At 64.8% G+C, this 56,639-nt stretch carries 54 protein-coding genes and 1 tRNA gene (2 of these 55 only partly in view); 36 read left to right on the plus strand and 19 right to left on the minus strand.

Annotated elements, in window-relative coordinates; genetic code table 11:
• The 6 genes from GW587_RS14310 to GW587_RS14335 all read left to right on the plus strand — a co-directional run.
• A protein-coding gene (locus tag GW587_RS14310; protein WP_166104073.1) for a cbb3-type cytochrome c oxidase subunit I crosses the window boundary here: on the plus strand, window positions 1-535 show its 3' portion. Its footprint begins 1,085 nt before the window's first position; the window shows 535 of its 1,620 coding nt (coding positions 1,086-1,620); its start codon lies beyond the left edge, outside the window; it ends in the stop codon at window positions 533-535.
• Window positions 535-1,335, plus strand: coding sequence for a c-type cytochrome (locus tag GW587_RS14315; RefSeq protein WP_166104075.1), 801 nt, complete (start codon window positions 535-537; stop codon window positions 1,333-1,335). The genes GW587_RS14310 and GW587_RS14315 overlap by 1 nt, the downstream gene beginning before the upstream one ends.
• 39 nt (window positions 1,336-1,374) lie before the next feature.
• Complete coding sequence (locus tag GW587_RS14320; RefSeq protein WP_229259452.1) at window positions 1,375-1,641, plus strand: hypothetical protein; 267 nt, start codon at window positions 1,375-1,377, stop codon at window positions 1,639-1,641.
• Between the two features lie 9 nt (window positions 1,642-1,650).
• Window positions 1,651-2,346, plus strand: coding sequence for a DUF3334 family protein (locus GW587_RS14325; RefSeq protein ID WP_166104078.1), 696 nt, complete (start codon window positions 1,651-1,653; stop codon window positions 2,344-2,346).
• Window positions 2,347-2,721: 375 nt separating this feature from the next.
• The gene (locus GW587_RS14330) at window positions 2,722-4,908 is read left to right on the plus strand and encodes a TonB-dependent receptor (protein WP_166104081.1); all 2,187 of its coding nucleotides are present in this window, start codon (window positions 2,722-2,724) and stop codon (window positions 4,906-4,908) included.
• A gap of 57 nt (window positions 4,909-4,965) precedes the next feature.
• Window positions 4,966-5,041, plus strand: a tRNA-Asn gene (locus GW587_RS14335).
• Window positions 5,042-5,132: 91 nt separating this feature from the next.
• On the opposite strand, the gene GW587_RS14340 is transcribed toward GW587_RS14335, so the two are convergent.
• Complete coding sequence (locus tag GW587_RS14340; protein ID WP_371875593.1) at window positions 5,133-5,870, minus strand: hypothetical protein; 738 nt, start codon at window positions 5,868-5,870, stop codon at window positions 5,133-5,135.
• A 115-nt stretch (window positions 5,871-5,985) separates the two neighbouring features.
• On the opposite strand from GW587_RS14340, the gene GW587_RS14345 reads away from it, so the two are divergent.
• The 4 genes from GW587_RS14345 (at window position 5,986) to GW587_RS14360 (ending at window position 12,413) form a co-directional block, all read left to right on the plus strand.
• On the plus strand, window positions 5,986-6,825 hold the full coding sequence (locus GW587_RS14345; RefSeq protein ID WP_166104085.1) for a M15 family metallopeptidase: 840 nt from the start codon (window positions 5,986-5,988) through the stop codon (window positions 6,823-6,825).
• A 109-nt stretch (window positions 6,826-6,934) separates the two neighbouring features.
• Window positions 6,935-10,648, plus strand: coding sequence for a type VI secretion system membrane subunit TssM (gene tssM, locus GW587_RS14350; RefSeq protein ID WP_166104876.1), 3,714 nt, complete (start codon window positions 6,935-6,937; stop codon window positions 10,646-10,648).
• Window positions 10,645-11,613: a type VI secretion system-associated protein TagF gene (gene tagF, locus GW587_RS14355; RefSeq protein WP_166104088.1), complete on the plus strand. Its 969-nt coding sequence runs from the start codon at window positions 10,645-10,647 to the stop codon at window positions 11,611-11,613. The genes tssM and tagF overlap by 4 nt, the downstream gene beginning before the upstream one ends.
• Before the next feature lie 11 nt (window positions 11,614-11,624).
• Entirely contained in the window at window positions 11,625-12,413 is a 789-nt protein-coding gene (locus tag GW587_RS14360; protein WP_166104091.1) for an OmpA family protein, read from the plus strand.
• 6 nt (window positions 12,414-12,419) lie between these two features.
• Here GW587_RS14360 and icmH read toward each other — a convergent pair whose 3' ends face one another.
• The 3 genes from icmH to tssJ are packed head-to-tail and all read right to left on the minus strand — an operon-like array spanning window position 12,420 to window position 15,109.
• Complete coding sequence (gene icmH / locus GW587_RS14365) at window positions 12,420-13,202, minus strand: type IVB secretion system protein IcmH/DotU (protein WP_166104094.1); 783 nt, start codon at window positions 13,200-13,202, stop codon at window positions 12,420-12,422.
• Entirely contained in the window at window positions 13,199-14,533 is a 1,335-nt protein-coding gene (gene tssK, locus GW587_RS14370; RefSeq protein WP_166104096.1) for a type VI secretion system baseplate subunit TssK, read from the minus strand. The genes icmH and tssK overlap by 4 nt, the downstream gene beginning before the upstream one ends.
• A 15-nt stretch (window positions 14,534-14,548) precedes the next feature.
• Window positions 14,549-15,109 carry a type VI secretion system lipoprotein TssJ gene (tssJ, locus tag GW587_RS14375; protein WP_166104099.1) on the minus strand — a complete coding sequence of 187 codons (561 nt, stop codon included), beginning with the start codon at window positions 15,107-15,109 and terminating at the stop codon, window positions 14,549-14,551.
• Window positions 15,110-15,275: 166 nt separating this feature from the next.
• On the opposite strand from tssJ, the gene GW587_RS14380 reads away from it, so the two are divergent.
• From GW587_RS14380 to GW587_RS14420, 9 genes are all read left to right on the plus strand, one after another.
• Entirely contained in the window at window positions 15,276-15,866 is a 591-nt protein-coding gene (locus tag GW587_RS14380) for a hypothetical protein (protein WP_166104102.1), read from the plus strand.
• A gap of 24 nt (window positions 15,867-15,890) precedes the next feature.
• Window positions 15,891-16,400, plus strand: coding sequence for a type VI secretion system contractile sheath small subunit (gene tssB, locus GW587_RS14385; protein WP_166104105.1), 510 nt, complete (start codon window positions 15,891-15,893; stop codon window positions 16,398-16,400).
• A gap of 1 nt (window position 16,401) precedes the next feature.
• On the plus strand, window positions 16,402-17,889 hold the full coding sequence (gene tssC, locus GW587_RS14390) for a type VI secretion system contractile sheath large subunit (RefSeq protein WP_166104108.1): 1,488 nt from the start codon (window positions 16,402-16,404) through the stop codon (window positions 17,887-17,889).
• Between the two features lie 35 nt (window positions 17,890-17,924).
• Window positions 17,925-18,416: an Hcp family type VI secretion system effector gene (locus tag GW587_RS14395; protein ID WP_166104111.1), complete on the plus strand. Its 492-nt coding sequence runs from the start codon at window positions 17,925-17,927 to the stop codon at window positions 18,414-18,416.
• Between the two features lie 94 nt (window positions 18,417-18,510).
• A complete protein-coding gene (gene tssE / locus GW587_RS14400; protein ID WP_166104113.1) occupies window positions 18,511-18,969 on the plus strand; it encodes a type VI secretion system baseplate subunit TssE in 459 nt (152 codons plus the stop codon).
• 2 nt (window positions 18,970-18,971) lie between these two features.
• Window positions 18,972-21,575 (plus strand): type VI secretion system ATPase TssH, encoded by a 2,604-nt coding sequence (tssH, locus tag GW587_RS14405; RefSeq protein WP_166104116.1) that lies wholly within the window; start codon window positions 18,972-18,974, stop codon window positions 21,573-21,575.
• A gap of 9 nt (window positions 21,576-21,584) precedes the next feature.
• Window positions 21,585-22,439 (plus strand): type VI secretion system protein TssA, encoded by an 855-nt coding sequence (gene tssA, locus GW587_RS14410; RefSeq protein WP_166104118.1) that lies wholly within the window; start codon window positions 21,585-21,587, stop codon window positions 22,437-22,439.
• Window positions 22,440-22,543: 104 nt separating this feature from the next.
• Window positions 22,544-24,253, plus strand: coding sequence for a methyl-accepting chemotaxis protein (locus GW587_RS14415; RefSeq protein WP_166104121.1), 1,710 nt, complete (start codon window positions 22,544-22,546; stop codon window positions 24,251-24,253).
• Between the two features lie 30 nt (window positions 24,254-24,283).
• Entirely contained in the window at window positions 24,284-24,922 is a 639-nt protein-coding gene (locus GW587_RS14420; RefSeq protein ID WP_166104123.1) for a tRNA-uridine aminocarboxypropyltransferase, read from the plus strand.
• On the opposite strand, the gene GW587_RS14425 is transcribed toward GW587_RS14420, so the two are convergent.
• The 3 genes from GW587_RS14425 to GW587_RS14435 are packed head-to-tail and all read right to left on the minus strand — an operon-like array spanning window position 24,911 to window position 30,218.
• A complete protein-coding gene (locus GW587_RS14425; protein ID WP_166104126.1) occupies window positions 24,911-27,778 on the minus strand; it encodes an Hsp70 family protein in 2,868 nt (955 codons plus the stop codon). The two genes, GW587_RS14420 and GW587_RS14425, sit on opposite strands and share 12 nt — an antisense overlap.
• Window positions 27,775-29,619, minus strand: coding sequence for an Hsp70 family protein (locus GW587_RS14430; RefSeq protein ID WP_166104129.1), 1,845 nt, complete (start codon window positions 29,617-29,619; stop codon window positions 27,775-27,777). Before GW587_RS14430 ends, GW587_RS14425 begins: the two co-directional genes overlap by 4 nt.
• Window positions 29,616-30,218 (minus strand): DUF2760 domain-containing protein, encoded by a 603-nt coding sequence (locus GW587_RS14435; RefSeq protein ID WP_166104132.1) that lies wholly within the window; start codon window positions 30,216-30,218, stop codon window positions 29,616-29,618. The genes GW587_RS14430 and GW587_RS14435 overlap by 4 nt, the downstream gene beginning before the upstream one ends.
• A 184-nt stretch (window positions 30,219-30,402) precedes the next feature.
• Between GW587_RS14435 and GW587_RS14440 the strand changes: the two genes are divergently transcribed.
• Window positions 30,403-31,557 carry a PA0069 family radical SAM protein gene (locus tag GW587_RS14440; protein WP_166104135.1) on the plus strand — a complete coding sequence of 385 codons (1,155 nt, stop codon included), beginning with the start codon at window positions 30,403-30,405 and terminating at the stop codon, window positions 31,555-31,557.
• Here GW587_RS14440 and GW587_RS14445 read toward each other — a convergent pair.
• From GW587_RS14445 to GW587_RS14455, 3 genes are all read right to left on the minus strand, one after another.
• Window positions 31,549-32,127 carry a gamma-glutamylcyclotransferase gene (locus tag GW587_RS14445; RefSeq protein ID WP_166104137.1) on the minus strand — a complete coding sequence of 193 codons (579 nt, stop codon included), beginning with the start codon at window positions 32,125-32,127 and terminating at the stop codon, window positions 31,549-31,551. The two genes, GW587_RS14440 and GW587_RS14445, sit on opposite strands and share 9 nt — an antisense overlap.
• 34 nt (window positions 32,128-32,161) lie before the next feature.
• Window positions 32,162-32,731: an FMN-dependent NADH-azoreductase gene (locus tag GW587_RS14450; RefSeq protein ID WP_166104140.1), complete on the minus strand. Its 570-nt coding sequence runs from the start codon at window positions 32,729-32,731 to the stop codon at window positions 32,162-32,164.
• A 77-nt stretch (window positions 32,732-32,808) separates the two neighbouring features.
• Complete coding sequence (locus GW587_RS14455) at window positions 32,809-33,723, minus strand: LysR family transcriptional regulator (protein ID WP_166104143.1); 915 nt, start codon at window positions 33,721-33,723, stop codon at window positions 32,809-32,811.
• A gap of 87 nt (window positions 33,724-33,810) precedes the next feature.
• On the opposite strand from GW587_RS14455, the gene GW587_RS14460 reads away from it, so the two are divergent.
• From GW587_RS14460 to maiA, 3 genes are read left to right on the plus strand one after another with little or no spacing between them, the layout of a single operon-like run.
• Window positions 33,811-34,353 carry a VOC family protein gene (locus GW587_RS14460; RefSeq protein ID WP_166104146.1) on the plus strand — a complete coding sequence of 181 codons (543 nt, stop codon included), beginning with the start codon at window positions 33,811-33,813 and terminating at the stop codon, window positions 34,351-34,353.
• Window positions 34,350-35,375 (plus strand): fumarylacetoacetate hydrolase family protein, encoded by a 1,026-nt coding sequence (locus GW587_RS14465; RefSeq protein ID WP_166104149.1) that lies wholly within the window; start codon window positions 34,350-34,352, stop codon window positions 35,373-35,375. Before GW587_RS14460 ends, GW587_RS14465 begins: the two co-directional genes overlap by 4 nt.
• Window positions 35,372-36,016: a maleylacetoacetate isomerase gene (gene maiA, locus GW587_RS14470; RefSeq protein WP_166104152.1), complete on the plus strand. Its 645-nt coding sequence runs from the start codon at window positions 35,372-35,374 to the stop codon at window positions 36,014-36,016. Before GW587_RS14465 ends, maiA begins: the two co-directional genes overlap by 4 nt.
• On the opposite strand, the gene GW587_RS14475 is transcribed toward maiA, so the two are convergent.
• From GW587_RS14475 to GW587_RS14495, 5 genes are all read right to left on the minus strand, one after another.
• Window positions 36,017-37,711, minus strand: coding sequence for a diguanylate cyclase (locus tag GW587_RS14475; protein WP_229259453.1), 1,695 nt, complete (start codon window positions 37,709-37,711; stop codon window positions 36,017-36,019).
• A gap of 99 nt (window positions 37,712-37,810) precedes the next feature.
• Window positions 37,811-38,977, minus strand: coding sequence for an ABC transporter permease (locus GW587_RS14480; protein ID WP_166104157.1), 1,167 nt, complete (start codon window positions 38,975-38,977; stop codon window positions 37,811-37,813).
• The gene (locus GW587_RS14485; RefSeq protein ID WP_166104160.1) at window positions 38,974-40,131 is read right to left on the minus strand and encodes an ABC transporter permease; all 1,158 of its coding nucleotides are present in this window, start codon (window positions 40,129-40,131) and stop codon (window positions 38,974-38,976) included. The genes GW587_RS14480 and GW587_RS14485 overlap by 4 nt, the downstream gene beginning before the upstream one ends.
• Before the next feature lie 3 nt (window positions 40,132-40,134).
• Entirely contained in the window at window positions 40,135-40,824 is a 690-nt protein-coding gene (locus GW587_RS14490; protein WP_166104163.1) for an ABC transporter ATP-binding protein, read from the minus strand.
• Window positions 40,821-42,041 carry an efflux RND transporter periplasmic adaptor subunit gene (locus GW587_RS14495; RefSeq protein WP_371875594.1) on the minus strand — a complete coding sequence of 407 codons (1,221 nt, stop codon included), beginning with the start codon at window positions 42,039-42,041 and terminating at the stop codon, window positions 40,821-40,823. The genes GW587_RS14490 and GW587_RS14495 overlap by 4 nt, the downstream gene beginning before the upstream one ends.
• 151 nt (window positions 42,042-42,192) lie before the next feature.
• On the opposite strand from GW587_RS14495, the gene GW587_RS14500 reads away from it, so the two are divergent.
• Entirely contained in the window at window positions 42,193-43,482 is a 1,290-nt protein-coding gene (locus GW587_RS14500; RefSeq protein ID WP_166104169.1) for a glucoamylase family protein, read from the plus strand.
• 102 nt (window positions 43,483-43,584) lie between these two features.
• On the opposite strand, the gene GW587_RS14505 is transcribed toward GW587_RS14500, so the two are convergent.
• Window positions 43,585-44,613: a S41 family peptidase gene (locus GW587_RS14505; protein WP_166104171.1), complete on the minus strand. Its 1,029-nt coding sequence runs from the start codon at window positions 44,611-44,613 to the stop codon at window positions 43,585-43,587.
• A 119-nt stretch (window positions 44,614-44,732) separates the two neighbouring features.
• Here GW587_RS14505 and GW587_RS14510 point away from each other — a divergent pair, with 119 nt between their 5' ends.
• The 12 genes from GW587_RS14510 to GW587_RS14565 all read left to right on the plus strand — a co-directional run bounded on the left by GW587_RS14510 (window position 44,733) and on the right by GW587_RS14565 (window position 53,792).
• A complete protein-coding gene (locus GW587_RS14510; protein ID WP_166104174.1) occupies window positions 44,733-45,512 on the plus strand; it encodes a uracil-DNA glycosylase family protein in 780 nt (259 codons plus the stop codon).
• Window positions 45,513-45,621: 109 nt separating this feature from the next.
• A complete protein-coding gene (iscR, locus tag GW587_RS14515; RefSeq protein ID WP_166104177.1) occupies window positions 45,622-46,098 on the plus strand; it encodes a Fe-S cluster assembly transcriptional regulator IscR in 477 nt (158 codons plus the stop codon).
• 26 nt (window positions 46,099-46,124) lie between these two features.
• Complete coding sequence (locus tag GW587_RS14520; RefSeq protein ID WP_166104180.1) at window positions 46,125-47,381, plus strand: IscS subfamily cysteine desulfurase; 1,257 nt, start codon at window positions 46,125-46,127, stop codon at window positions 47,379-47,381.
• A 24-nt stretch (window positions 47,382-47,405) separates the two neighbouring features.
• Window positions 47,406-47,795 carry a Fe-S cluster assembly scaffold IscU gene (gene iscU, locus GW587_RS14525; protein ID WP_166104182.1) on the plus strand — a complete coding sequence of 130 codons (390 nt, stop codon included), beginning with the start codon at window positions 47,406-47,408 and terminating at the stop codon, window positions 47,793-47,795.
• Window positions 47,796-47,842: 47 nt separating this feature from the next.
• Window positions 47,843-48,166 carry an iron-sulfur cluster assembly protein IscA gene (iscA, locus tag GW587_RS14530; protein WP_166104185.1) on the plus strand — a complete coding sequence of 108 codons (324 nt, stop codon included), beginning with the start codon at window positions 47,843-47,845 and terminating at the stop codon, window positions 48,164-48,166.
• A 9-nt stretch (window positions 48,167-48,175) separates the two neighbouring features.
• Window positions 48,176-48,691 (plus strand): Fe-S protein assembly co-chaperone HscB, encoded by a 516-nt coding sequence (gene hscB, locus GW587_RS14535; protein ID WP_166104188.1) that lies wholly within the window; start codon window positions 48,176-48,178, stop codon window positions 48,689-48,691.
• 65 nt (window positions 48,692-48,756) lie between these two features.
• Window positions 48,757-50,637, plus strand: coding sequence for a Fe-S protein assembly chaperone HscA (gene hscA, locus GW587_RS14540; protein ID WP_166104191.1), 1,881 nt, complete (start codon window positions 48,757-48,759; stop codon window positions 50,635-50,637).
• 23 nt (window positions 50,638-50,660) lie between these two features.
• Complete coding sequence (gene fdx / locus GW587_RS14545; protein WP_166104195.1) at window positions 50,661-51,002, plus strand: ISC system 2Fe-2S type ferredoxin; 342 nt, start codon at window positions 50,661-50,663, stop codon at window positions 51,000-51,002.
• A 1-nt stretch (window position 51,003) separates the two neighbouring features.
• Window positions 51,004-51,198: a Fe-S cluster assembly protein IscX gene (gene iscX / locus GW587_RS14550; protein WP_166104198.1), complete on the plus strand. Its 195-nt coding sequence runs from the start codon at window positions 51,004-51,006 to the stop codon at window positions 51,196-51,198.
• Window positions 51,185-52,084 (plus strand): class I SAM-dependent methyltransferase, encoded by a 900-nt coding sequence (locus tag GW587_RS14555; protein WP_166104201.1) that lies wholly within the window; start codon window positions 51,185-51,187, stop codon window positions 52,082-52,084. Before iscX ends, GW587_RS14555 begins: the two co-directional genes overlap by 14 nt.
• Entirely contained in the window at window positions 52,084-53,100 is a 1,017-nt protein-coding gene (ltaE, locus tag GW587_RS14560) for a low-specificity L-threonine aldolase (RefSeq protein WP_166104204.1), read from the plus strand. Before GW587_RS14555 ends, ltaE begins: the two co-directional genes overlap by 1 nt.
• Window positions 53,097-53,792, plus strand: a complete 696-nt coding sequence (locus GW587_RS14565) for an RNA pseudouridine synthase (protein ID WP_166104207.1) — start codon at window positions 53,097-53,099, stop codon at window positions 53,790-53,792. The genes ltaE and GW587_RS14565 overlap by 4 nt, the downstream gene beginning before the upstream one ends.
• 85 nt (window positions 53,793-53,877) lie before the next feature.
• Here GW587_RS14565 and GW587_RS14570 read toward each other — a convergent pair whose 3' ends face one another.
• The 3 genes in view from GW587_RS14570 to GW587_RS14580 are tightly spaced (at most 45 nt apart) and all read right to left on the minus strand, a layout consistent with a single transcriptional unit that may run on beyond the window.
• A complete protein-coding gene (locus tag GW587_RS14570; protein ID WP_166104210.1) occupies window positions 53,878-56,013 on the minus strand; it encodes a prolyl oligopeptidase family serine peptidase in 2,136 nt (711 codons plus the stop codon).
• Between the two features lie 45 nt (window positions 56,014-56,058).
• Window positions 56,059-56,586: an RDD family protein gene (locus GW587_RS14575; RefSeq protein ID WP_166104213.1), complete on the minus strand. Its 528-nt coding sequence runs from the start codon at window positions 56,584-56,586 to the stop codon at window positions 56,059-56,061.
• Window positions 56,576-56,639: the end of a DUF3106 domain-containing protein gene (locus tag GW587_RS14580; protein ID WP_371875595.1), read on the minus strand. Its footprint extends 656 nt past the window's final position; 64 of the gene's 720 nt are visible here — the last part of the coding sequence; its start codon lies beyond the right edge, outside the window — the gene reads right to left on this strand; the stop codon is at window positions 56,576-56,578. Before GW587_RS14580 ends, GW587_RS14575 begins: the two co-directional genes overlap by 11 nt.

The following is a 56,639-nucleotide window of genomic DNA, read 5'->3' on the forward strand; positions in this document are numbered from 1 at the left end:
GGTCACCGGCCACTTCCACCTGATCTTCGCCGGCGCCATCGTCATCATGTATTTCATGGTGGCGTACGAACTGTGGCCGACCTTGTGCGGCTGCGCGCCCTTGTCCCCCTGCTTGATCAAGGCTCAGCTGTGGAGCTGGTTCACCGGCATGATGATCCTGACCCTGCCGTGGCACCTGGTCGGCCTGCTGGGCGCGCCGCGCCGCATGGCCTACTACGATTACACGCACCCGGCCTTGCATCCGCAGGCGATCACCGTGACCATGTCGGCTTTCGGCGGCCTGATCCTGGTGATCTCTGCGGCGCTGTTCCTGTACACCCTGGCGACCGCGAGACGGCAGGCGACGCCGCCGCCGGTGTTCCAGTTCAGCGTCGCGGTGCATCCCGGCGCCCGGGCGCCCGCCGCGCTCAACGGGCTGGGCTTGTGGGTAGGCATGATGATCGCGCTGACCGTGGTCAATTACGGTTATCCCATCGTGCAACTGGCGCTGACGCCGGAATCCACGGTCCCCATCATTCCGATCGGAGCGCGGTGATGCGAGCACAGGGCTCCAATCGCTTGGCGTGGATCAGCGCGATCGGCCTGATCGTGTTCGCGGTCGCGACCATCCTGGTGGGCTTCGCCTGGCTGCCGTCGGTGCAGGCGGATTTCCGTGCGCAGGGGATCTGGGACAGCATTTGCCGCGCCGCCGGCGTCCCCAGCAAGTGGATGCCGGACGGCGGCCGCGAGCAGGGCGCGCCGACGGTGGCGAGCAATGTGGTGCTGTTGCCGGCGATGGCCAGGCAAGCGTCGCCGGCATCGGTGGGGCGGGGCGCGACGCTGGCGCTGAACTGCACCATGTGCCATGGCGCGCAGGGCCTGAGCCGCTCGGACGCGCCCAACCTGGCCGGACAATATCCCGAGGTGGTGATCAAGCAACTGCTCGACTACCGCAGCGGCAAACGGGAAAACGCGTTGATGAGCGCGCTGGCGCGCGGCCTGAGCGAACAAAATATCGCCGACCTGGCGGCGTACTACACCAGCCTGCCGAAGGCGCGCACGGCGCCGACCACCTACGACGAAACGCTGCCGGCGCTGGTGCGCGTCGGCGATCCGATGCGCAATATCGCGCCGTGCATTTCCTGCCATGGCGGCGTCGACCAGAAGCTCGGCGCGCCCTGGCTGGAGGGCATGCCGAAGCAATATCTGGTGCAGCAGCTGCAGGATTTCAAACAGGGGCGGCGCAAAAACGATGGTCAGCAACAGATGCGCAATGTCGCCCGGCCGATGTCCGAAGAGGAAATCGACGCTGTCGCCATCTTCTACGCCAGAAAGGCCTTGCCCGCGCATCAGTAGCCGCTGCGGCCGGTCTTTGGGAAAATTGGCACAGAATGCATGATTCAGGTGGACGGGAATCTTGCACCTCGGTATTCTGGATCTTATTTCCTGCCCGAAAGGGAAACCATGGAGTCATTCGACAGCATGCGGCGCATCGGCGATCTGGAGCGCGAGGTGGCGTTGCTGCGCGCGACGCTGGCGGCGCTGCCGCCTGGCGCGCTCCAAAGGCAGGACTGGAAAGATGAGGTTGTCCGCTTAATGAGCGAGGTGGTCTTGTTTCGTCTCGCACTGGATCAAGAAACAGTGCTTTCAAAAAACAAGTAGAGGTTGATCATGAGCGCTGAAAAGAAGTCGGGTGTGGTGTACGGCACCGAGGATTTGTTGATGAGTCTGTGTAATTCGGTATCGCGGGTGTTGAACGTCGCGACCCAAAGCAAGGTGAACTACTCCGGCATGGTGCAGCGGATCACCAAGATCGGCCTGAAACCGGACATCGGCTGTTTCGTGCTGTTCGACGGCGGCTTCACCGGCCTGGTGGTGCTGAACTTCGCCGCCGACACGGCGATGGAGATCTACGAGCGCTACATGCTGCACATGGGCATGCCGAAGTCCGAGCTGGCCAGCTCGCATACGTCGGACGAAGTGTCCAACATCATGGGCGAGCTGATGAACCAGATCGTCGGCGACTTCACCGGCAAGGTGCGGCGCGAGCTGCAAACCAACATCACGCAGAACCAGCCGAAAATGCTGGTGCTGAACAAGCAGGTGATGCTCAGCGTGGATACGCCGCTGGACCGGCCGGAAATGCGCCGCGTCACGTTCTACACGGAGAAGAGCAACATCTTCTACCTGGAACTGGCGATCGACCGCACCGAGTTCATCCAGCTGCACGAGTTCGATTCCAGCGAGTCCGATACCGATGCCTTGATGGAGCAGGAACACGCCAATCAGGGCGCGCCGTCGCAATCGGCCGCCGACAAGCTGGCGGACGAGGCCAACGACGAGCTGCTCAAGTCCTTGGGAATGTAGTTTTATTGACACAGTTGCCTGTCGCTACGGCCGCCGACGCCGGCCGGAGTGGCGTAAATCACAATCCTGCCTTTTTCATCATCCACCGGCCCGTTGTGGGGCGCCCACCACGCGATTATTCAGTTCGCGCATATGCTTAACCGAATTTCTATCAGTTAACGCAGCATCTCTTATATTCAGCTTGCAATACCTGCTATCAATGAAAGAAAATACCGCCTTTCTTAAAGACGGTGCATTCTAAACATCCTTCAAGGGTGCTGATAGCTAGCCCGCTTGCCGCCACAGCTCCGTCAGAGAGCGGGGCGCGCGACTAAAAAGAGAGAACAGGAGACACTGTTTTTAACTCTTTGCATTACATTTAAATCGGGAAATTGAATGATCAAACTGTCGAAGATGCACAAGCGCCTGTTGGCCTTGAGCGCTGTCATGCCTATCGGTTCCGCCTTCGCGCAAACCGCCGCCACCGAGCCGCAGCTGGAAACCGTCGTCGTGACCGCCCAGCGCCGCGCCGAAAACATCAAGGACGTGCCGGTGTCGGTGTCGCTGCTGAAAGCCGAGAAACTGGACGTGCTGCTGTCGAGCGGCCAGGACATCCGCGTGCTGGCCGGCAAAGTGCCATCGCTGAACGTCGAATCGTCGAACGGCCGTACCTTCCCGCGCTTCTACATCCGCGGCTACGGCAACACCGACTTCAGCACCTTTGCTTCGCAACCGGTGTCGCTGGTGTATGACGACGTGGTGCAGGAAAACGGCATCCTGAAAGGTTTCCCGATCTTCGACGTGGCCGGTGTGGAAGTGCTGCGCGGCCCGCAGGGCACGCTGTTCGGCCGCAACACCCCGGCCGGCGTCGTCAAGTTTGAATCCGAAAAACCGAATCTGAAGAAAATCGAGGGTTACTACAACCTGTCGTGGGCCACCCACAACACGGTCAACCTCGAAGGCGCGGCGAATATTCCGCTGTCGAACGAGTGGGCGATGCGCGTCTCGACGCTGCGCCAGCACCGCGACGACTTCGTCGACAACACCTTCACCAAGCAGAACGACGAGCTGGAAGGCTACAACGAACACGCCGAGCGCGTGCAGTTCCTGTACAAGCCGAGCACCACCTTCGACGCGCTGTTCAATGTGCACCAGCGTTCGACCACCGGTAGCGCGCGTCTGTTCCGCGCCAACCTGATCAAGCGCGGCACCAACGACTTCGCCGACGGTTACGACTTCACCAAGATCAACACCAACGGCAAGAACTTCCAGAACCTGACCACCAACGGCGGCAGCGCCCGCCTGACCTGGGACCTGGGTTCGGTCAGACTGTTCTCGATCACCGGCTACGAAGGCGTGGACAACTACCTGAGCCGTGGCGACATCGACGGCGGCGCGCCGGGCCAGGTGCCGTTCCCGGTTGAAACCGGTGGCGGCCTGCAAGGCCTGCATCAGTACAGCCAGGAATTCCGCGTCGAATCGAAGAACGCGGGTCCGCTGAACTGGCAGACCGGCGTCTACTACTTCAAGGAAAGCGCCGACGGCTACAGCAACAACTACAACAGCGACACCGGCGCGCAAACCTCGCACCTGGCCAGCCACCAGAACAATACCGCCTACGCGGCGTTCGGCTCGCTGACCTACGACCTGAGCGCCGACTGGATCCTGCGCGGCGGCGTGCGTTACACCCACGACGAGAAGGACTTCGCCACCACCTCGGCGATCAACGTCACGCAGATCGGCCCGAAATCGGTCGACACCAACAAGAACAAGGCCAACTGGGATCTGAGCGCGACCTACAAGATCAACCCGGACGTCAACGCCTACGCCCGCGTCGCCACCGGCTTCCGCGCGCCGAGTATCGCCGCAGCGTCGGCGTCGGTGCCGATCACCGTGGCCGATGCCGAAACCATCACCTCGTACGAGGCCGGCATCAAGGCCGACCTGTTCAACCGCCGCGCCCGCGCGACCTTGAGCGTCTACAACTACGACGTGAAGAACCAGCAGCTGACCGTGGTCGGCGGCTCCTCGAACGTCACCAAGCTGATCAACGCCGCCAAGACCAACGGCCGTGGTATCGAAGCCGATTTCGAAGCCTTCATCACCCCGGACTTCAAGGTGACGGCGGGCGGTTCGTACAACTACACCAAGATCGACGATCCTAGCCTGTACGTGGCGCAATGCGCGACGGCCAAGTGCACCATCACCGATCCGATCGCCGCCAACGGCCTGGTGTCGATCAACGGCAACCCGCTGCCGCAGGCGCCGAAGTACACCGTCAACGCCACCGCGCGCTACAACTGGGCGCTGGCCAACGGCAACCTGTTCGTGCTGACCGACTGGGCGTATCGCAGCGAGATCAACTTCTTCCTGTACGAAGCCAAGGAATTCACCGGCAAGTCGATGGTGGAAGGTGGCCTGCGCGTGGGTTACAACTGGGATGGCGGCAAGTACGAGATCGCCGGTTTCGCGCGCAATATCACCAACACCCAGCGCATCATCGGCGCGATCGACTTCAACAACCTGACCGGCTTCGTCAACGAGCCGCGCCAGTTTGGCGTGCAGTTCAAGGGCAACTTTTAATTAGTCGCCCTCCAGCCTAGACAGCTGGAAATTGGCCGTATATAATGCGGCCTCTTTTCCCTGATAGCTCAGTTGGTAGAGCGACGGACTGTTAATCCGCAGGTCCCTGGTTCGAGTCCAGGTCGGGGAGCCAGAACACAGCAAGATCAAAAAGCCCAGCCTTCACCGGTTGGGCTTTTTTGCTTTGTGCGCGAAGCGCATCCGGGATGATGGCGATCCAGTGGTCAGTGCGCCGGCGCGCGGCAGGCGGCGTCGGCGTCCCAGCGTTCGGCGCAGATGCGCGAGCGGCACAGCATGCCTTCGATCAGGCCCAGTTGCCGGCAGCGCGCCAGCAGTTCGGCGGTGCTGTCGCCTTCCTTGCGTTCCACCACATCGCGGCTGCGCTCGGCCACCGTGACGGTGGGTTTGTTGGCGTGCGCAACCAGCGCGGCCAGCAGGGCGATGTCGGTATCGCGGGTGGCGCTGGCGGCTGCGGCTGCCGGGCCGGCGGTATCGCGCGTGGTCGCGGCCGGGGTTGATGTCGCTGCCGGCTGCGCCCCGCGCGCCACCACAGCCACGCCGGGTGGCATGGGCTTGTGCCACGGTTGCGGTGATGGCGGCGGCGTGGGCTGCATCGCGGACTCGGCGTCCCGGCGCTCCTCGTTCACGATGATGGCGGGTTGTTCAGCCGCCGCCGGCGCCGCCGGACTGGCCACGCGCTGCAATGCGGCGTGGCGCCGCTCGCCGCCATCGTACTTGAAGGTCGCCGGCGTGATCGTCTTTCCGTGCATCATCCAGGCGACGACCAGCATCAGCAGCAACAGCAAGCCCAAGCCTATGGTCCAACCATCGATCGTCCAACCGCTCGCGCGCAGCGGCTTGCTTGCCGGCCTGGGGCCGTGCTCCAGTGCCGCGAGAATGCGCTTGCCGCCCGCAGCGTGCGGCGCGGCCATCATGTCAGGTTTCGGTGTCGGCGTATCCACGATATTTCCCTCGACTTTGATCTGGCCGGAAACGCGAAGTTCGCAACGGCCTACGATAAAACGCTCTCGCCAAGTGTCCCTTCAGCGGACCGACCCTGCTTTGACGGAGCGCACCATGTTTCTCTTTTCAGTGCTGCTGTTTTTCCTGCTGACGTGCTTTTGCGCCTGGCTGTTGCTGTTCCCCACCGGCCGCGAGCTGGTGACGCAATCGATGTCCGCCATCGGCCGTCGCATCGGGCAGCGTTTGCGCGGCGGCTATCGCCACGGCGCGGAGCAGGCTCAGGGATTACGGCGCGGTGCGGGCACGTCGCTGCGACGAAGCCTGGACCTCCTGCGCCGCCGCTACCTGCTGATCCTGTCGGCCGCCGTGCTGGCCATCGTGCCGACCATGCTGGCGCTGATGCTCAGCGGTCGCGGCATGCTGGGGGCCTACGACAGCGACACCCGCGCGGTCAACGACCAGGTGGCCGATCTGCTCAAGGGCGAGCAACTGGCGCCGCCGGCGCCGCTGCCGCCGCTGGTCTTCACCACGGCCGAGGTCACGCTGGTGCGGCCGATGCTCGACAGCGCCAACCGCAATTGGCAACTGCTCGATCCCGCGTTCGCGCAGCGCCTGCTGGCGGTGTTCAAGGTGATGCAGGAACAGCACGGCTACGACATGGCGATCCTGGAGGGCTACCGCAGTCCCGAGCGGCAGAACGCGCTGGCGCTGGCCGGCCCGAGCGTGACCAACGCCAAGGCCTTCCAGAGCTACCACCAGTTCGGCCTGGCGGCCGACTGCGCCTTCCTGCGCGACGGCAAGCTGGTGATTTCCGAAAAGGACCCGTGGGCGATGCGCGGCTACCGCCTGTACGGCGAAGCGGCCGAGGCCGCAGGCCTGACTTGGGGCGGGCGCTGGACCATGATGGATTTCGGCCACACCGAATTGCGCGTGCCCGGCACGGTGAAGAAATAGCCGCGCGGAATTCATTGTTCTGGCTCAAGAAATGCCCGCATTGTTGGTGGCACCATTGATCGGTCCGCTTGCAGCCTGGGCGTTCCGCTTCCACCGGCCCCGACCTATGATGCGCAGAATCTGGTACTTCCTGACCGATACCCGCCACCTCACGATCATCGGCCTGACGGCGATGGCGGCCTTGTTCTATCTCGGCGCGCAGGTGCTGGAACTAGCGCTGATCTGGGCGCTGGCGGCGACCGCGGTGATGCTGCTGCTGGCGGCGATGGTGTGGCTGTGGCGGCGCTGGCGCGCCAGGCGCGAGTCGGACCTGCTGGGGGCGGCGATCGGCGCCGCAGCCGACCCGCCGCGCGATCAGTCCGGGGCGGAGGTCAAGGCCATCCGCGAGAGCATGCTCAAGGCCATCGACACGATCAAGGGCTCGAAGCTCGGCATCGTCTCCGGCACGCGCGCCTTGTACGAGCTGCCTTGGTACATGATCATCGGCAATCCGGCCGCCGGCAAAAGCACGGCGATCACCAACTCCGGCTTGCAGTTCCCTTTCGCCGACGGCAAGATCGTGCAGGGCGTGGGCGGCACCCGCAACTGCGACTGGTTTTTCACCCCGGACGGCATCCTGCTCGACACCGCCGGCCGCTACTCGGTGCTGGACGAGCATCGCAGCGAGTGGTTCGGCTTCCTCGACCTGCTGAAGAAGTACCGCCGCCGGGCGCCGATCAACGGCATTCTGATCGCGGTCAGCATCGCCGAGCTGCGCGGCGACGATCCCGAAGCCGGCATCAAGCTGGCGCGCAGTCTGCGCAAGCGGGTGCAGGATTTGATCGAGCGGCTGGAGGTGTTCGCGCCGGTGTATGTGCTGTTCACCAAGGCCGATCTGATCGCCGGCTTCGGCGAGTTCTTCGCGCAGGCCGAGCGCGGCGAGCGCGAACGGGTCTGGGGCGCCACCATGCCGTACAAGCGCAAGGTCGGCATCCAGCAATTGCTGGCCTTCTTCGACACCAGCTTCGATGAGCTGTGCGACGGACTCAAGGCCATGAGCCTGGCCAACATGGGCCAGCAGCGGCGCGACCGCATGGAGCCGGGGGTGTTCACCTTCCCGTTGGAGTTCTCGACGATACGCGCGCCGCTGCGCGCTTTCCTGGTCACGCTGTTCGAGGAAAATCCGTTTCAGTTCAAGCCCGTGTTTCGCGGCTATTACTTCACCAGCGCGCTACAGGAGGGCATGCCGATCAGTGAACAATCGCAGCGCGTCGCCAAGCGTTTCGCGTTGACGGTGCCGGAGGCGCCGGCCGCCGCCGGGGCAGGGCAGTCGGGCTTCTTCCTGCTCGACCTGTTCCGCAAGGTGATCTTCGCCGACAAGGATCTGGTATCGCAGTACGCCAGCAAGAACAAGGTGCGGCTGACCTATGTGGCCTTTTTCGCGGCGGCCGTGATGCTGGGCGTATCGTTGGGCGGCTGGAGCTGGTCCTACCTGGGCAATCGCCAACTGGTCAGCAACGTGCAGGCGGATCTCGACAAGGTCGTCAAACTGCAGGACAAGCGGCTCGACCTGCAATCGCGGCTGGAGGCGCTGGAGATCATCCAGGATCGCATCGAGCAGCTGGAGAAGTATCGCTCCGGTCGCCCGTGGTCGCTGCGCATGGGGCTTTATCAGGGCGAGCTGTTGGAGCGCAAGCTGCGCGAGGAATACTTCTCCGGCGTGCGCGAAGTGATGGTCAAACCGGTGATCGCCAACCTGGAGACGCTGCTGTCGGAGATGAACGCGCACGCGGACCAACTGCAAGTGCCGGGCGCTGCATCCGCCGCACCGTCCGTCGCCGTCGCGCCCGGCCGCCAGTTCCAGGAAGCCTCCGCCACCAACGTCGATGATGCCTACAACGCGCTGAAGAGCTACCTGATGCTGTCCGATAAATCGCACGCCGAGCCAAGTCACCTGAACGACCAGCTGACGCGCTACTGGCGTGGATGGCTGGAGAACAATCGCGGCGCCATGCAACGCGAGCAGATGATCCACAGCGCGGAGCGGCTGATGACGTTCTACCTGGCGCAGATCGCCGACCCGTCATGGCCGCGCGTCGATCTGAAGCTGGCGCTGGTCGACCTGTCGCGCGAAAACCTGAAGCGGGTGGTGCGCGGCATGCCGGCGCGGGAGCGCGTGTACGCGGACATCCGCGCCCGCGCCAACACACGCTACGCGGCGATGACGGTGGCGCGCATGGTCGGCGAGCAGGATCAGTCGCTGCTCACCGGCAGCTACGCCGTCCCCGGCGCCTACACCCGCGAGGCGTGGGAGAAGTTCGTGCAGAGCGCCTTCAGCGACGCCGCCACGCGCGAGCTGCAAAGCGCGGACTGGGTGCTGAAGACCGCCGCCCGCGACGACCTGACGCTGGAAGGCAGCCCCGAACAAATCCAGAAAGGACTGACCGATTTGTACAAGGCCGACTACGCGCGCGAATGGCAGAAGTTCGTCCAGGGCGTCACCATCGCCAATCTGAACGGCTTCGACGCCGCCGTCACCGCGATGAACCGGCTCGGCGATCCGCAGGCGTCGCCGCTGTCCAAGCTGCTGAACACCATCCATCAGCAAACCTCCTGGGACAATCCGACGGCGATGAGCGCCGAGCTGAAACAGGCGCAATCGGGCTTCGTCAACTGGATCAAGAACAGCCTGTTGCGGCGCGGACCATCGCAGATCAACGTGCAGGTGCAACTCGACCAGCCGCGCGACAAGCCCATGGGGCCGATCGGCCGCGAATTCGCCGGCGTCGCCCGGCTGGTGGCGGCCAAGGACAAGGACGCGTCGCTGATGCGCGGCTACCTCGACGCGCTCTCCAAATTGCGTACCCGCTTGAATCAACTGAAGAACCAGGGCGATGCCGGCCCCGGCGCGCGCCAGTTCATGCAGCAGACGCTGGAAGGCAGCGGCTCCGAGCTGGCCGACGCGCTACGCTACGTCGACGAGCAAATGCTGACCGGGATGAGCGACGCGCAGAAGCAGGCGATCCGTCCGATCCTGGTGCGGCCGCTGATGCAGACCTTCTCGGTGCTGATCGCGCCGGCCGAAGCGGAAATCAACAAGACCTGGCTGGCGCAGGTGTACGAACCGTTCCAGCAAACGCTGGCCAACAAATATCCGTTCTCGCCAAACGCGCGCATCGAGGCCGCGAGCGCGGAAATCGCCCAGTTCTTCGGCCCGGACGGATTGATCGCCAAATTCGCGGGAAGCGCCATGGGGCCGCTGGTACTGCGGCGCGGCGACGTGCTGGCGGCGCGCACCTGGGCCGACATGGGCATCACGCTGTCGCCGCAAACGGTGGCGCGCTTCCCCGGCTGGATCGCACCGATCGGCGCCGGCGGTGTGGCTTCCGCATCGGCCGCCGCACAGACGGTGTTCCAGCTGCAGCCGTTGCCGGCTCCCGGGACGCTGGAATACACGGTCGACATCGACGGCCAGCAGCTCCGCTACCGCAACACGCCGGCGCAGTGGGCCAATATGATCCATCCGAGTCCGCAGGGTGCGCCGGGCGCACGCATCACGGCGGTGGCCTTCGACGGCCGCAGCGTCGAGATCTTCAACGAGCCGGGACAGTTCGGGTTGAAACGCATGATCGACGCGGCGGCCAAGCAGAAGCGCGACGGCGGCGTGTTCGAACTGCGCTGGACCAGCGGCGCCATCACGGTGGCGATGGGCCTGAAGATCATCAGCAGCCCGGAAAGCAGTGGCGCCGCCGCCGCGCCGCAGGATCAGGGCTTCAAGGGCATGCGGCTGCCGGAGACCATCGTTGGCGCTCCGGTCGCGGTGGCGATGGGAGCGGCGCAATGAAGCGCGGTCCGCAGAGCGCGCGCATCGGTTACTTCGGCAAGCTGCCCGCGCGCGGCGACTTTATCAAGGCCGCCGACAACCTGGCCTTGGCCAGCCTGCTGGACGACTGGCTGGCGGAGGTGATGAACGCGCTCAGCGCCGATCCGCGCTGGAAGCTCCATTACGACGCCATGCGTCCGCTGCACTTCGCCTTCGTCGGCACGCGCAGCAGGCGCGCCATCGCCGGCCATCTGGCGGCCAGCAGCGATGCTTCGCAGCGGCGCTATCCCTTCCTCGGCATGAGCGCCATCGACGTCGAGGATCCACAAAACTTCGTGCCGCGCAGTCCGCTGGTGCTGGCGCCGCTGTGGCAAGCGTTGGAGCGTTTGACGGCGGAGGTTCAGGCGGCCGACGATCCCGAGCCGCCGCTGCAGGCTCTGGCCGCCGCGCGGGTGGAGATCGATACGGCAGCGGGCCAGCATGAGCAAGGCTTGCTGGATTTCCTCGATCGCCACAACCTCGCCGATCTGGAGGGGATGCTGTGCAGTGCCTTGGTACGCCGCACGATACTGGCCGTCGGGCTGCTGCTGCAACCGGTGCGCCGCAGCGGCGCCGAGAGGCTGGACAAGAGCATGCTGCTGCCGTTGCCGCACGCGCCGCGCCAACGCTATCTGGTGGCGGCGTTCTGGCTGGATCTGATCGCGCCGTTCTTGCGAAAGGCCGACTTCGAACTGGCCTTGTTCATCGCGGAGCTAAATCAGCGGCCGTCGCTGGTGATCGGTTTCGGCGGCGCGGCGCCGGAGACCCTGGCCGCGATCATCGCTCCGCAATGCGCGGCAGAGCACCAGATCAGCTTCGACTACACGGGCTGGGTCGATGAGCTGATCGCCGGCGACGCCGCAGTGCAGAAGCTGTCCGCCTACCTGGAGCAGGGCCAGCTATCGCTGCGCTCCGCACATGCGCTGTTCCACGAAACCTTTGCCTGAGGAGTTTGACGATGCGTCAGCGGATTATCTGGCCGGCCTTGATGCCGGCGATGCTGCTCACAGCGATTCATTGCGCGGCCCAAGTGCCGCTGCCGGCCACGCCGGCGCCCGGCCAGGTGCTGGTCACCGGCGCGGTGCCGGACGAATCGAGCAAAGCCGCCATGCTGGCGAACTTGCGCGCCTTGTACGGCGCGGAGCGGGTGGTCGACCAGTTGTCGATCGCGCCCGTGTCGTTGCCGCCGAACTGGAACGGCTATGTGCAAAAGCTGATCAACCCGAACCTGAAGCTAATCAGCAAAGGCGAGATCAAGATCGACGGCACCAATATCACGCTGCGTGGGGAAGTGGCCAACGAGGCGCAGCGGCAGCAGATCGCCAGCGACATCGCCACCAGCCTCAATCCCAGTTACACGGTCAACAACGGCCTGCGCGTCAGCGCCGCCGAACAAAACCTGCTGGATGAGACGCTGGCCAAGCGCATCATCGAATTCGAGAGCGGCAAGGCGACGCTGACGCCGTCCGGCCAGGCCATCCTCGACGAGATGGCGGTGGCGATGCACAAGGTCAAAGGCAAGAAAGTGGAGGTGATCGGACATACCGACAACACCGGTCTGCGCGAGAGCAACCTGGCGCTGAGCCAGGCGCGCGCGGAGGCGGTACGTATCTACCTCGCCGGCAAGGGCATCAGCCAGGAGATGGTGATGGTGTCCGGCCAGGGACCCGACCGCCCGGTGGCGGAAAACACCAGCGCCGATGGCCGCGCACGCAACCGCCGCATCGAGTTCCGCATTGCGCAGTGACCCAGGCTACGGCAGCGTGATGGTCACATACGCCGGCCGTGGCGCCAGTTTCACCAGGTCCGAATAACCTGCCAGCGCGTTCCGCGTTGAGCTGGACAGCGCCGACTCCAGGCCGATGTACGCCCCCAATGCGATCACCGCGAACACGGCGGACATCGCCCACAACGGCGTATTGCTGCGCAATTTGTTGACGATCTGGTCGGGCCGGTCGGCCTGCGGCGCGAAGCCCTTGCTCTTGCCCTGGATGTGCGCGATCTCGTCGCCCAGGCGGGCCGTCAGGTAGGCCAGCTTGTCGCCGGCGTCGATCGCGTACTTGCCGCGAAAGCCGATCAGCAGGCACATATGGAACACTTGCAGCGCCGGCAGGCGCGCGCCGCCGGCGCTGCGCAGCGTTTCAAGCCGGTCGAAGAAGTGTTCGCCCGCCAGCTGGTCGCCGAAGATCACCAGTTGCAGCGGCCGGCGCTCCCATGCGAAGCGTATCGGAAACTGCGACGACAGGATGATCTCGTCCAACGCCGCGCAGAAGGCATACTTGGCGGCGTCGATATCCTCGCCCTGCGCGCGCAGTTTGCGTGCCTCGCGGTCGAACTCCGCCAGGTAGGCGGTAATGGTGTCGAGGAAGGGCGCCTCGCCCGGCGGGGCGGCGCCGTTCTTCAGCATGAACAGCAGATAGAAGCCCTCTTGCAGGAGGTCGAGCAGGGTCTGCACGTGGCCGTAGCCGGGCTGGATCTGGCGCCGCTGGCCGCCCATCAGCGTCGGTATGGCGCGGCGTTCGACCGGGGGCGTCATGCCGTCACCGCGATCAGGTTGAGGCGCAGGTCGCGGATGCCGGCCGGGACGTAGATGGATATCGATTGCGCCTTCAGCATCTGCTCATACAGCATGCCTTTGCCTTCCAGCGCGAAGTAATAGGTATCCGGCTGCACCGGGATCGCTGCCGGCACCTGCGGCGCGTGCGTCAGTTTCACTCCCGGCATGGCGGATAATACGCACTTCTCGACATCGTCCGGCGCGCCGACCTTGACCCGCAGCGGCACCACCTCCACCAGTTCCAGCGCCGGCAGCGCCGCGCCGACGGCCAGGTAGAGCGTGGTGCGCTGGTCGATCTTGCCCGAATCGAGCTTGCCGAGGTGGTAGCTGGGTTTTTCCTCCGACAGCGCGATGGAGAAGTATTTGGTCGAGATCACGGTGTCGAGCAGGTCGCGGATGATGCCGTCCAGCGCGGAAAAGCATTGCGCAGGATCGTCATGGCGGTAGGCGGGCAGGTGGATCAGCGCGTACTGCTTTGAATAGGTCATCATCGCGCCGGCCAGCGCGAGCAGTGCTTCGAACAGCCGCTCGGGATGCAGCTCGGGATTGCGCACATAGTGCATCAGCGCCGCCGCCGAAGTGCTGACCGTGTGCAGCAGCCAGAACGACGAGACATCACCGGAACGGAACTCAATGACGTTGCGGCTGGGTTCACGCATATGGCCCTGCAGCGACTGGACCTTGGCCTGCAGCGCATCGAGCAGGCGGTCCAGCATGGCCTTCAGCGCCGGAGTGCTGGCGATCGACAGGCCGGGTGGAATGAATGATGGATCGGGTTCGAAGCCACCGGTGACGACGCGCCGCAACCGGATCACCGGCACGCATTCGAAGGCCCCCAGCGGCTCCTGGTCCGACACCAGCCGCACGGCGCTCTTTAGAAAGCCGACGTCGGCGTCGACCGCCTGCGTGTACAAGTCCGCCATCTCACGCGTGACCTCGCTGTAGCGCGCGTTGCCCGCCGTCGCCGCGTTGCCGCCGCCGGGCGCCAGCGAAGGCAGCGCGGCGTACCACGTCATCTCCAGCACGCTGGGCGGAATCGTCGACAGATCGACGGCGGGCGGCAGCGGATCGCTCGCCGGGGCGTCGACAATTTCGCCGTCGCGGAAAATCAGCGACAGCGATTGCAGCCGCAGACGGTCGGTCTTCAACGCGTCATGATCCCACTCGATGCCGCGCACGCCCCACGGATAGGGATGCAGCGCCTGCGCGGTGCGGTGCAGCCGCGCCTCGTGATATTGGTCCTGCTGCTGGAAGTGCTGCGGCCGCAGGAACAATCCTTCTCCCCACAGGACTTTGGATGGAATACTCATATCGCCTCTCCCGGTTTATTTGCAGCGCAAGGTGGCCAGCGGATTGCCCGCGTCGCTGGCGGTGATGGGGTCGGCGCCCGCACCCGCGCTGAGCGCGCAGGCATGCAGGCCGACGGTGATGCCGGATTTCTCCCCGTCGGCGGCGGCGAACACCAGCCGCCAGCGGTTCTCCGCCGGCGTGCGAAAAAGTGCGACCACGCCGATGTAATACGCTTCGCGCGTGACCTTCTCGACGATCTCGTAGCGCTGGCCAGGGATCAGCATCACCTCCTTGACCTCCAGCAGATCATTGCCGAGCAATTCGCGCTCGCTGTGCTGGCTGAGAAAGCCATCGAACGCGATTCGCTGGAATGCCGCCGGCTGGCGCAGCTTGTAGATGCGGGTCGCCAGCGCAAGCGGTTGGCCGCCTGCGCCGGCGTTCAGGTTCGGGCTCGCGTGCAGGCGTATGGCCACACCGCGCGCCGGCTTTTGCGTGTCCGGCAGCTCGGGCGATTTGCGCAGGCCGGCGAGCATACCGTCCGCGCAACCTTGCAATGCCAGTAGTGCCGCGATCACGATTATCTTCGTTGCAGTCATGTTTTCTCCAAGCGATCCATGCATTAGAACGAAACACGCGGCGGCCGAATTTGCGGCGGCTCAAGCAAAACGGAAACGGCACATCGCTTGCGAAAGCGCAATTGCAGTCAATTGCGTTCATGAATAATGGGTCCCCTGCTGTCCGCTTACGGAAAAGGAGGAACTGATGATCACACCAAGAACCTGGTTGCCCTGTGTGGCGAGCCTGCTGCTGTTGTCGGGCTGCGCGACGGACGGCGACTCCATCCGCGCCGAGAAGCCGCAGGCATCGACGCTGGAGCGCGCGCTGGCCGACGCCGACACCGCGCTGGCGGCGGGCCAGAACGACAAGGCGCAAGGCATCCTGAAAAGCGCCGCCACCCACTTCCCGGCCGAGAAGTCGCCCTGGCTGCACATGGCGCAGATCAAATTCGACCGCGCCAGCTATGGCGAAGCGATCATGAACGCGCTGGAGGCCTTGCAGCGCGACCCAACCGATAAGCTGGGCAACAGCATCGTCGCCGTCAGCGGCTTGCGCCTGTCGACCAAGGCGCTGTCGGACCTGAGCCAGCAAAACAACTTGAACGGATCGCTGCGTTCCGAAGCGCAGGATCTGGCGAAGCTGCTGCGCACCAGCCTTGGCGAAGACGTGTTGGTGCCGACGGCGAATCCGGCGGCGCGCAAGTCCGCACCGGCGCCGGCGCCGGCGAAAAAAGCGGCGGCCACGCCGACCCGGAATCAAACCAACAACAGCGATCCTTTCGGCGGATTGAAGTAATCCTTCTTCTACTACGGAGCATGTATGGCTAACGGTGACAGTGTTCAAAAACGCCTGACCAAGGTGCGGCCGCCACGGGTGCAAATGACCTACGACGTGGAAATCGGCGATGCGATGGAAAACAAGGAGCTGCCTTTCGTGGTCGGCGTGGTCGGCGATTTCGGCGGCAATTCGGACGCCGAGAAAAAGCGCCTGAAGGATCGCAAGTTCGTCAACATCGACAGCGGAAATTTCGATGAGGTGCTGGGCGGCGTCGAGCCGGTGGCGCGCTTCCAGGTGCCGAACCAGCTCAGTGGCGACGACAGCAGCTTCAATGTGGAACTGCGCTTCAAGTCGATGGCCGACTTCCGGCCGGAATCGGTGGTGCGGCAAGTCGAGCCGCTCAGCAAACTTCTGGAGGCGCGCGGCAAGCTGGCCGACCTGCGCAACAAGTTGGCCGGCAACGACAAGCTGGAAGACATTCTGAGCGATGTACTCAACAACACCGACAAGCTGGTCACACTGAAAACCACCAAGCCCACCACGGAGAACTGACATGCCATCCCAAGCGAATCAAGCAGTGGCGGCCTTGCCGCCGGCGGCGGATGGCGATAGCCTGCTGGACCAGATCGTCGAGCAAAGCAAGGTCGCCAAGTCGACGGTGGAGCACGAGCGCGCCAAGGACATCATCTCGGAACTGGTCAGCCAGGTGCTGCAAGGGACGGTGGTGGTGTCGAACAATCTGTCGGCGACGCTGGACGCGCGGGTGGCGGAGCTGGACCGCCTGATCTCCAGCCAGCTGAGCGCCATCATGCACGCGCCGGCGTTCCAGAAACTGGAGCAGAGCTGGACCGGCCTGCATTATCTGGTGAAGAATTCCGCCACCGGCCAGGGCCTGAAGATCCGCATGCTCAACGCCACCAAGCGGGAATTGGTGAAGGACTTCCAGTCGGCGCTGGAATTCGATCAGAGCTCAATGTTCAAGAAAGTCTACGAAGAGGAATTCGGCACCTTCGGTGGCGCGCCTTACGCCGCTCTGCTGGGCGACTTCGAGATCTCGCGCCAGCCGGAGGACATGTACTTCATCGAGCAGATGTCGCATGTGGCGGCGGCTTCGCATGCACCGTTCATCGCATCGGCGGCGCCCGAGCTGTTTGGGCTGGAGAGCTACGGCGACCTTGGCAAGCCGCGCGATCTGTCCAAGGTATTCGATACCGTGGAATACGCCAAGTGGAAGGCCTTCCGCGAATCGGAGGATGCGCGCTACGTCGGTCTGGCGCTGCCGCGCTTCCTGGGCCGCCTGCCGTTCAATCCGGTCGACGGCACCACCGTCGAAGGCTTCAACTTCGTCGAGGAAGTGGACGGCACCGACCATCAGAAGTACCTGTGGTGTAACGCGGCCTACGCCTTTGGCGCCAAGCTGACCAAGGCCTTCGACGATTTCGGCTGGTGCGCGGCGATTCGCGGCGTCGAGGGCGGCGGCCTGGTGGACGACCTGCCGACGCACACCTTCAAGACCGACGAGGGCGAGGTCGCGCTCAAGTGCCCAACCGAGGTGGCCATTACCGACCGCCGTGAAAAGGAGCTGAGCGATCTGGGTTTCATCTCGCTGGTCCACTGCAAGAACACCGCCTACGCCGCTTTCTTCGGCGCGCAGTCGGCGCAGAAGGCGAAGAAGTACAACTCGGAGGCGGCCAACGCCAACGCGGTGCTGTCGTCCCAACTGCAGTACATCTTCGCGGTGTCGCGCATCGCGCATTACATGAAGGCCATGATGCGCGACAAAATCGGCAGCTTCGCCGCCGCCTCGAATGTCGAAGATTTCCTCAATCGCTGGCTGATGAAGTATGTGCTGTTGGACGACAACGCCAGCCAGGAACAGAAGGCGCAGTTCCCGCTGCGCGAGGCGTCGGTGCAGGTGCATGAAGTGGCGGGGCGGCCGGGCGTGTACCGCGCCGTCTCCTTCCTGCGTCCGCACTTCCAGCTCGATGAGTTATCGGTTTCCCTCCGACTGGTCGCGGAGTTGCCGCAGTCGACCAACTAATCATCTTCCACAACAACCTGAGACAGGAGCATGCAATGGCAATCGACGTCTATCTGTACATTGATGGCATCAAGGGCGAGTCCAACGATGACCGCCACAAGGACTGGATCGAGTGCAAATCGGTCAGCTTCGGCGTCGAGCAGCCGAAATCCGCCACCGCCTCCACCGGCGGCGGCCACACCGCCGAGCGTTGCGAGCATCGCGACATCGTGATCTCCAAGCTGGCCGACCTGGCGTCGCCGATCCTGCTGCAAACCTGCTCGGCCGGCCGCACCATCCCCAAGGCCCGGTTCGAGTTCATGCGCGCCGACGCACAGGGCGAGCGCGTCAAGTACTTCGAGATCGAAATCGACAATGTGCTGATCGGCGCCGTGTCGCCGGCCGTGGAGGAAGGCGACATCCTCACCGAGGACGTGGCGTTCAAATTCTCCAAGATCAAGTGGAAGTACACGCAGCAAAAAATCAGCGGCGGCGCCGGCGGCAACACCTCCGGCGGTTGGGACTTGTCCACCAACCGCATCGTTTGAGCACACGATGGGTCTCCACGGCCGCCGCGGTGGGCATCGCGGCGCGCTTTTCGGCCAGGCCGGCCTGGCCTGGCTTTTTTTTCGGGGGCTTGCGATGAACGGTTTTACTCCCGGTCTGTTGGACCGTCTGCTCGGCGAGCATGACGTCGACGGCTTGACGCTCGAACAATTCAAGGATTCCGTGGCGCGCGACCTGGAAGACCTGCTCAACACCCGTTGCGCGCTGCCGGCATCGATGTTGGCGGCGTATCCGGAATGCGCCCGCTCCATCGTCAACTACGGCCTGATCGACTTCGCCGGCATGTGCCTGAGCAGCAGCGAGGACCGCGCCCGCATCTGCGCGGCGTTGAAGGCGGCCATCGACCGCCACGAGCCACGGCTGCGCAACGTGCAGGCGCGATTGGAGCGCGAACCCGGGGCCATCAACCGCGTGCGCTTCGCCATCAGCGCAACGCTGGCCGGCATGCCTTACAGCGAAGCGGTCAGCTTCGACGCGGTGCTGCAGCCTTCGTCGCAGCACTATTCGATCAACCGTAGTGGACGCGGAGCCTGAACATGAACCTGAATTTAAAAACGCTGATCGGCAAGTTGAACGACACTTCCCGGCTGGCCGCCACGCGCGCGGCGAGTATTTGCGTCGCGCTGGGTCAGTATGAAGTCGAAGTCGAGCATCTGTTCCTGGCCTTGCTGGAGCAGGAGCGCTGCGATGCGGCGCTGATCGTGCGCGCCTGCGGCATCGGCATCGATGCGCTGGAGGCGGACCTGCATCGTGAGGTCAGCCAGTTCAAGACCGGCAGCACCCGCACCCCGGTGTTCTCGCGCCACCTGCCGCTGCTGCTGGAGCACGCGTGGCTGATCGCCTCGTTGTCGACGACGCAGCCGGACCGCATCCGCAGCGGGCATCTGCTGGTGGCGCTACTGACCGAGCCGGAACTGGCGCAGTTGGCGCAACGCGCCTCGCCGCTGTTCGCGCGCATTCCGATCGATGAGGTCAAACACAAGCTGGAAAAATACACCCAGGGATCGCAGGAGGAACCCAGTGTCACCCCCACTGCGCCACTGGCCGATCTGGCGCCGCAGTCCGGGCCGCGCACGCCGGCGCTGGACCAATTCACCATCAGCCTGACCGCATTGGCGCGCGAAGGCAAGCTCGATCCGGTGATCGGCCGCGAGAAGGAGATCCGCCAGCTGATCGATATCCTGCTGCGGCGTCGCCAGAATAATCCCATTCTCACCGGCGAGGCCGGCGTCGGCAAGACGGCGGTGGTGGAAGGGCTGGCGATCCGCATCGCGGCGGAGCACGTGCCGGAAGTGCTGCGCGGCGTGGAGATCCGCGCGCTGGACATGGGCCTTTTGCAGGCCGGTGCCAGCGTCAAGGGCGAGTTCGAGAACCGTCTCAAAAACGTCATCGACGAAGTGAAGCAAAGCCCGCACGGCATCATTCTCTTCATCGACGAGGCGCACACGATGATAGGCGCCGGCGGCGCGGCAGGCCAGAACGACGCCGCCAACCTGCTCAAGCCGGCGCTGGCGCGCGGTGAATTGCGCACCATCGCCGCCACCACCTGGAGCGAATACAAGAAGTACTTCGAGAAGGATGCCGCCCTGGCGCGGCGCTTCCAGGTAGTCAAGGTGGAGGAGCCGACCGAGGATGTCGCCGCCGCCATGCTGCGCGCGATGACGCCGTTGATGGAATCTCACTTTGGTATCCGCATCCGCGACGAAGCGGTGACGGAGGCGGTGCGGCTGTCGCATCGCTACATTACCGGCCGTCAGCTGCCGGACAAGGCGGTCGGCGTGCTCGATACCGCCTGCGCCCGGGTCGCGCTGGCGCAAAGCGGCACGCCGGCATTGATCGAATTCTCCGCCAGCGAGATGGCGCGCGTCGATGCCGAGATCTCCGCGCTGACGCGTGAGAACGATGCGGACCGGCCGACATCGCAGCGCGGCAGGCGCCTGCAACAGCTGGCGGAGGTCCGCGCCGGACTGCAAGCGGCCCATACGGCGCACAGCGAAGCATGGCGGCGCGAGCAGTCCATCGTCGCTGCGATCACGCGCCTGCGCGCGGAGGCCGACGGCGCGGCCGACGTGCAGGCGCTCAAGGCGGAACTGGCGGGCCTGCAGGGCGATACGCCGATGGTGCCGTTGGAAGTCGACGCCGCGACCGTGGCCGCCATCGTCTCCGGCTGGACCGGCATCCCGCTGGGTAAGATGGTCAAGGACGAAATCCGCACCGTCCTGAATCTGAAGGACGCCTTGCAGGCCCGCATACTCGGCCAGCCGCACGCCATCGAAGCGGTGGCGCAGCGGGTACGCACCGCGCGCGCCAACCTGGATGACCCGAACAAGCCGAAAGGTGTGTTCCTGTTCGTGGGTCCGTCAGGCGTCGGCAAGACCGAGACCGCGCTGGCGCTTGCCGATCAACTGTATGGCGGCGAGCGCAAACTCATCACCATCAACATGAGCGAATACCAGGAAGCACACAGCGTCTCCGGCCTGAAAGGCTCGCCGCCCGGCTACGTCGGCTACGGCCAGGGTGGCGTGCTGACCGAGGCGGTGCGGCGCAATCCCTACAGCGTGGTGCTGCTCGATGAAATCGAAAAGGCCCATCCCGATGTGACCGAATTATTCTTCCAGGTCTTCGACAAAGGCGTGATGGACGACGCCGAAGGGCGTGAGATCGACTTCCGCAACACCATCATCATTGCCACCTCCAACGCGGGATCGGCCGCCATCATGCAGGCCTGCCTGAACCAGGAGCGGCCGCCGGCGCCGGACGCGCTGGAGGATCTGCTGCGTCCCCAATTGATTAAGTATTTCAAGCCTGCCTTCCTCGGTCGGTTGAAAGTGGTGCCGTACTATCCGATCCCGGACGATGTGCTGGCGCGGATCATCGCCCTCAAGCTGGCGCACATCGGGCGGCGCATCGGCGAGCACCATCATGCCGAATTCACCTGGGACGACGGACTGGTCGACGCTGTGCTGACCCGCTGCACCGAAGTCGATTCCGGCGCCCGCAATGTCGATCATATGCTCAACGGCACGCTGCTGCCGGAAATCGCCGCAGCGGTGCTGGAGAAAATGGCGCAAGGCGCGGCGATCGCCCGGATCAAGGTCGGCGCCAACGCCAAGGGGCAGTTCAAATACACGATCAAATAGGAGAACGCCATGTTTAGCATCGCACAACTGCTGCTGCCCATCAGCGCCGACAAAAGCTGCGGCGACGATCTCTCCTTCAGCAGCGAAGTGGACCAGATCGCGCAGGCGCGCCAATACGACGATCCGACATTGGACCAGGGAGAATGGCTGTCCGCGCTGAAGGAGGCCGATTGGGACTTCGTCGCCTCCCGCTGCGCCGGCATGATCGAATCGCGCAGCAAGGACTTGCGTCTGGCGGTCTGGCTGGCCGAGGCCGAGGCCAGGACGCGCGGCCTGCGTGGCCTCGGCGACGGCTACGCGGTGCTGGCCGGTCTGTGCGAGCATTACTGGGACGGCCTGTATCCGCCGGCCGACGACGGCGACTACGATCAACGCATCGGCAACCTGTTCTGGCTCTTGTCGCGCACCCCGGCGCTGGTCAAGGAAGCGCCGGCCGCGCAACTGGACGACGCCGAATACTGTCTTGCCATGCTCTCCGGCCTGGAACGCGTGGTAGATACGCAACTCGGCGCGGATGGTCCCGGATTCAGCGCGGCCAAGGAAGTCCTGCTGTCCGTGGTTCGAAGCCTGGCGCCGGCGGGCGCCATCGTCGCGTCGACGGGCGGCGGCGAGGCGGCCGTTGGCAGCGCTACCACGACGCTCGGCGGTACGCCGCAGAATCGTGCGCAAGCCTTGCTGCAGCTGCGCCTCGTAGCGGATTTCTTCCGCAGCACCGAGCCCCACAGTCCAGTCGCCTACCTGGCCGACAAGGCCGCGAGCTGGGGCGAGATGCCCTTGCATGTGTGGCTGCGCGCCGTCATCAAGGATCCGGCCGCCATCGCCGGCGTCGAAGAACTGCTGGGCGCGACCACGGTGAACGGGTGAATGCTGCACCGCAGCGCATAATCTTTCTTTCTCAAGCGATAGTTTTTGGACATTTGGTGCTAGCATGAACTGGACAAACCAGACTTTTATGCTAGGAGTCCGCCATGAACAATCTGAAGATCGGTACGCGCCTCGGTTTCGGCTTCTCACTCATCCTGCTGTTGTTGACGGCGATGACGGTCATCGGCATCCTGCGCCTCAGCAGCGCCAGCGCGCTGACCGATGAGATGATCAACGTGAAGATCCGCGACGAACGTCTGACCGCGGAATGGGGCAAGATCATCGAAGTCAACGCCGCCCGCACCACCGGCGCGTGGATGGTCGCCGACCCGGCCGATCAAAAAAACCTGGAGGCCTTGATGGCCGGATCCTCGGCACGCGCCACGCAGATCCAGGACCAGATTGGCAAGTCCCTCGACAACGAAGAACTCAAGCCGCTGTTTAAGCAGGTACTGGACACGCGCAAGAGCTACACCGACTTCCGCAAGGCGGTGTTCGTGGCGAAGAACGCCGGCGATCTGGATACCGGCCGCAAGATCTATGAAGGCGACATGACCCAGAGCCGCATCCGCTACCTGGCCGCGCTGAAAACCTTCACCGAGAAGCAGGAAGCCTTGCTGGACGCGGCCGCCGCCGATATCCAGCAACAGTACAAGAGCGGCCGCGCGCTGCTGATTATGCTGGGCATGGCCGCGATCGCGATGGGCATCGTCGCCGCGTGGTGGATCACTCGCACCATCACGCGCCCGATCAATGAAGCGGTGAAGGTCGCGGAGACCGTGTCCTCGGGCGACCTGACCAGCGATATCCAGGTGCACAGCAGCGACGAAACCGGACAATTGATGAACGCCCTGAAAACCATGAACTCCAACCTGGTCAACATCGTCGGACAGGTGCGCAACGGCACTGAGTTGATGGCGACGGCGTCGAGCGAGATCGCCGCCGGCAACCAGGACCTGTCGTCGCGCACCGAGGAGCAAGCCAGTTCACTGGAGGAGACCGCGTCGTCGATGGAGGAGCTGACATCGACCGTGCGCTTCAACGCCGAGAACGCGCGCCAGGCCAACGAGCTGGCGATCAGCGCATCGGAGATCGCCAGCCGTGGCGGCTTGGTGGTGGGGCAGGTGGTCGACACCATGGGATCGATCAACGATTCCTCGCGCAAGATCGTCGACATCATTTCGGTCATCGACAGCATCGCGTTCCAGACCAATATCCTGGCGCTGAATGCGGCGGTGGAAGCGGCGCGCGCCGGCGAGCAGGGACGCGGATTCGCGGTGGTGGCCTCGGAGGTGCGCAATCTGGCGCAGCGTTCGGCCTCCGCCGCCAAGGACATCAAGGGTTTGATCGACGACTCGGTGCGCAAAGTGGCGCTGGGTTCGGACCTGGTCGACAAGGCCGGTCAGACGATGGACGAAATCGTCCAGAGCATCAGCCGCGTCACGCAGATCATGACCCAGATCAGCAACGCCAGCGAAGAGCAGAGCATCGGCATCGCCCAGGTGAACGATGCGATCACGCAGATGGACCAGGTGACGCAGCAGAACGCGGCGCTGGTGGAGGAGGCTGCGGCGGCGGCCGAATCGATGCAGGAGCAGTCGGCCAAGCTGGCGGACGTGGTCAGCGTGTTCAAGCTGGACGCGCGCAGCTTGCCGCCGGCGCAGCCGGCCTTGGTGCGCGCACCGTCGCTCGTCGTCGCGCCGCTGAAACGTCCCAAGGCCGTCGCCGCGCCGGCCGCCAAGCCGGCCAGCAAGCCTGCGGCCAAACGTGTAACGGCCGCCGCCACCGAAGGCGGCGACTGGGAAGAGTTCTAAGCCCCGCAGCGCTTCGGTACAATGGCGTCCATGACGACCGGTACCGACAGCGCACCACACACAACACGCCCGCTCTGCGCAACCTGCCAGCGCCCGCTGCGTACCTGCATATGTCGCTGGGTGACGGCGCTCTCCAATCAGGTGGAGGTGCTGATCCTGCAGCATCCGATGGAAGTCGCCAACGCCAAGGGCAGCGCGCGCTTGCTTCATCTAAGCCTGGCCAACAGCCGGTTGGAAGTGGGCGAGACATTCGACGCCGATCGGTTGCGGAATCTGCTGTCGCCTGATCGCCGAAACGTGTTGCTCTACCCTGACACCGCGGCCGACAAGTTGCTCGGCCTGGCGTCGCCGATTCCGTTCGATCCGGCCTGGCTGCGCGAGCCGCAGCAATTGCGGCTGGTGGTATTGGACGGCACGTGGCGCAAGAGTCGCAAGATGCTTTACTTGAATCCCGCGCTGCAATCGCTACCGCGTCTGCCGCTGCGCGACACGCCGCCGTCGCACTACCTGATCCGCAAAGCGCATTTGCCGGACCAGCTGTCGACGCTGGAAGCCACGGTCTACGCGCTGGCGCAACTGGAAAATAACGAGCACCAATTCACTCCGCTGATCGACGCGTTCGACGGTTTCGTCGCGCAGCAGGCTGGCTACGTCGCTTCAGGCGATTAGCTTGAGGCCGGGCGGGAGGGCGTCGCCCAGCATGCGTTTTTCGTCGGCTTGATCGAGTTGCACGACTTCACGCACCATCGCGCTCCAGTTGGCGGGAGCGCCTGCTGCGGACAGCCGCCGCAGGATTTCCGCGCGTAGCGCTTCGTTGATGTCGCGCGAGCGGTCGCCGGTCATGCGGGCCAGGTGCGATGCGGCGAAGCCGGCCGGCTCCACCTTCTTCCAATCCAATGCCAGTATCGCGGCCAGCCATTGTTCGACCACGGAGGCCTCCACCACATCGTGAGCGCTGCCGTGGAAGGGCTGGCGCGCGCCGACGCGGCTCAGGCCCCACAGAAAGCGGCCTTGCGTCGCTTCGGCCTTGGCGGCATCGGCCGCGCCGCTGCGGGTCTTGTTGAGTGCTGCTTTGGCCGCCGCCTTGTTGGCCGCCTCCAATTGTCCCAGCATCCACGCGCCGATTTCGGCTTTGTAATTGCCCGGAATGCGCTCCAGCGACGCGCCCAGGCGCAGCATGTCCTCCTCGCTGCCATTGACCAGCGTGACCGGGCGGCGTCCGCGTTCCTGCGCATCGGCCTGCACGTTGAAGGCGAAATCGTCCAGCACGCGCAATTGCGCTGCGACGCTCAAGCCGCCCGTCACGCGGCGCCACAACGTCCACCATTCCGCGCAGACCTGGCTGTCCTTGTGGTGCTGGATGCCGGTTTCGTACATCGCCCACAGCTGGTCGATGCGCCACTCGTCCAGCGTGTGGCCGAAGCCGGGACGCAGGCAGTAGCCGCTTAAATTGAGCCACGCGCGTTCATGCTCGGACGAGCGGCGGCGGCCTTTGGCGCGTTCCAACAGTGCGTCGAACAGGCGGCGCAGCAGCGGCGTGTGCCAGCTTTCACGGCTGCCCAGCAGCTGTTCGAGCTGTGCGCGCAGTTGCTTCACTTCTTTCAGCTCGACCTGCTGCGCGCGGCTGCCGAAGATGCGGTCGATTTTTTCAATGGCGGCGCCCAGACCCGCCGGCATCGCGCCTTCATCGTTGCTGGGCGGCGCCGCGTCGCCGCGTAGTTGGAACTCCAGCAGCCAGCGCTGCGCGTCCTCGCTGGCGACGCAGTGCACCTCCAGCGTGCCGACTTCGCTCAGCGATGCCGCCAGCCGCACCGGGATTTCCTTGCGGGCGCCGGACGCGCCGCTGTCGCGCAGCACCGTGGCGATCGGCGGCAACTGGACGTATTCGCCGGGTTGCAGGTCGACCAGCTCCCCAGCTTGCGGCGCGGCCGCGTCGGACGTCGACGAAGCCAGGTGGAAGCGCACCGGCCGGCCGAGGCGCAGGGCGAAGCTGCGATCGGCCAGCAGGACTTCGCGATTCTCCGCGCTGCCGCGCGGCAGGATGCAGACCGCGCGGCGCGGCTTGTCGGCATGTGCTTCATCGTCCAGCAGCAGGAAGTAGCTGCGCGCGGAGCCGCCGCCGATCACCGGCGCCAGACCCGATTGGCCCAGCGCGTAAGCTGCGCCGCCGCGCGCGACCGCGACGTCGGGATTGTCGTTGTGCAGAATCCGCAGCGCTGCGCCACGCCATTGCGCCAGCACCGCCTCCAACCTGCGCGCCAGGGCGTCGGCGCGGAACACGCCGCCGTTCAGCAGCAGCGTGTCCGGCACCGGTATGCCCGCGTGGTCCGCCGGCAGGCCGAGCGCTTCGCGCGCGGCGGCGGCATGCTGCATCAGGAAGCTGGCCAGGTGACGCGTGATGGCGGCGTCGCTGGCGTAGGGCAGGCCGAATTCGACGATGGCGCCGCGTCCGCGCCTTGCCGCTTCCTGCGCTGCGTTGAGGGGAAAGAAGCCGTCCACCACCAGCGCGCTCACTTCGTCGCGTGTCAGGTCGACGGAACGGGAGCCGCCGATCAAGCGAGAGCCGGAGCCCAGCAGCGTCACCGTGGTGCGCTCGGGCGCGTCCGCCGCCAGCAGCTGTTCCTTCGCCGCGCGGCAGCGCTCCGCCAGCTGCGACAGGCGGCTCGACGACAGCCGCTCCGCGGTGCCGCCAGCCGCACCGCCGGCTGCGGCAAGGCGCGACTCGACGAGGTGCGCCAGCGCCAGGTCCATATTGTCGCCGCCGAGGATCAGATGATTGCCGACGCCGATGCGGCTGATGCGCGGCTGCCCATCGGTCATCTCCACTTTGATCAGACTGAAGTCGGTGGTGCCGCCGCCCACGTCGCACACCAGGATCAGGCGCGTCTCGGCCAGATCCGCCGTCAACGTCGCACGCTGGCGGAACAGCCAGTCGTAGAACGCCGCCTGCGGTTCCTCCAGCAAGCGCAGGCCGGGCAGGCCAGCCATGTGCGCGGCCTCTAGCGTCAGCGCGCGCGCGCCCTCGTCGAACGAAGCGGGAATGGTTAATACGATTTGCTGTTGTTCCAGCGGATGCGCGGGATAGCGCGTATTCCACGCGCCGCGCAGATGCGCCAGATACGAAGCGCTGGCCGCCACCGGCGACACCTTGGCGACATCGGCCTCAGCACCCCAGGGCAGGATGGCCGCCATGCGATCCACCTGAGGATGCGACAGCCAGCTCTTGGCGCTGGCCACCACGCGGCCCGGCACCTGCGCGCCCAGCTTCCGCGCCAGGCGGCCCACCACCACTTGCGACAGGCCGGCCACATCGTCCAGGCGCCACGGCAGTTGCGTCTCGCCGTCCGCCAACTCACCCTGCGCCGGGTGATAGCGCAGGGACGGCAGCAACGCCGCCGCACCGATCTCGCCGGGCGCCGTCAGCTGATCGATCTCGAACAGCCGGATCTCGGCGCTGCCGGCTTCCGCATAGGCCATCACCGTGTTGGTGGTGCCGAGGTCGATGCTGACGACGTATTTACTCATGCCGCGCGAACGTCGAACTCCACCTTCCAGCGCTGGCCGTCGTTGGCCACCGCCTGCAGCTCCAGCGTGCCGGACTCGGTCGCCATCGCATGCAAGCGCACCTGCACCACATCGCCCGCCACGCGGCCTTCCGGCGACAGGTTGGCTTCGATCTCGTTCATTTCGATCAGCTCATCGGCGCCCCAGAAATCGAGCAGATCGCCGATCTGGTCCTGGCGACGCACCGACGAACCGAAGAAGCGGAACTGCACCGGCTCGCCGACCACCAAACCGAATTCCTGATTCGGCAATTCGATCTCGCTGCCTTCCTCCATGCCGAACGGCGCCACGCACAGCGCCTGGATCGGCGGCTCCATGCCGGGAATCGCCGGCATCGCCGATTCGATCGCGACGTAGTACGAACGCGCCGTGCCGCCGCGAATCCGCACGCCGCTGCCGCGACGCACGTAGCTGTAGTAGGCCGCGCCGCGCGCCACCGCCAGATCGAGATCGGCGCCGTCGAGCATGCGCGCGGTCTCGGCGCCTTCGAGGTAAAGCCAGTCGTTGAGCGTGCCCATGATGCGCTGCGCCAGTAGATCCGACTTGAACACGCCGCCATTGAACAGCACCGCCGTCGGATGCAGGAAAGTCGCGTCGGCGTTCTGCTTGCCGGCATAGCCTTCCAGTTCGCTGGTGGCGCCGACCTGGCGCGCCAGGAACGCCGCCAGATGGCGCGTGATGCCCGCGTCCTGCGCATACGGCAGGCCAAGCTGCGTCAGGCCGGCGCGGGTGCGCACCGCCGGCCGCGCCGACGCTTCCACCGCAGGGAAGAAACCGTCGAGGATGAAGGTCGTCACCTCATCGCGCGTCAGTTCGGTGCGGATCGAACCGCCGATCAGTTTCGAGCCGCGACTCGGCACGACGATAGGCCAGGTCTCGACGCTGGCGTCGGCCAGCAGTTTTTCCTTGGCGCTGCGGCAGCCGTAGGTCAGCGCGCGCATCTGCCACGCATCCAGCTGCGTGCCGTTGGCGGCCAGCTTGCGCGCCACCAGATGGGCCAGCGCCAGGTCCATATTGTCGCCGCCGAGCAGGATGTGATCGCCGACCGCGATGCGGTGCGGTTCCAGCACGCCGTCGCGTTCCAGCACGGCGATCAGCGAGAAGTCGCTGGTGCCGCCGCCCACGTCCACCACCAGGATGATGTCGCCCGGCTTGACGTCCTTGCGCCAGCGGCCTTCGCTGCCTTGGATCCAGCTATACAGGGCCGCTTGCGGCTCTTCCAGCAAGGTCAGGTTGGTGTAGCCGGCCGCGCGCGCCGCATCGGCGGTCAGCTCGCGCGCGCCCGGATCGAACGACGCGGGAATGGTGACGGTGACCGCCTGTTCGCCGAACGGCGCGTCGGGGTGCGCCTGCTCCCAAGCCTTGCGCAGGTGCGACAGGTAGCGGGTCGACGCCTCCAGCGGCGAGACGCGCGTGACTTCCTCCGGCGCGTCGTTCGGCAGCAGCGCGGAGCGGCGGTCGACGCCGGGATGGCTCAACCAGCTCTTCGCGCTCGACACCAGGCGGATCGGCGTGGTGGCGCCACGGCTGCGAGCCATCTCGCCGGCCACGCCGCTTTGTTCTTCGGCCGACTGCGGCCATGGCAGGCTCAAATCGCCCGGCGCCAGTTCGTCGGCGTGCGGCAGGTACAGGAAGGACGGCAGCAGCGGCAGCTCTTCCACCGTGCCGGGCGCGGTCAGCTGGGGAATCGCCAGCACGCCGTGTCGGGTCTTTTCGCCGTCGCTGGCTTGCAGGTCCACATACGACAGCGCGCTGTGCGTGGTGCCGAGGTCGATGCCGATGGCGTAGCGTGGATCGCTCATAACTCCACCTCCGCCGGGGCCAGGATGGCGGCGTCGTGCGCTTCGGCCAGTTTCGGCAGGCGCACGTTGGACGCGCGCCAGCCGCGATGGCTCAAGGCGCCACGGAACGGCGCCTTGCCGACCACGTTGCCGGTCAGACGTACGGCGGCGGCGTCGAAGCCTTCCGCCAGTTCGATGCGGCTGCCTTCGGCTTCGGCGCGCACCGGTTCGATGGTGAAGTGCTCGCGCAGCACCTTGCTGCAGCCTTCATGCACCACGCGCGCGGCGGCGCCGATGTCGGCGTCCGAATAGGCGCTCAGGTTTTCCTGGGTGAAGTCGATCAGGCGGGCTTCGCGTTGGAACAGGCTCAGGAGTTGCAGCGCGGCGTCGGGCGTCGCTTCGCGCAGGATGATCGGCGCGGCGGCGGGCGCAGGGGCGGGCGCTGGTGCGGGCGCAGGAACGGGGGCAGGAGCGGGCGCGGCGGCCGGTTGCGGCATCGGGTCGTCGATGCGGTTCAGGCGCGCAGCGTATTCAGCGTCGGACAGGGCGCGGAAGAAGGCGCCGATGGCGATCGAAATCCGGCTGAAAAAAGACGGCAGTGCTTGAGTTGAATTAATCATGTTGTACTCGTGTAGGGTGGGGGCGCGCATGGCGCGCGGAGAGGTGCTCTCCCGGAAGCCCTGCATGATACCAGCTAGCCTCCGCGCGCCCAAGCGGCGGCCCCGCACCATTGATATTTCGCTTGATCTGTGCGTTTCGCAGGCATAAAATACTGTATATATATACAGTATTCAGGCCGATGCCATGTCCCACGATGAAAACAACCACGAGCACGTGATGCTCCCTCCGCCTTCGCTGAAGGCGCAAAAGGGGCGGGGCGCGGTATCGAACCTGCAAGGCCGTTTCGAGGTCAACGCGCGCGAAGCTTACGACGACGGCTGGGAGCGCGAAGAAGAGCAAGCCGCGCCATGGAAAACCCAGGTCACCGACGAACACTGCAAATCCATCCTCAGCCGCAACGCATCGCCGGACTTGCCGTTCAGCGTCTCGCTCAATCCCTACCGGGGATGCGAGCACGGCTGCATTTACTGCTTCGCGCGGCCGACGCACAGCTATCTCGGCCTGTCGCCGGGCATGGATTTCGAGAGCAAGATCTTCGCCAAGGTCAACGCGCCGGAGGTGTTGCGGCGCGAGCTGGCCAAGCCGGGCTACGAAGCGCAATCGATCGCGCTCGGCGTCAACACCGACGCCTACCAGCCCTGCGAGCGCGAACTGAAACTCACGCGCCGCGTGCTGGAAGTGCTGCAGGAATGCCAGCACCCGGTCGGGCTGATCACCAAGTCCTCGCTGATCGAGCGCGACATCGACATCCTGTCCGCGATGGCGGCCAGGCACCAGGCCGGCGTCGCCATCACGCTGACCACGATGGACCCGGCGATCTCGCGCACGCTGGAACCGCGCGCGGCGGCGCCGGCGCGGCGCTTGCGCACCATCCGCACGCTGACCGACGCCGGCATTCCGGTCGCAGTCAGCATCGCGCCCATCATTCCCTTCATCACCGAGCCGGATATTGAAAAAATCCTGGAGGCGGTCAAGGAAGCCGGCGCCGTCAGCGCGCACTACACCGTGCTGCGCCTGCCGTGGGAGGTGGCGCCGTTGTTCCATCAATGGCTGGAGGCACACTTCCCGGAGCGGGCGCAGCGCGTGATGAACCGCATCCGCGAAATGCGCGGCGGTAAAGACTACGACAGCAACTTCGCCACCCGCATGAAGGGCGAGGGCGTGTGGGCCGAGCTGATACGGCAGCGGGTCAAGATCGCCAGCGAACGGCTCGGCCTGGCCGGACACGGCAGCCGCTTCCACACGCTGGACGCGTCGCAATTCACCCGGCCGCTGGTGGTGCCGCCGCTGGGCGCGCGCGCCAAGGCGGCCGACGCGGGCCAGTTGGATTTATTCTGAAGGCGCGCGCTGCAAGACGGCCAGATGCCGCTCGATGTCGAACACGTGCTGGTCGTGCCGGCCCAGCTCGCGCAAGGCGTTGGCCAGATGGTTGAGGTAATCGCTGTTCGGGCCGCTGGGGCCGGCGGAACGGGCGATGTGGTGCGCGATTTCCTGCTCGGAGGCCGCGCCGAGGAAGGCGGTGTTGTCCGGCGTGGCGATGTAGACCAGGCCTTCGACCTGGTCGCCGTCGTCGAAGGCGATGGGAATGGCCAGCCGCAGATAGCCGTTCTTTTCGCGGTGGTCGAGATGGGCGAACACTTCCGGCGTGATCAGGTAGGCCATGCCGTGGCAGATCGCGCCGGCCTCTTCGATGATGGTCACCACGCGGCCCGGCGCTTCCGGCGTGCCGCGATGGTCGTGCGAGCCTTGCCAGAAACGCCGCGTCCAGCCGGCGATGCTCGCCGGGCGGCGTTGCAGGTAAGGGAAGTCGGCCTTGTAGATCAGCGAGCCGTAGCCGAACAGCCATACGCTGTGATGGCCGTCGAACTGATCCATCCTTTGGTTGATGGCGATGGTGTCTGCAGTCATGATGCTAAATTATAGAACATCGATAGCGCTAACATCACGCTGCTGCTTTGAACTCCAGGGGTTGCGACAGATCGGTGTTGTTGCGCAGCACATGCTGCCGGGTGACGCCCAGCGAGGTGAAGGCCGCCTTCAACAGCGTTTCATGGTGGTCCATCAACGATTCCATCGGCGTGTTGCCGACGAAGGTGCAGCTGGAGGTCACCAGGATCACGCGCTTGTTGGCATTGTCTTCCTTGCATGCTTTCAAAGCGGTCAATTCCAGCAGGCGATCCAGCCAGGCCTTCAGCGTCGACGGCACGGAATAGTTGTGCATCGGCGCGCCGATGACGACCAGGTCGGCGTCATGAAACTCTTGCAGCAGCGATGCGCTTTGCAAGGCCTCGGCACTGAGTTCGGTGCTCATGGGAATGCTGGCATCCCATCGTTCGCTCAGCACTTGCAGCAGCGGTCCGCTGGCGTGTGAGAGGGGGGCCGCAGCCAGGTCGCGATACAGCAGATTGGCTTGCGGGTCGGCGATCGTCAGTTGAGAAACGATGGCGGCGGTGTATTGGCGCGAGGCGCTGCTGTCGCCCAGGGCGCAGGAATCGATGTGCAGAATATTCATAGGCGCACAGCATACACACGCGACATTCCATACGACAATAAATTAAGTGCAACAGATTTTTACAACTGGCAAGACTGTCAAATCGCGGGCAAATTCCACTCATGCGCCGCGACAAATTCCTGTAAAAAAATGACAAAACTTTCCGCCGCCGGCGACAGCGCGCGCGCGTTGCGGGTGTAGACGACGAAGCGCCGCGTCAGCGCCGGGTCCACCAGCGGCCGCATTCTCAGGCCGTACAGCTGCACCATCTTCTCCGCATACGGCAGGCAGACGGTGATGCCCAGCCGCGCGTGCACCATGGCCAGCGCGGTGGTCATGAAGGTCACTTCGTTGTACGGGCTCAGCGACAGTTCGCGGAACGAGACGTGCATATCGCGCAACAGCCGCTCGGTGAACTGACCCTGCAAGGCGATGAACGGGAACTGGTCGACGTCGGTCCAGGTGATGCGCTCGCGCCGCTCCAGTTCGTGATCCGGCGGATACACCACCACGAACGGCATTTCAAACAGCGGCCGCGCTTCGATCTCGGCGGTGGCGTCGCGCTCCGGGCCGATGCCGAAGTCGGCCTCGCCGCTGAACACCCGCGCCGCCACCTGCTCGACCGGGCTGTCGGCCAACCGCACCTGGATTTCCGGATGACGGACGCGGTAGGCGGCGATCACCTCCGGCAGCAGCGTGCACGACAGCATCTGCGGCGCTGCCACCCGCACCGATCCCTGCTTCAGCGCCTTGCGGCTGGCGATGTCGGCCATCGCGCGGTCGAGGTCGTGCAGCATCTTATCGAACAGCGGGTACAGTTCGCGTCCCTGCTCCGACAGCTGCGTCTTGCGCGTGGTACGCTCGACCACGCGCACGCCGAGCATCTGTTCCAGCTCCTTGATCTGGCCGCTCAGCGCCGATTGCGTCACGTTGAGGTGGTCGGCGGCCAGTGTGAAGCTGCCGGTCTTCGCCAGCGCCACCAGCGCCCGCATTTGTCGCAAGCTGGGATTCATAAGAGATTCTGATAAATCGAAGGAAAAATACTGTTTGTATGATATCTGAAACTGTCATCTAATGTGGCAACCAAGTTGGAGACACCTATGAAAATCAAGCAAATTCACCACGTGGCCTACCGCTGCAAGGACGCCAAAGAAACCGTCGAGTGGTATGTCAAGCACCTGAACATGAACTTCGTGCTGGCCATCGCCGAGGACGAAGTGCCCTCGACCAAGGCGCCGGATCCGTACATGCACGTGTTCCTGGACGCCGGCCACGGCAACGTGCTGGCCTTCTTCGAACTGCCGACGCAGGCGCCGATGGACCGCGACCAGAACACGCCGGCCTGGGTGCAGCACCTGGCGATGGAAGTCGAGACCATGGATGAACTACTGGCCGCGAAAGAGCGCCTGGTCGCCGGCGGCGTCAGCGTCATCGGCCCGGTCAACCACACCATCTTCAAGTCGATCTACTTCTTCGATCCTAACGGCCATCGGCTGGAACTGGCGGTCAACACCGGCACCCCGGAGATGATGCAAAAGCTCGACGAAGTCAAATGGGAGATGCTGGAAGAGTGGTCCAGGACCCGCAAGGCGCCCAAGCACGCCGCGTGGATGCACGCGCCGGCGGCGGAGGTGTCGGCATGAAGCTCGCCACCCTGAAGGACGGCAGCCGCGATGGCCGCCTGGTCGTGGTCAGCCGCGATCTCACGCAATACCAGCACGTGCCGAAGATCTCCGCCACGCTGCAGCACGCGCTGGATCATTGGGATCTGGTCGCGGCCCGCCTGGAGCAGGTCTACGCGACGCTGAACAGCGGCGACGCGGTCGACGCCAAGCCCTTCGACCAGCAGCAATGCCACTCGCCGCTGCCGCGCGCCTATCAATGGGCGGACGGATCGGCCTACATCAACCACGTCGAGCTGGTGCGCAAGGCGCGCAACGCCGACGTGCCGGCCTCGTTCTACACCGACCCGCTGATGTACCAGGGCGGCTCGGACAGTTTCATCGGCCCGCGCGACGCCATCTACGCGCTGTCGGAAGACTGGGGCATCGACCTGGAAGCGGAAGTCGCCGTCATCACCGGCGACGTGGGCATGGGTGTCTCGGTCGACGACGCGGCGAAGGCGATCCGCCTGGTCATGCTGGTCAACGACGTCTCGCTGCGCAATCTGATCCCGAACGAACTGGCCAAGGGCTTCGGCTTCTTCCAGTCCAAGGCCGCCAGCGCGTTCTCGCCGGTCGCCGTCACGCCGGACGAACTGGGCGCGGACTGGGCCGACACCAAGCTGCGCCTGCCGCTGCTGGTGGACCTGAACCGGCAGCCGTTCGGCAAGCCGAACGCCGGCGAAGACATGAGCTTCAACTTCGCGCAGCTGGTGGCGCACGCCGCCGCCACGCGCGAGCTGGCGGCCGGCACCATCATCGGTTCCGGCACGGTGTCGAACAAGCAGGGCAGCCTGCACGGATCCAGCATCGCCAACGGCGGCGTGGGTTACTGCTGCCTGGCCGAAGTGCGCATGTACGAAACCATCGAGGGCGGCAAACCGCAAACGCCGTTCCTCAAGTTCGGCGACAGCGTCCGCATCGAGATGAAGGACGCGCAGGGCGCCAGCATCTTCGGCGCCATCGCGCAAACGGTGACGCACTACGCGGAGCGCGCGCGATGAAGTTGTACACCTACTTCCGCAGCTCGGCCGCGTACCGTGTGCGCATCGCGCTGAACCTGAAGGGACTGCCGTACGAGGCGTCGCCGGTACATCTGCTGCGCAACGGCGGCGAGCAATTGAGCGACGCCTACCGCGCCGTCAATCCGGCGATGCTGCTGCCGACGCTGGAGGACGAAGGCAACGTCATCGGCCAATCGCTGGCCATCATCGAGTACCTGGAAGAGACGCGCCCGCAAACGCCATTGCTGCCGTCGAATGCGCTGGGCCGCGCCCGCGTCCGTGCGCTGGCGCTGACCGTCGCGGCGGACACGCACCCGCTGGGCAACCTGCGCGTGCTGAAGTACCTGAAGGGCGAGATGGCCTTGCCGGAAGAGGTCAAGCTGGAATGGCAGCAGCACTGGCTGCGCGCCGGCATGGCGACGCTGGAGACGCTGCTGGCCAACGATCCGCAAACGGGCCGTTACTGTCACGGCGACACGCCGACGCTGGCCGACTGCTGCCTGGTGCCGCAGGTGTTCGGCGCGCAGCGCTTCGGCGTCGACCTGGCGCCGTATCCGACCATCATGCGCATCCACGCCAATTGCGCCGCGCTGCCGGCCTTTCAATCGGCGCACCCGTCGCAGCAGCCGGACGCCGAATAGTCAGCAGCTCACCACGCGGTCGCGGCCCGCGTGCTTGGCCTGGTACAGCGCCTTGTCCGCGCGCGACAGCAGCGACGATGCGCTGTCCGGCGATGCGGCGTCTGGGTACGACGCCGCCACGCCGATGCTGATGGTGAGCGTGATCTCGTCGCCCTTGTCGCCGGCGATGCGCAGCGCGGCGACGTCGGCGCGCAGCCGCTCGGCGGCGCTGCTGGCGACGTCGATATCGGTCTCCGGCATCAGCAGCACGAACTCCTCGCCGCCGAAGCGCGACGCCATGTCGATGCTGCGCATGCCGCTGGCCAGCGCACGCGACACCGCGACGATGGCGCGGTCGCCCGCCTCATGGCCGTGCAGGTCGTTGACGTTCTTGAAGTGATCGATATCCACCATCAGCAGCGACAGCGGATGCCTGAAGCGGCGGCTGCGCTCCAGCTCCTTGTTGATCTGCTCCGTCATGCGGCGGCGGTTGCCGATACCCGTCAGCGGATCGGTGGTGGCCAGCTGTTCCAGCTTGGTGTTGGCGGCGCTCAGCTCCAGCGTGCGCTGCAGCACGCGCTCCTCCAGCTGGTTGCGTTCATCGTGCAGCGCGCACAGCGTCTGGCGCCGGCTGCGCAGCGAGACCACCAGCGCCGAAATCAATATCCCCTCGACCACGATCAGCGCGCCGCCGGCGAGGATCTGCCACAGGTACTGGCGGAATATGCTCTGCGGGCGATTCAGGATCTGCGCGGTCGGCGGGATGTTTTGCAGATGGAAGCGCTGGATCGCTCCGTGGTCGAACAGGTAGCCCGGGATGCCGCCGATGTCCGGCTGGCGCTGCATCAGGATGTCGGCGATGGCGCGGCCGATCCGTTCCGCGCTGACCACATAGCCGCCGGCCACGCCGGGCACCACCACCGCTGCCCAGTTGGTGAAGATCGGCACCTGGGTGGTGGCCGCCAGTTTGCGCGCGATGTCCACCGGGCGCCGCCGCTCACCGGTGCGGTCGTGATACGTGGGCAGCAGGAAGATCGCGCTGCCCGGCCGCAGTTGCGCCGCCTGGCTGTACATCTCGGCGTAACTCAGGTTGTCCCAGTATTCGAACGCCAGCTCCCTGCGATACTGGTCGGCCGCCTTGCGCACCGCCGCCAGCGACTCCTGCATGCGTTCGGTGCCGTCGCCGATGACCACCACCTTGCGCACCTTCGGCGCCACGCGCGGAACGATGCCGATGGTGCGTCCGAAGTCGGCCTGCACCAGGTAGCCCTTGCCGTCGGTCGGTGCCCAGCCCATGCGATCGTAATTGACGTAATGGCGCTGCGCGCCGGGGAACAGTTCGGGGCGGTCGCTGAGGAAGCGGCCGGCCACGTAGCTTTCGGTGATGATGGCGTCGAACTTGATGCCTGCGTATTTGGCGCGCAGGTAGGGCTCCATGCTGGCCAGCGCCTGCTGGTCGCCGACGCGCACGGCGTCGAAGCGCTCTTCGAAAATGCCCAGCGCGGAAGTCAGGTCGCGCCGCGCCAGCTCCGCCGTCAATCCCTTTTGCACCAGGCCTTGCCAGGCCGATGCCGAATCGGACCCCAGCGAATACAGCACCAGCACCTTGCGCTCCTGCGCCGCCCATGACGGCGCGGCGATCAGCATGGCGATCAGCAGCAGGCCGCGCCACAGGTGGCGCAACACAATCTCAAGCTGGTGGTCCCTGGTCGGCATGGTCGGGGGCATGGACGGCAAGCAAAACGTTGATTGGGATTTGCATTAAGGCAAGTCTAGCACGCCTCGTTGCAACTTCTGTTGCCGCTTAGGTACAAATCACGCCGCACGCAGCGCGTCGACGATCTTCATGCGCGCCGCGCGCAGGGCCGGCAGCAGGCCGCCGATCACCCCCATCAGCAGCGAAAAGATGAACGTTTTGACCACGATGGCCGGCGTCAGGCGGAAGCCGAAGGCCAGCTCGGAGAACGATTGGAAATTGGTGGTCGAGAAGGACAGGAACTGCATCGCCGATGCGCAGGCCAATCCCAACGCGCCGCCCACCACCGCCAGCAGCATGGCCTCGGCCAGGAAGGCGGCGAGTATGCTGCGCCGCTGGAAGCCCAATGCGCGCAAGGTGCCGATCTCGCCGACCCGGTTGGCGACCGAGGCGTACATGGTGATGGTGGCGCCGATGATGGCGCCGATCGAGAAGATCACCGACAGGATCAGCCCCAGCACGCTGATGAAGGTGGACAGCGCCTTCGACTGGTCGGAATAGAAGGTCTGTTCGCGCTTGGCGTCCAGCGTCAGGCGCGGATCGGATTCGATGTCCTTCTTGAAGCCGTCGAACAGCGCGGTGTCGGCCAGCCGCAGCACCATCGCCGAGTAAGCGTTGCGGCGGAAGGCCGGCATCAGCTGGTCGGCATCGCCCCAGATCTCGGAATCGAAGCCGCTGTTGCCGGCGTCGAACAGGCCGACCACGGTCCACTCGCGCTGGCCGAAGCGCAGCGTCTCGCCGATGCCGGCGCCGGAGAAACGGCGCGCGATGCTGGCGCCGGCGATCACCTCGGAAGCGCCGGGACGAAACATGCGGCCCGCCGTCAGCTTGACCTGCGGCCGCAGCACCAGCCCGCGCGGTGCGATGCCGCGAATGATGACGTTGGACGGCTTGTCCGAACCGCGCTTGTTGAGCGAGATGAGCACCACGGTTTCCTTGGACAGCATCGGCTGGCCATCGGCGCCGAGCGCGATCGCCGGATGGCTGGAGACGGTGTTGGCCTGCGCCCGCTCGATCCCGCTCTGCACCTCGGTGTCGGCGGAGCGGCGGATGACGATCACGTTGTCGTATTCGCCGGTGGTGACCAGCGTGTTGCGCAGGCCCTCGTCCAGCATCAGCACCGTGGCGAACACGAACACCACTAAGGCCAGGCCGGCGCCGGTCAGCGCCGTGGTCAGGCGTCGCGCCCACAGGTTGCGCGCCACGTAGGACAAGGGAATCTTCATCCTATGCTCCTCAAGCCTTCGACGATGTTGACGCGGATCGCGCGTACCGTCGGCGCGATGGCGGCCACGGTGCCGATCACCAGCGCCGCCAGCATCTGCTGCAGCACCGTCAGCTGCGTCACCTCGAACACCGGGAACATGGTGCCCATCACCTTGCCGAGGAAGGCCGCGAACGGGAACAGGATCAGGATGCCCAGCGCCGCGCCGAAGGCCGACAGCAGCAGCGATTCACCGAAGATCATCAGCGCCAGGAAGCCGGGGCCGAAGCCCAGCGCCTTCAGGGTAGCGTATTCGCCCAGCCGTTCGCGCGCGCTCATCGCCATGGTGTTGGCCATCACAGCCGCGATGATGATGATCACCACGAAGGACACCACGCGGATCGCCACCACGATCGCCTCCGACATCGAGACGAAGCCGAGCTGGAACGCCTTTTCGGTTTCGGTCAGCGTCTCGGCCAGCGAGTTGGCGAACTCCTTGTCGACGGCGGAGGAGATCGCGGCCGCGTTCTCCGGCTGGTTGATCTGCACCACGTACACGCCGATCTGGTTGGCGCGGCGCGGCGACAGCTTCTTGACCGTCTCGTTGACGTAGTCCCAGTGGAAGAACAGCGTGGCGGTGTTGGTGCTGGTTTGCTTGCCGTCGAAGATGCCGCGCACGATCAGCTCCCAGTTGCCGGGATAGATCGTGCCTTTCAGCGGAATCACGTCTCCGAGCTTGAAGCCGTATTGGTCCGCCAGCTTGCGGCCGACGATGGCGCCCTTGCGGTCGCGCAGGAAGGCGGCGCGTTCCTCGGCCGGCAGCAGGTAGTCGGGATAGATGTCCAGATAGCTCTCGCCTGAGATGGCGAACTGCGCGAAGAAGTTCTTCGGATCCTTGTAGACCCCCTGGAACCAGTTGGCGTAGCCGACGCCCGTCACGCCGGGCACGGCGCGGATGCGCGCCTGGTAGGACAGCGGCAGCGGGAACACCAGCGAGGTCTTGTTGCGCGTGACCAGCGTGGTGTTGGACGCGCCTTCCGCGCCGGCGTACCAGGCGTTGATCACCGTTTGCAGCAGGCCGAAGGAAAAGATCGCCACCACCAGGCCGAGTATCGTCAGCGAGGTGCGCAGCTTGTGGCGCATGCTGTTCTTGACGATCAGGCGCAGCGTGTACATGGCCTACGCCGCCTCGCCGGCGATCAGTTCACCTTTTTCCAGATGAATCATGGTGCGCGCCTGCGCCGCCGCGTGCCCGTCGTGGGTGACCATGATGATGGTCTTGCCCAGTTGCTGGTTCAGCTGCTGCAGCAGGGCCAGGATCTCGCTGGCGGAGGTGCGGTCAAGGTCGCCGGTAGGTTCGTCGGCGACGATCAGCGTCGGATCGGTGACGATGGCGCGGGCGATGGCGACGCGCTGCTGCTGGCCGCCGGACAGCTCGTTGGGCGTGTGGTCCATGCGGTCCGCCAGGTTGACCATCTCCAGCGTCAGCTCAACGCGCTCGCGCCGTTCGCGTCGCGACAAGGGTGTCAGCAGCAGCGGCAGTTCGACGTTCTCGAACGCCGACAGCACCGGCATCAGGTTATAGAACTGGAAGATGAAACCGACATTGGCCGCGCGCCAGTGCGCCAGGTCGGTCTCGCCCATGCCGGCGATATCCAGGCCGGCGATGCGCAGCACGCCGTGGTCCGGCTTGTCGATGCCGGCGATCAGGTTGAGCAGCGTGCTCTTGCCCGAACCGGAAGGGCCCATCAGCGCCGTGAAGTCGCCGGCCGGTATCGACAGGCTTATATCGCGCAGCACCTCCACCACCTGGTCGCCGCGTCGGTAGGATTTGGCCAGGTGCTCGATCAGTACCAGCGGCTCGCTCATTTCTTCGCCATCGCGACGGCCTGGCCGTCCTGCAGCTTGGGATCCGGCGCCAGCACCACTTTCTGGCCGGGCTTCACGCCGCGCACCTCCACCAGCTCGCCGATCTTGCGGCCCTGCGTGACCGCGACTTGCGTGACCTTGTCGGCATCGGCCACGAACACCACCGGCTTGCCGTCGCGCGTGACGATGGCGGCCGGCTGCACGGCGGTGACGGGCTGGCGGTCTTCCGCCGGCACCGCCTTGGACAGGAAGGCCACCTTGGCGCTCATGTCCGGCAACACGCGCGGATCGCGGTCGACGAAGCGCACCTTGACCAGCAAGGTCGCCTTGCTGCGGTCCACGGTCGGCACAGTGCGCGAGACGGTGCCGGCCAGCCGCAGTTCGGGGAAGGCGTCGAGCTGGATCTCGGCCGGCTGGTCGACGCGGATCTTGCTCAGGCTCGACTCGGAGACGTCGGCCTCGACCTCCAGCGTATCCATGTCGGCGATGGTGACCACCGCGCCCTTGCTGTCGGCGGCGGAGGAGAAGGGGGTGATGTTGTCGCCGACATTGGCGTTCTTGGTCAGGATCACACCGTCGAACGGCGCGCGGATCACCGTCTGGTCCAGCGCCACCTGCGCCGCCTGCGCGTTGGCGCGCGCGGCGGCGATGGCGGCGGTGTAGCCGGATATGTTGGCCTTGGCCTTGTTCAGCCGCGCTTGCGCGGTGTCGTAGCTGGCGGCGGCGATGAATTTCTGGTCCAGCAGATCGCCGGTGCGCTTGAAGTTGGCCTGGGCGTCGAGCAGCTCGGCCTGGCCTTGCTCCAGGTTCGCCTGCGCCACCTTGACGTTGGCCTGCGCCTGGCCGAGCGAGGCGCCGACGTCACGGTTTTCCAGCCGCGCCACCACTTCATCCTTCTTCACCCGGCTGCCTTCGAGCACGCCCAGCCACTCCAGCCGGCCGGTGGCCTTGGACGACAGCGCCGCCTTGCGCTGCGCCACCACGTAGCCGGTGGCGTTGAGCAGCGTGTAGTTCTGCGCCGGATAGGCCTGGGCCACGGTCACGGTCTCCACGCTGGTCTTGCCGGCGAATCGGCCGAGCGCGACGCTCGCGCCCAGCCCCACGACCACCACCGCCAGCACGATCCTGCCCCAGCGCCGGCGGCGCGAGCGCTGTCCCTGGACCTGTGGTGCCGCGCCGCGTTCTATCTTCAGACGGGAAATGTCGGGAGTCGCCACGATGGACCTCAAGCTCGCTATTATCAATCCGCCAATAGTGGAGCAAAAAAGCGGGAATCGCAAGCGCGTCGGCATGGTATGTGCGGTCAGGCACATACCAGCGTCGGCTTGCGTGCCAGTATGCAGACTTTCGTACTTCGCAGCCCACATCATGACTTCCACGGAATCGCAAGCGCTGTTGCACACCTTGCAGCGGGACTCCTTCGACTACTTCATCAACGAAGTCAATCCGGCCAATGGACTGGTGCGCGACAAGACCGAAGACGATTGGCCGGCCAGCATCGCGGCGGTGGGCATGGCGTTGACGGTGTATCCGATCGGCGTCGAACGCGGCTGCATGCCGCGCGACGACGCGGTGGCGCGCACGCTGACCACCTTGCGCTTCTTCGCCGCCAGCGAGCAAAGCGACTCGCCGACCGCCAGCGGCTACAAGGGTTTCTACTATCACTTCCTCGACATGGAGAGCGGGGCGCGGGTGTGGAACTGCGAGCTGTCCAGCATCGACACCGCGCTGCTGATCGCCGGCGTGCTGACCGCCGCCGGCTACTTCACCGCCGACACGCCGGACGAGCGCGAGATCCGCGAACTGGCCGACATGCTGTACCGCCGCGTCGACTGGCAATGGATGCGCGGCCGCAAGCGGCTGATGTGCCACGGCTGGAAACCGGAGAAGGGCTTCCTGCGCTGGCATTGGGAAGGCTACGACGAAGCGCTGATCCTGTACATCCTGGCGCTGGGATCGCCGACCTTTCCCGTGGAGCGCGACAGCTACGACGCCTGGGCCAGCAGCTACGAGTGGAAATCCATCTACGGCATCGACTACCTGTACGCTGGGCCGCTCTTCATTCATCAGATGTCGCACATCTGGCTGGACATGCGCGGCATCCGCGACGATTTCATGCGCGCGCATGACCTGGATTATTTCGAGAACAGCCGCCGCGCCACGCAGGTGCAGCAGCGCTACGCGATCGAGAATCCGCTCGGCTTCCCCGATTACAGCGAGCTATGTTGGGGCATCACCGCCAGCGACGGCCCCGGCCCGGCGACGCGCAAGATCGACGGCGTGCAGCGCAAGTTCTTCGACTACGTGGGGCGCGGCGCGCCGTACGGGCCGGACGACGGCACGCTGGCGCCATGGGCGGTGGCCGCCTCGCTGCCGTTCGCACCGGAGATCGTACTGCCGAGCATCGAGCACTATCAGGGGCTGCATTTGTGCGAGAAAAATCCCTACGGCTTCAAGGCCTCGTTCTCGACCACTTTCCACTACGGAAAAGGCTGCGGCCGTTGGGTATCGCCATACCACTTCGGCATCAACGAAGGCCCGACGGTGATCATGGTGGAAAACCATTTACACGATTTCCCCTGGAACCTAATGCGCCGCAACGACTACCTGCAACAAGGCCTGCGCCGCGCCGGTTTCAGCGGCGGTTGGTTGGAGTAGGTTCGTTTTTTTGATCCAAATCCACACTGGACTCCATAGCGCGGATACATTGTGTAATCGCTGCGGGAATAACGGCTTGTGGCCGCACCCGGCCAGGCTCAACTATTTCGCGTCCATCCTTGCCTTGATTGTCGCGGTCGCCAGCTTGAGGGCTTCGTCCAGCGCGTCCCTCGGCGCGACTACGCGGTCGGGCTGTATGCCGATGCTTTCCCAGTTGCTGCGTGAGATGTTGTTGACGGCGCGGGTCACCGAGATCGAGGCCAGCAGGTGCCGCGATACCGGCGGCGCGGCGCGGACTTGCGCGTCGCCCTGCGTCGGGGCGCCCACCACTACCGCGCGCTTGTATTGCTGTAGGTCGTAGGCGAAGCCCTCGGCCGCCGCGCCAGTGCGCTCGCTGACCAGCACATACAGCGGCTTGCGCCCGCCGAAGCGCTTGCCGGCCACGTCGGCGCGGGTCCAGTATTCGGTCACGACCTTGCCGTCGCGGTCGACCTGGTCGTGCAGGTGGATCTGCTTGTCGATGATGACGTAGCTGCGGGTGTCGGTCAGCACGTAGCTGCTCAGCCACGCCGCCATCTCCTGGCTGTCGCCGGCGGCGTCGCGCAGGTCGATGATCAGCGCGGCGTTGTCCGCCGCCTGCGACATGAAGCGGCCCACAGCCTCCACCGATGCCCGGTCCACCGGCGCGAAGCGGTTGATCTGCACGTAGCCGATGTTGCCGGCCAGCGCCTCGTACTTGCGTAGCCCGAAGTTGTCCGCCGGCGGTAGCGGCGGCGCGGGCCGTTGCCGGATGTCGGTCAGGTCGTAGGGCACGTATTCCAGCCGGGTATGGCGGTCCGGCAGCACCTCGGCTAGGTCGCGCGAGACGCGCGAGGACAGCACGCGGGCGCTGGTGACGTCGTCGTAGTCGCCGCGCGCCAGACGCTTGCGCAGGTCGTCCGCCGCCAGCTTGGCCTTGCCGGCGTTGACATGTGTCGCCGCCAGCTGGCGCGCGTATTCATTGACGATGCCGGCGCGGGTCGGCGTGTCCAGCACCTCGTCCAGCGCCTGCGGCGGCGACGTCGGCGCCTGCGCGCGGGCCGCCATCGTCGTCAACAGCAAAGCAGCAGCAATCCATCCGGAACGGCCCAAGATACACCCCTTCATATGGCGTTGGTTTGAAAATAATCTTAACACTTTCCAACTAGAAAATACCGGCACCGGCAACGGCGCGATACAATCTCGCCTTTCCCCCAAAAGCCTTTTCTCCGATGACGATCCCGACCTCTATCCTGGATGCGCTTGCGCGCGCCGATATTTCCTGGCGCCCGCTGTTGATCGAGGGCCTGGAGGCCATGATGAAGGCCACCCCCGATTACCTGCCGCAACTGGCGCAGGACCAGTACCTGCCGACCGGGCAACGCCTGTTCGCCGCCTTCGCGCTGCCGCTGGATAAAGTGCGCTATATATTGGTGGGGGAAGGTCCGTACCCGCGCGAAGCGAGCGCGACCGGCGTGTGCTTCATGGACGGCGCCGTCGGCAGCCTGTGGTCGGTCGAGGAGGGCGGCGGCCTGTCGAAACCGGTCAACAAGGCCACCTCGCTGCGCAACTTCATGAAGATGCTGCTGGTGGCCGACGGCCAACTGCAGCTGGACAATACCGCCGGCGAAGCGATGGCGGCGGTCTCGGCCAAGGCCCGCAGCGGCGCCGGCAGCCATATCCTGACCCTGGCCGACATGCAGCAAAAGCTGACCGACCAAGGCTTCCTGCTGCTGAACGCCTCGCTGGTGTTCCGCAGCCACGTCGCCCCGGCCAAGGACGCCAAGGCCTGGCTGCCGTTCTTCGAGACCGTGATGCAGGGCCTGGCCGCGCAGGCGACCACCACGCCGACAATGATCCTCTGGGGCAAGATCGCCGAGCTGCTGAGTAAATTGCCTGTAATGAAAGATTTCCCGCAGATCGCCGCCGAGCACCCCTACAACCTGAGTTTTATCGGCAACACGCAGATGCATGCGCTGTTCAAGCCGATGCGGCTATTGAACGGAAACTGAGGGCTCCCGGCAAGCTTTGTTAAAGTTTGGTATACTTGACTAAATCGATCAACTAATCAGGGCTTAGGTCCGCTGAAGAGGTCGATATTCTAACCCAACCGAGGTAGTGATGCGTCTGACCACCAAAGGCCGTTTTGCTGTGACTGCGATGATCGATCTGGCTTTGCGCCAAGGCAAAGGCCCGGTCACGCTCTCCGGCATCAGCCAGCGCCAGGCGATCTCGCTGTCCTACCTGGAACAGTTGTTCGGCAAGCTGCGCCGCCATGAGATCGTCGAATCGATCCGCGGCCCGGGCGGCGGCTACAGTCTGGCGCGCCGCGCCGACAAGGTCACCGTGGCCGACATCATCATCGCCGTCGATGAGCCGCTCGACGCGACCCAGTGCGGCGGCAAGGAAAATTGCCACGGCGCCGACGCCGCCAGCGGCGCGCGCTGCATGACCCATGAGCTGTGGGCCACGCTGAATGAAAAAATGGTTGATTACCTGGATTCCGTGTCGCTGCAGGATCTGGTCGATCAACAGAAGTTAAAGAATGCTGAACAAAACGTGGTCGTGATGCACCGTAACCACGCCGCGCTTGGTTAAGAGATAACTGTAAACGGAGTCACCAGATGAACGCCCCAGAAAAAAACATCGCGCCTGTGAAGTTCCAGACCGCCCCGCATTTCCCGATCTACATGGACTACTCGGCTACCACGCCGATCGATCCACGCGTCGCCGACATGATGATTCCTTACCTGCGCGAGCAGTTCGGCAATCCTGCGTCGCGCAGCCACATGTACGGCTGGACGGCGGAGAAGGCGGTCGAGGAAGCACGCGGCCACGTCGCGGCACTGGTCAACGCCGACCCGCGCGAAATCATCTGGACCTCCGGCGCCACCGAGTCGAACAACCTGGCCATCAAGGGCGCGGCGCAGTTCTACAAGACCAAGGGCAAGCACATCATCACCGTCAAGACCGAGCACAAAGCGGTGCTGGACACGGTGCGCGAACTGGAACGCGTCGGCTTCGAAGCGACCTACCTGGAACCGCAGGACAACGGCCTGATCACCATCGAGCAGCTGACCGCCGCGATCCGTCCGGACACGATTTTGGTCTCCGTCATGCTGGTGAATAACGAGATCGGCGTGATCCAGCCGATCGACGAAATCGGCGCCCTGTGCCGCTCGAAAGGCATCATCTTCCACTGCGACGCCGCGCAAGCGACCGGCAAGGTGGTGATCGACCTGCAAAAGACCAAGGTCGACTTGATGACCTTCACCGCGCACAAGACCTACGGTCCTAAAGGCATTGGCGCGCTGTACGTCTGCCGCAAGCCGCGCGTGCGCATCGAAGCGCAAATGCACGGCGGCGGTCACGAGCGCGGCCTGCGCTCCGGCACCCTGCCGACCCACCAGATCGTCGGCATGGGCGAAGCGTTCCGCCTGGCCAAGGTCGAGATGGACAGCGAGATCACCCGCATCAAGGGCCTGCGCGACCGTCTGGCCAAGGGTCTGCAAGAAATCGAAGAGACCTACATCAACGGCGACATGGAACACCGCGTGCCGCACAACTTGAACGTCAGCTTCAACTACGTCGAAGGCGAATCGCTGATCATGGCGGTGAAGGACCTGGCTGTGTCGTCGGGTTCCGCTTGTACTTCGGCCTCGCTGGAGCCATCGTATGTGCTGCGCGCCCTGGGCCGCAGCGACGAGCTGGCGCACAGCTCGATCCGTTTCACCATCGGCCGTTTCACGACCGAAGAGGACATCGACTTCGCCATCGACTTGATGAAGTCCAAGGTGCACAAACTGCGTGAACTGTCGCCGCTGTGGGACATGTTCAAAGAAGGTATCGACATCAGCTCGATCCAATGGGCAGCCCACTAATTTTACAGATACAGGAGCATCAACATGGCATACTCGGAAAAAGTACTGGACCACTACGAAAACCCGCGCAACGTGGGCGCTTTCGAAAAGGGCGATGAATCGGTCGGCACCGGCATGGTCGGCGCGCCCGCCTGCGGCGACGTCATGAAGCTGCAAATCAAGGTCGGCGCCGATGGCCTGATCGAAGATGCGAAGTTCAAGACCTATGGCTGCGGTTCGGCCATCGCTTCGAGCTCGCTGGTGACCGAATGGGTCAAGGGCAAGACGCTGGATCAGGCGCTGGCCATCAAGAACACCCAGATCGCCGAAGAACTGGCGCTGCCACCGGTGAAGATCCACTGCTCGATCCTGGCGGAAGACGCCATCAAGGCGGCGGTGCTGGATTACCAGACCAAGCATCCAGTCGCAGCGTAAACAACACGCCGTCCCCCGCGCAACCGGGGGCGGCGCGGGAGAATCAAATGGCAATCACCCTGACCGAAAAAGCAGCTAAACACATCAACCGCTACATCGAGCGCCGCGGCAAGGGCGTCGGTTTGCGTTTTGGCGTGCGCACCACCGGCTGCTCGGGCCTGGCCTACAAGCTGGAATACGTGGACGAGATGGACGCCGAAGACAGCGTCTTCGAATCGCACGGCGTGAAGGTCTTCGTTGATCCGAAAAGCCTGCCGTACATCGACGGCACCGAGCTCGATTTCGCGCGCGAAGGCTTGAACGAAGGCTTCAAGTTCAACAACCCGAACGAGAAAGACGCTTGCGGTTGCGGCGAAAGCTTCCGCATCTGATAAGCCGCCATGCAAAATCACTTTGAGCTGTTCAATCTGCCACAGCAATTCGCCGTGGACGCGGGGGCGCTGGACAGCGCCTATCGCGACGTGCAGAGCCGCGTGCATCCCGACAAATTCGTCAATGCCACCGACGCCGAAAAGCGCGTCGCGATGCAGTGGGCCACCCGCGCCAACGAAGCCTATCAGACCCTGAAAAATCCGCAGAAGCGCGCGCAGTACATGTGCGAGCTGCATGGCGTCGATTTGCAGACCGAGTCGAATACTTCGATGCCGATGGCCTTCCTGATGCAGCAGATGGAGTGGCGCGAAGAGTTGGGCGACGCCCGCGCCGGCAAGGACAGCGACGCGCTGGAGGCGCTGGACAAGCAGCTGCGCAACGCGCGCAAGGAACAGCTGGCGGAAATCGAGCAGCAGATCGCCGCCGACGACTTCGCGCAAGCCGCGCAAGGCGTGCGCGCGCTGATGTTCCTGGAAAAATTCGGCGAAGAAGTCCGCTTCGCCTTTGAAGCAATCGAAGCCTGAAAGTAGGGCGCACTTTGGGTGCGCCCTTGCCGTGTCAGGCGCAATAAAAATTACAGGTCTTACTCATGGCACTTCTGCAAATCTCCGAACCAGGCATGTCCACCGCACCGCACCAGCACCGGCTGGCGGTCGGGATCGACCTGGGCACCACCAATTCGCTGGTGGCGACCGTGCGCAACAGCATTCCAGAAGTGCTGAACGATGACGAGGGCCGTCCGCTGCTGCCGTCCGTGGTGCGCTATCTGCCGAATGGCCACGCCAACATCGGCTACAAGGCGCAGGCCGCGCAGACCACCGATCCGAAGAACACCATTGTCTCGGTCAAGCGCTTCATGGGGCGCGGCCTGGCCGATATCGCCTACGCGGAAAACCTGCCCTACGATTTCCAGGACACGCCCGGCATGGTGCAGCTGAAGACCGTCGCCGGCGTCAAGAGCCCGGTCGAGATCTCGGCGCAGATCCTGGCCACGCTGCGCCAGCGCGCCGAGGATTCGCTGGGCGACGATCTGGTCGGCGCGGTCATCACCGTACCCGCCTACTTCGACGACGCGCAGCGCCAGGCCACCAAGGACGCGGCGCAGCTGGCCGGCATCAACGTGCTGCGCCTGCTGAGCGAGCCGACCGCCGCCGCCATCGCCTACGGCCTGGATAACGGTTCCGAAGGCACCTTCGCCGTGTATGACCTGGGCGGCGGCACTTTCGATATCTCGATTCTGAAACTGAGCAAGGGCGTGTTCGAAGTGCTGTCCACCGGCGGCGATTCCGCGCTGGGCGGCGACGACTTCGATCACCGCCTGTTCTGCTACATCCACCAACAGGAAAAACTGGCGCCGCTGTCGGACGAAGACACCGCCGTGCTGATGGTAAAGGCGCGCGAAGCCAAGGAGCTGCTGTCGACCAAGGCCGAAGTGACCGTGGACGCGATGCTGGGCTCGGGCGAGGAAGTGCACGTCAAGATCACCGCCGAGATCTTCCAGGAGATTACCAAGCACCTGATCGACAAGACCATGAAGGCGATCAAGAAGGCGCTGCGCGACGCCAACGTCGACAGCGACGACGTCGACGGCGTGGTCATGGTCGGCGGCGCGACGCGCATGCCGCACGTGCAGCGCGCGGTCAGCGAATACTTCCACACCATCCCGCACGCGAATATCGATCCGGACAAAGTGGTGGCGCTGGGCGCCGCCGTGCAGGCCAATCTGCTGGCCGGCAACCGCGCGCCGGGCGACGACTGGCTGCTGCTGGACGTGATCCCGCTGTCGCTGGGCATCGAGACCATGGGCGGCCTGGTCGAGAAGATCATCCCGCGCAACTCGACGATTCCTTGCGCCCGCGCGCAGGAGTTCACCACCTTCAAGGATGGCCAGACCGCGCTGGCGGTGCACGTATTGCAGGGCGAGCGCGAACTGGTGTCGGATTGCCGTTCGCTGGCGCGCTTCGAGCTGCGCGGCATTCCGCCGATGGCGGCCGGCGCGGCGCGCATCCGCATCACCTATCAGGTCGATGCGGACGGGCTGTTGTCGGTGTCGGCGCGCGAGCTGCGTTCCGGTGTTGAGGCGTCGATCAGCGTCAAGCCGGCCTATGGCCTGGGTGACGACGATGTCGCGCGCATGCTGCAGGATTCGTACAAGTCGGCCGACGTCGACATGATCGCCCGCGCGCTACGCGAAGAGCAGGTCGAGGCCGAGCGCATCCTGCTGGCCACGCAGTCGGCGCTGGACGAGGACGCGGCGCTGCTGTCGGCGGAAGAACGCGTCAACGTCGACGCGCTGATGGACAAGGTGCGCGACGCCGTGGCGCAATCGCAGTCCGGCGCGGCCGATCACTCGGTGGTGAAGTTCTCCGTCGAGGCGCTGGCCAACGGCACCGAAGAATTCGCATCGCGCCGCATGGATCGCAGCGTGCGCAGCGCACTGGCCGGCAAGACGCTGGACCAAGTCGTATAAATTAAAAAACTCAGAGGTATCAAGTGCCACAAATCGTATTCCTGCCCCACGCCAAACTGTGCCCGGACGGCGCCGTCGTTGAAGCCCAGCCAGGCAAGACCCTGTGCGACGTCATGCTTGAAAATGACATCCACATCGAGCACGCGTGCGAAAAATCCTGCGCCTGCACCACTTGCCACGTGCTGGTGCGCGAAGGCTTCAACTCGCTGAGCGAAGCCAGCGAGACCGAAGAAGACCTGCTGGATAAAGCCTGGGGCCTGGAAGCGGTATCGCGCCTGTCCTGCCAGTCGGTGATCGCCGACGAGGACCTGGTCGTCGAAATCCCGAAATACACCATCAACCACGCAAGCGAAGGCGGACACTGATATGAAGTGGACGGACATCACCGCGATTGCGGAAGCGCTTTACGATAAGTACCCGGATATCGATCCGCTGACTATCCGCTTCACCGATCTGCACAACTGGATCGTCACGCTCGAAGAATTCGACGACGACCACACGCGCGGCGGTGAGAAAGTCCTGGAAGCGGTACAGCAGGCGTGGATCGATGAAGCCGAGTAAGCCAGCGGCGAAGACCGCTCCCGCGAAGATCGGCGCCACCGTCACCGGCGCCGACAACATGCCCGAGATCCGCGAAGGCCAGACCGTCGCGCTGCTGCAGGAGCTGCACATCCTGACCCGCGACGGCAAGATGAACCAGGACAGCCGCCGCAAGCTGAAACAGGTCTACCACCTGTACCAGTTCATCGAACCGCTGCTGAAACAGGTGCTGGCCGAGAAAGACAGCGTCTCGCTGGTCGATCACGGCGCCGGCAAGTCCTACCTCGGCTTCATCATCTACGACCTGTTCTTCAAGGCGCTAGAGGACAAGTCGCATATCTACGGTATCGAGACGCGTGAAGAACTGGTCGCGCGCTCGCAGGAGCTGGCGGCGAAGTTCAACTTCCCCGGCATGTCCTTCCTGCCGCTGTCGGTGGCCGAGTCCACCGAATCGAAGCTGCTGCCGGAACAGATCGACATCGTCACCGCGCTCCACGCCTGCAATACCGCGACCGACGACGCGATCCAGTTCGCGCTGAAGAAGAAGGCCAGGCATATGGTGCTGGTGCCGTGCTGCCAGGCCGAAGTGGCCTCGGTGCTGAAGAAGAACAAGGGCCAGTCGCTGGGCAAGTCCGCGCTGACCGAGATCTGGCGTCACCCGATCCACACCCGCGAATTCGGCAGCCAGATCACCAACGTACTGCGTTGCCTGCAACTGGAAGCGCACGGCTACGAGGTAACCGTGACCGAGCTGGTAGGATGGGAGCACTCGATGAAGAATGAACTGATCATCGCGACCTACAAGAACCTGCCGCGCAAGCGTCCCGCCGAGCGCCTGAAAGAGGTGCTGGAGACCGTGGGCCTGGAAGAAATGAACAAGCGCTTCTTTAGCGAAGAGACCATCTGATGAACCAGGAAAACTGGCTGGACCTGCGCAGCGACACCGTCACCCGCCCAAGCGCCGCGATGCGCGCCGCGATGAACGCGGCCGACGTCGGCGACGACGTCTACGGCGACGACCCGACCGTCAATCGTCTGCAGGAATACGCGGCGGACTTGTTCGGCTACGAGGACGCTCTGTTCGCGCCGTCCGGGACGCAGAGCAACCTGCTGGCGCTGCTGGTCCATTGCGGTCGCGGCGACGAATACCTGGTGGGCCAGGAAGCGCATACCTACCGCTATGAAGCCGGCGGTGCGGCGGTCCTTGGCAGTATCCAGCCGCAGCCCATCATCAACCAGCCCGACGGCAGCATCGCGCTGGCCGATATCGCTTCGTACATCAAGCCGGACGATTTCCACTTCGCGCGCAGCAAGCTGCTGGCATTGGAAAACACCATCGGCGGCCGCGTGCTGCCGCTCGATTATCTGGAACGGGCGACCGCGCTGGCGCACGAGCGCGGCCTGGCCACGCACCTCGACGGCGCGCGCATCTGCAATGCCGCCGTCAAGCTGGGCGTCAGCCCGCGCGTCGCGGTGGCGGGCTTCGACTCGGTGTCGGTGTGCCTGTCCAAGGGCTTGGGCGCGCCGATCGGCTCCGTCCTGTGCGGCAGCAAACCGCTGATCGCCGAGGCCAAGCGCTGGCGCAAGATGCTGGGCGGCGGCATGCGCCAGGCCGGCATGATCGCGGCCGGCGGCCTGTACGCGTTGGAGCACAACTACGCGCGCCTGGCAGAGGACCACGACAACGCCGCCTACTTCGCCAGCGAGCTGGCCAAGTTCAAAGGCATCACGGTCAGCACGCCGCAGACCAACATCTTCTATGTCGATGTCCCGCCCGACGCCTGCCGTGGCTTGAACGACGTGCTGCAACTGACGCGCATCCGCGTCTCGATGTCGCCAAAGCTGCGCATCGTCACGCACATGGACGCCTCGCGCGACGATATCGATCGCGCCATCACCGTATTTGGAGATTTTTTCGGATGACCGAAACCAACGACAACGACAACACCGTTCGCCTGGCCAAGCGTCTGGCGGAAGAGCGCCCGTGTTCGCGCCGCGAAGCTGAACTCTATATCGAGGGCGGTTTCGTCAGCGTCGACGGCACGTTGGTCGAAGAAGCGGGCGCGCGCGTGACGATGGAACAGGTCATCACCGTCGCCGAGGATGCCACGCTGCTGGAGATCGTGCCGGTCACGATCCTGCTGAACAAGCCGGCCGGCGCGGCGCAACCGCTGCACCTGCTGAACGCCGAAAGCCTGACGCGCACCGCGCCGGGCCAGCGCTTTCTCAAGCGCCATGTCACGGGACAGGAACAGTACATGCCGCTGGACGCCAAGACCAGCGGCCTGACCGTGTTCACGCAAGACTTCCGCGTCAAGCGCAAGCTGGCCGATGAAGCGGCCAAGATGGAGCAGGAAATCATCGTCGAGGTGTCCGGCACCATCAGCGAGAACGGCCTGCAGCAACTGAACACGATCAACGGCAAGGTCAGCTGGCAGAACGAGACGCGGTTGCGCTTCGCCATCAAGAACCCGAAGCCGGGCCTGATCGAAAAGCTTTGCAAGGAAGTCGGCCTGACGGTGATCGCCATGAAGCGCATCCGCATCGGCCGCATCGCGATGGCTAGCCTGCCGGTAGGTGAGTGGCGCTACTTGCAGGATCACGAACGCTTTTAGAGTGAGCGTCGCAGCTACCCCGCAGGGCCACCCAGGGTCAGACCCCTTCGGGGTCTGACCCTGGCGTGCCGCCGTGCGGGGTAATTTACTTGCCGCTGGTTTGTGACAAGATGAACGCGTAGGTATCGGCCATCTCCGCATCCTGCTGCGCGCGGGTCGAGCCCATGCCGTGGCCGGCGTCGAAATCCACCCTGAGAATCACAGGCTTGCCGCTGGCGGTGGCGGTCTGCAAACGCGCCGCCATCTTCGCCGGATGGAACGGGGCGACGCGCGGATCGGTCACGCCGGTGGTCAGCATGATGGCCGGATAGCGCGTGCCGTCCACCACCTGCTGGTAACTGTCGATGCTCTTCAGCGCTTTGAAGCCGGCCGGATCGGTGATCGCTCCCCATTCCGGTTCCTCGCCATAGCTGTTCTGCTCCGCCACGTAGCGCAGCGGATTGTGCCAGCCGACGCCCGACACCACCACCGAGAACAGGTCCGGCCGCTCCTCCAGCGCGCGGCCCACGGTGATACCGCCCGCCGAACGTCCGCCGATAGCCTGGTAGGCCTTCGAGGTGTAGCCCTGCGCCTGGATATCCTCGCACACCGCGATCAGATCGCGCCAGGTGTTCGGCTTGTTCTCCAGCTGCCCGGCGCGATGCCATTCGCGTCCGAACTCGCCGCCGCCGCGCACATTCGCGTAGCCGACCACGCCGCCCTGGTCGACGAAGGCCAGCGTGCGCCCCGCGAACGCCGGCGTATAGGCCGACGCGCCGTAGCTGCCGTAGGCCTGGATGAAGGCGGGGTTCTTGCCGTCCATCTTCAGGCCTTTTTTATAGATCAGGCTATATGGGATCCTGGTGCCGTCCTTGGCGGTGGCGTAGCGCCGCTCGGTGGTGTAGGCGCTGACGTCGATGGCCGGCTTGGGCGTGATGCCGGTGTCGGCCAGCGCGCCGTCGGCGCCCACCGACCAGATGCCGGTCGGTTGCAGCCAGCCGGACAGGATCGCCAGCGCGCCCGGCGCGTCGTCGTCGGCGGCGATCGAGGCCAGCGTGCCGTCGAAGGGCAGGGCGATGTTGGTCAGTTTGCCGTCCGCGCCGAGGCGCTGCAGTTTGCCCAGGCCGCCGTCCATCGCCTTGATGTACAGGCCGTCCTTGGCGCGCGCCGTGCCTTGCAGGACCAGCGCCGATTCCGGCACCACTTCGCTTGCCGTCGGCAACGCCGGCGCCTTGGCCGAGGTTTTCAGCAGGCGGCCGCGCGGGTGCTTGAGCGTCGACAGCAGATACAGGTCGTCGCCGTGCAGATCGAAGTCGGTGACTTCGTCGGCGAAGTCGGCGGCCTGCTTCCATTTCGCCTTGCCCGCCAGGACGTCCTTCAACGGCGCGGTGTAGAAGCGCTTCTCTTCGCGCACGTCGGCCAGCATCAGCACCGCGTGGTCGGAGTGGCCGCTGACGCTGATGTAGGGTGACTGGATTTTTTCATACGCCACCGCCGGGTCGAGGCCGCGCTTCATCAGCACCGGATCCTTGGCCGCGTCGCTGCCGACCTTGTGGAAGCGCACCTGCGAATCCAGGTAGCGCTCCGGCGTGTTGACCTTGTTGGTCAGCTGGTTGTAGAAGAAGCCGGAGCCGTCGGCCAGCCAGCTCGGACTGGCGGCCTGCGTGTCGGCGATGCGCTCCTTGAGCACCGCGCCGGTGCGCACGTCCATGATGTGCAGCACCGAGTCCTCGCTGCCGTCCTTCGACAGGCCGTAGGCGAGCCTGGCGCCGTCCGGCGAGGCCTCCCACCAGTCCAGCGAGACGTGGCTGGTCTTGGTATCGAGCTTGGTGGGATCGACCAGCACGCGGTCCTTGCCGCCTTCGCGGACGAACAGTTTGAAGTTGTTGGCGCCGGCCGGACGCTGTTGATAGAACAGCCGCGCGCCGGCTTTCTGCACCCGCGCCGGCGCGGCGATGTCGCCGGACAGTTGCTGGATGCGGGTCAGCAGTGCATCGCGTTTCGGCAGCTCGTCGAGCACGCCGCGCGCGTGCGCGTTCTGCTGCTTGAGGAAGGGCAGCCATTCCGGATCCTTGTCGTTCTCCATCCAGCGATAGCGGTCGGCGACGGCTTCGCCGAAATAGGTGTCGGTGACGGGTTCGACGCGGGCGACGGGGGCGGGCGGGATCGGTTTGGCCGCCATGGCGGCGGAGCCGGTCAGGGAGATCGTGGCCCCGACCATCAGATTGGTGAGCTTGCTCATTGCGATCCTCTGTGGCGGAAAATCTTATTCTGCCACAGGGAATTGCTAATTTTTTACTTTCTTCTTCTTTTCCGGCGCCGGCAGCTGGATCAGGCGGGTGCCGGTCAGCTTGTCGTGCAAGAACTGGCGGTCCTTGTCGAAGAAGGCCGTCAGCGACCACAGCAGGATGCCGGCCAACACCGCGCCCAGCGCTTGCCACTTGTGCAGGCCGAACACCAGGCATACCAACAGCGCCGGCAGCACCCACATCCAGCTCAGCAGGTAGCGCACGGCGGCGGTCTGCAACGACAGATGGCTGTGGCCGGGACGCACGAGCTTGAGGCGCCAGGTCTTCATCGCCAGGGTCTGGCCCTGACGGCTCCACTGATGGATGAAGTAGACGCCCAGCACCAGGAAGGCCAGCGCCTGCCGCATGTGCTCGATCAGCGGCGTGTGGCGCGCGCCGGTGGCCACTTCGAAAATCAGGAACGGCAGGAACAGCGCCGCGAAGGCCAGCAGCGACTCGTACACCATCGAAATCAGACGGCGCTTCACGGACGGGATGGTGACGGTCACCGGCGGATTATTTGACATTGCTGTTGACCGGAGGCGCGACCGGTGGAGCGGCTTGGGCGGGCGGCGCGGGC

It is taken from the genome of Duganella aceris, assembly GCF_011090165.1.
Taxonomy (GTDB): Bacteria; Pseudomonadota; Gammaproteobacteria; order Burkholderiales; family Burkholderiaceae_D; genus Rugamonas; species Rugamonas aceris.

Coding starts and splice junctions, on each gene's coding strand:
- GW587_RS14315 (WP_166104075.1), top strand. CDS start 535: ATGCGAGCACAGGGCTCCAATCGCTTGGCGTGGATCAGCGCGATCGGC.
- GW587_RS14320 (WP_229259452.1), top strand. CDS start 1,375: ATGATTCAGGTGGACGGGAATCTTGCACCTCGGTATTCTGGATCTTAT.
- GW587_RS14325 (WP_166104078.1), top strand. CDS start 1,651: ATGAGCGCTGAAAAGAAGTCGGGTGTGGTGTACGGCACCGAGGATTTG.
- GW587_RS14330 (WP_166104081.1), top strand. CDS start 2,722: ATGATCAAACTGTCGAAGATGCACAAGCGCCTGTTGGCCTTGAGCGCT.
- GW587_RS14345 (WP_166104085.1), top strand. CDS start 5,986: ATGTTTCTCTTTTCAGTGCTGCTGTTTTTCCTGCTGACGTGCTTTTGC.
- tssM (WP_166104876.1), top strand. CDS start 6,935: ATGCGCAGAATCTGGTACTTCCTGACCGATACCCGCCACCTCACGATC.
- tagF (WP_166104088.1), top strand. CDS start 10,645: ATGAAGCGCGGTCCGCAGAGCGCGCGCATCGGTTACTTCGGCAAGCTG.
- GW587_RS14360 (WP_166104091.1), top strand. CDS start 11,625: ATGCGTCAGCGGATTATCTGGCCGGCCTTGATGCCGGCGATGCTGCTC.
- icmH (WP_166104094.1), bottom strand. CDS start 13,202: ATGACGCCCCCGGTCGAACGCCGCGCCATACCGACGCTGATGGGCGGC.
- tssK (WP_166104096.1), bottom strand. CDS start 14,533: ATGAGTATTCCATCCAAAGTCCTGTGGGGAGAAGGATTGTTCCTGCGG.
- tssJ (WP_166104099.1), bottom strand. CDS start 15,109: ATGACTGCAACGAAGATAATCGTGATCGCGGCACTACTGGCATTGCAA.
- GW587_RS14380 (WP_166104102.1), top strand. CDS start 15,276: ATGATCACACCAAGAACCTGGTTGCCCTGTGTGGCGAGCCTGCTGCTG.
- tssB (WP_166104105.1), top strand. CDS start 15,891: ATGGCTAACGGTGACAGTGTTCAAAAACGCCTGACCAAGGTGCGGCCG.
- tssC (WP_166104108.1), top strand. CDS start 16,402: ATGCCATCCCAAGCGAATCAAGCAGTGGCGGCCTTGCCGCCGGCGGCG.
- GW587_RS14395 (WP_166104111.1), top strand. CDS start 17,925: ATGGCAATCGACGTCTATCTGTACATTGATGGCATCAAGGGCGAGTCC.
- tssE (WP_166104113.1), top strand. CDS start 18,511: ATGAACGGTTTTACTCCCGGTCTGTTGGACCGTCTGCTCGGCGAGCAT.
- tssH (WP_166104116.1), top strand. CDS start 18,972: ATGAACCTGAATTTAAAAACGCTGATCGGCAAGTTGAACGACACTTCC.
- tssA (WP_166104118.1), top strand. CDS start 21,585: ATGTTTAGCATCGCACAACTGCTGCTGCCCATCAGCGCCGACAAAAGC.
- GW587_RS14415 (WP_166104121.1), top strand. CDS start 22,544: ATGAACAATCTGAAGATCGGTACGCGCCTCGGTTTCGGCTTCTCACTC.
- GW587_RS14420 (WP_166104123.1), top strand. CDS start 24,284: ATGACGACCGGTACCGACAGCGCACCACACACAACACGCCCGCTCTGC.
- GW587_RS14425 (WP_166104126.1), bottom strand. CDS start 27,778: ATGAGTAAATACGTCGTCAGCATCGACCTCGGCACCACCAACACGGTG.
- GW587_RS14430 (WP_166104129.1), bottom strand. CDS start 29,619: ATGAGCGATCCACGCTACGCCATCGGCATCGACCTCGGCACCACGCAC.
- GW587_RS14435 (WP_166104132.1), bottom strand. CDS start 30,218: ATGATTAATTCAACTCAAGCACTGCCGTCTTTTTTCAGCCGGATTTCG.
- GW587_RS14440 (WP_166104135.1), top strand. CDS start 30,403: ATGTCCCACGATGAAAACAACCACGAGCACGTGATGCTCCCTCCGCCT.
- GW587_RS14445 (WP_166104137.1), bottom strand. CDS start 32,127: ATGACTGCAGACACCATCGCCATCAACCAAAGGATGGATCAGTTCGAC.
- GW587_RS14450 (WP_166104140.1), bottom strand. CDS start 32,731: ATGAATATTCTGCACATCGATTCCTGCGCCCTGGGCGACAGCAGCGCC.
- GW587_RS14455 (WP_166104143.1), bottom strand. CDS start 33,723: ATGAATCCCAGCTTGCGACAAATGCGGGCGCTGGTGGCGCTGGCGAAG.
- GW587_RS14460 (WP_166104146.1), top strand. CDS start 33,811: ATGAAAATCAAGCAAATTCACCACGTGGCCTACCGCTGCAAGGACGCC.
- GW587_RS14465 (WP_166104149.1), top strand. CDS start 34,350: ATGAAGCTCGCCACCCTGAAGGACGGCAGCCGCGATGGCCGCCTGGTC.
- maiA (WP_166104152.1), top strand. CDS start 35,372: ATGAAGTTGTACACCTACTTCCGCAGCTCGGCCGCGTACCGTGTGCGC.
- GW587_RS14475 (WP_229259453.1), bottom strand. CDS start 37,711: ATGCCGACCAGGGACCACCAGCTTGAGATTGTGTTGCGCCACCTGTGG.
- GW587_RS14480 (WP_166104157.1), bottom strand. CDS start 38,977: ATGAAGATTCCCTTGTCCTACGTGGCGCGCAACCTGTGGGCGCGACGC.
- GW587_RS14485 (WP_166104160.1), bottom strand. CDS start 40,131: ATGTACACGCTGCGCCTGATCGTCAAGAACAGCATGCGCCACAAGCTG.
- GW587_RS14490 (WP_166104163.1), bottom strand. CDS start 40,824: ATGAGCGAGCCGCTGGTACTGATCGAGCACCTGGCCAAATCCTACCGA.
- GW587_RS14500 (WP_166104169.1), top strand. CDS start 42,193: ATGACTTCCACGGAATCGCAAGCGCTGTTGCACACCTTGCAGCGGGAC.
- GW587_RS14510 (WP_166104174.1), top strand. CDS start 44,733: ATGACGATCCCGACCTCTATCCTGGATGCGCTTGCGCGCGCCGATATT.
- iscR (WP_166104177.1), top strand. CDS start 45,622: ATGCGTCTGACCACCAAAGGCCGTTTTGCTGTGACTGCGATGATCGAT.
- GW587_RS14520 (WP_166104180.1), top strand. CDS start 46,125: ATGAACGCCCCAGAAAAAAACATCGCGCCTGTGAAGTTCCAGACCGCC.
- iscU (WP_166104182.1), top strand. CDS start 47,406: ATGGCATACTCGGAAAAAGTACTGGACCACTACGAAAACCCGCGCAAC.
- iscA (WP_166104185.1), top strand. CDS start 47,843: ATGGCAATCACCCTGACCGAAAAAGCAGCTAAACACATCAACCGCTAC.
- hscB (WP_166104188.1), top strand. CDS start 48,176: ATGCAAAATCACTTTGAGCTGTTCAATCTGCCACAGCAATTCGCCGTG.
- hscA (WP_166104191.1), top strand. CDS start 48,757: ATGGCACTTCTGCAAATCTCCGAACCAGGCATGTCCACCGCACCGCAC.
- iscX (WP_166104198.1), top strand. CDS start 51,004: ATGAAGTGGACGGACATCACCGCGATTGCGGAAGCGCTTTACGATAAG.
- GW587_RS14555 (WP_166104201.1), top strand. CDS start 51,185: ATGAAGCCGAGTAAGCCAGCGGCGAAGACCGCTCCCGCGAAGATCGGC.
- ltaE (WP_166104204.1), top strand. CDS start 52,084: ATGAACCAGGAAAACTGGCTGGACCTGCGCAGCGACACCGTCACCCGC.
- GW587_RS14565 (WP_166104207.1), top strand. CDS start 53,097: ATGACCGAAACCAACGACAACGACAACACCGTTCGCCTGGCCAAGCGT.
- GW587_RS14570 (WP_166104210.1), bottom strand. CDS start 56,013: ATGAGCAAGCTCACCAATCTGATGGTCGGGGCCACGATCTCCCTGACC.
- GW587_RS14575 (WP_166104213.1), bottom strand. CDS start 56,586: ATGTCAAATAATCCGCCGGTGACCGTCACCATCCCGTCCGTGAAGCGC.